We start from the raw sequence: 57,671 nt of genomic DNA, 5'->3' as shown, positions 1-57,671 counted from the left end.
GCTACCCTTTTTGATAACCCATACCATCTTCCTCCATAAATCCCTATTATGATTTTCGCTAGAATTGACCATATAAACAAAAGGAAAAGCAATCCAACCATAGGAATTCCTTCATCAAAGGTAATCGTTGTACCAAAGTATAGGAAGAACAAAGGAAGTGTCAGGTCTCGGATTGGAATAATCATTCCCTCCAATTGATGCGTTCTTCGGACTTCAGCAATGATTATCCCTGCTAAAAAGGCTCCTAACACTTCAGACAGATCTAAGTATAGCGCAAGCCCCCCATAAAAAAGGGCTAATCCTATAACAAACAGAATAAATACATCTCTTGTCATGTGTTTATCAAAAAATGGTCCAAGCTTACTAAATAGAAAACGACCAATTAATATAGCCCCTAATGTTAGAAGAAAGACTTTTCCCATGAGTACCGTCAACGACCCAAGTGTTAATTCATTACCAGATGTCAAACCGACTAATATTGCAACGAGAACAGGTGCTACTAAATCTTCAAAGATTAATAGACCTAAAATAAACTCAGACTCAGGGTTAGCCATTCTCTTTGAGCTTTCTAATAGTTTGGCGGTTATTGATGAACTGGTTGCATAAAGGACACCACCAACTATCAAAGAGGTAATGAAATCTAAGCCAAATAGCAAACAAATACCTGTTGTCACACCTAAACACAAAACCACATCTAGTGTACCTGCTGGAGTCACCTTTTTTGCCACCTGAGTAAGTTGCTTTATTGGAAATTCCATGCCTAGCATAAAAAACAATAAAACTATTCCAACTTCCCCTACAAAATGTAACAAATGTGAATCTATTAAAAGCCCACCTAGAGCAATTCCTAGTAATATATAAATAATTACTTCAGGTATTTTATACCTTGAGCCAAAGAACCCAGTGATAAAGAGTAGTAAGAGAACAAGCCCTGCTCCAAGCATTTCGGGTATTCCCACTGAGACTACACCGCCTCTCCTTCACATAACCTTTCAAATTGAGCAATTTGGTCACTTTTCCCAATTGCCATAATGGTATCTCCTATTTCTAATCGTTGGTCTGCTTCAGGACTGGCAATCACCTCACTACTACGAAAAATACCAACGATTGAGACTCCTGTTCGCTTCCGAATTTCTAAATCCTTAATCGTTTTGCCTGCAACTGGGGCACCTTTTTTAATTTCAACCCATTCGGTAACAATTTGGCTACGGAACAGTTTCATTTTATCATTTGATACCGGCTGAAATACCGCACCTAATAATTGAGCCCCGAGTTCCCTCGTTTCGTCTGCTGTTAAATCGATTGAGAAATCCGCCTCATCATCATCTGCATCTTGAAAGAAATAGAGCTCCCTTTTTCCTGTATGATGAATGACAAGAACAATCATGCTCCCTTGAGCTGTGACAATTGACATCTTCTTCCCAATTCCAGGCAAGTCAGCCATCCTTACATCCATTTTGACTCCCTCCTTATCGCGTCTTTACATTCCCTCGTCTTCAAAACGTTTTAAGTCATTCTTATGTCCAATAACAATTAAAATATCCCCTTTCTCAATTTGATCTGTTGGCGTCGGTGCAATATTAATATCCTCTCCTCGCTTGATCCCAAGAATCGTACACCCATACTTTGCTCGTACATCTAAATCAATGAGCGATTTATTGGCTACTTTATCCGTTGCGATTAGCTCCACTATGCTATAATCTGCAGATAATTCAATGTAATCAACAATTTTTTCTGATGTAAGATGTTGTGCAATTCTTATTCCCATATCTTGTTCTGGATGGACAATCCGGTCTGCACCGATTTTTTCAAGTACTCGTTCATGATAATAGTTCTGCGCTTTTACCCACACATTGGCCACACCAAATTCTTTTAATAATAACGTACATAAAATACTTGACTGAATATCATCACCAATAGCAACAATGACATAATCGAAATTACGAATACCTAATGATTGTAATGCCTTTTCATCTGTTCCATTTGCAATGGCACTATGTGTTGAATGTCTTGTCATATCATTTACTTTTTCTTCCTTTGAATCAATCGCTAACACTTGATGACCAAGCTTATAAAGTTCTTTACATACACTGCTCCCAAACCGACCTAAACCGATAACCGCAAATTGCTTCTTTATCATCTTTTTCTCTCCCATTCCACCAAAAGATAAACAGATAAAATTATATAACTCTTTCATGATCTAACAGAAATATTATATGTTATACCGCTGAATATTTTATTATATACTAAATCAATTATATAGGTTTCCTTCTGTTGACTAATTTAATCCTTATTTATAAAAAAACCTGAATTACCTATATTACGGTAATTCAGGGTTGCTCTATTAACCTAATACTTTTTTAATTGCTTCAAGAACACGATCTGCTTGAAACGGCTTCACGATAAAATCTTTTGCTCCCGATTGAATTGCATCAATAACCATGGACTGCTGCCCCATTGCAGAACACATAATCACTTTGGCTCCACTATCAATTTGTTTAATATTTTTTAACGCTTGGATTCCATCCATTTCTGGCATTGTGATATCCATTGTTACTAAATCTGGACTTAACTCTTTAAATTTCTCTACTGCTTCTGCTCCATTTGCCGCTTCACCAGCTATTTCAAATCCGTTTTTTGAAAGAATGTCTTTTATCATCATTCTCATAAATGCTGCATCATCAACGATAAGTATAGATGCCATATAATCACCTCATCTAATTTTTTTACTAGTTATTTATTGTAGGATACGTATGGTAAGTTTACTGAACTATTTTATCTAAATTAAGCAGAGTAAAGAGGCGTTTATCTAATTTTACAACACCACGTATATAGTCCGTTTCCATCCCGCCTATTACTTCTGGTGACGGTTCAATCTTTTCAATCGGTATATCAATGACATCATTTGCACCGTCAACAATCAAACCTAATTCAAGCTGGTCCTTTGATATAACAAGAATTCTAGTTGCTTCGTCTAACTCTTTTTCTTCAATTCCAAAACGCTTACGTAAATTAATAATTGGCGTAATTACTCCCCTTAAATTCATAACACCTGTAACAAATGGGGACGTACTTGGGATCCTTGTTACGGGCTGCATCCGTTCAATTGATTGGATATAGTCCACTTCTAATGCATATTCTTCATCTTTTATTTGAAAGACAATAACCTTTAACTCTTCTGTAATCGGATCATTGGACAAATTCGCTACCTCCCCTCATTAAGTTACTTAATCAATGCATTTGTATCAACGATTAGAGCAACTTGACCATTCCCTAATATCGTTGCACCTGAAATTGCAAAGACTTCTTTTAAGTAATTTCCTAGTGATTTAAGGACAATGTCATGCTGACCAATTAAGGAATCAACAACTAGACCTGCTATCTTATCACCTTTGTTGACAATAACTAAGGAGTAAAACTCTTCCTGTCTATGTTCACCTGGAACTTCAAAGATATCTTTTAAGAAAATAAGTGGAACTACTTTCCCTCTAAAGTCGATCACTTTTTGATTGTGAACACTATATACGTCACTTTTGTTCACAATTGCTGTTTCTACAATTGATGTTAGTGGGATTGCATATGTTTCATCTTTCACTTCAATAAGCATGACATCAATAATCGATAATGTTAGCGGCAATTGGATTGAAAAGACAGATCCTCGTCCTAGCTCAGAGTTTACTGTTACAACCCCTCCTAATGATTCGAACGTATTGCGAACGACATCAAGACCTACTCCACGTCCTGAGACATCAGTTACTTTCTCAGCAGTCGAGAATCCAGAAGCAAAGAGCAACCCATAGACTTGTTGGTCTGTTAATTTCGCTGCTTCTTCTTCAGTTACAACTCCATTAGTTAAAGCCTTTGTCAAAACTTTATCCCGGTCAATTCCTGCTCCGTCATCTTCAATCTCAATAAAAACATTGTTCCCGCTATGATATGCCTTTAAAGTAACTTTCCCTTCTTCTGACTTACCAGCAGCAACACGTTTATCAGGTGTTTCAATTCCATGGTCAATTGAATTTCTCAATAAGTGAACGAGAGGATCACCAATCTCATCAATTATGGTTCGATCAAGTTCTGTTTCTGCACCGAGAATCTCCAGCTTTACTTTTTTATGTAAATCTTTTGATAAGTTACGTACCATACGAGGGAAGCGATTAAAGACTTGTTCTACTGGCATCATTCTCATATTTAGAATAATTTCTTGAAGGTCACCAGAAATTCGCGACATTCTTTCTACCGTTTCATTTAATTCGGTATTTTGAAGCTCACTCGCAATCTGTTCAAGCCTGCCACGATCAATCACAAGTTCTTCAAACAAATTCATTAATACATCTAAACGCTCAATATTTACTCGTATCGTTTTATTTACCTCTGTTTGAACAGTTTTTGGTTTCTCCACTTCTTGGACCTTTTTAGGTTCATCTGCTTCAACTTTGAGTTCTGAAATGGATTTATCAACCTTCTGTGCAGGTAATAATGTCTTTACATTAAATGGTTGAACAAAGACATTCGTTATCTCAGAAACTTTTAAGATCCGCTGTTTAATTTCATCGCCATCCATTTTGGAAATTAATGTAACCAAAAAATATTCATTGAAATTTTCTGCCTCTAGATCTTCAGCTGAAGGAGTTGATTTAATCACTTCTCCAACTTGTTCCAGCACATCAAATACCATAAATACACGAGCAGCTTTTAACATAGCATTTTCGTCTATTGTTACTTTAATTTGGTATGTAGTATAGCCTTGTTCCATTGATTCCTCAAGAACTGTCGACTCAAATTCATCATATTCTTCTACTAGATTAGTAGTGTCGTTCTGATCGTCTTTCGTTAAAACGATATCGCTTTCCGATATTTGAAGGGCTTCCCCTTTCTCAATTCGCTCAAGCTGTGATACAACTTCTTTCACATCCCGCTTACCGTCTCCCCCACTAGCAATATCGGTTACCATTGCTTCGAGATCATCTACTGCCATAAATACTACATCTAAAACAGTAGACGCGGCTTCAAGCTTTTCATTCCGTATGAGATCTAGAATATTTTCCATTTTATGCGTCAAATGAGCCAAATCCTCGAACCCCATAGTTGCAGCCATTCCTTTAAGTGTGTGGGCTGACCTGAATACTTCTCCGACAATCGATAAATCATTTGGGTCTTGTTCAAGCCGTAGAAGATTATCATTTATCGCTTGTAGATGCTCTTGACTCTCATCAAGAAAAACATCTAAATATTCTGCATTTATCAAGCCATTCACCTCTATATACCTTCGACTTATTTTGAGCTTTTTTTTCATCATATCATAATTTCATTATAGAATAATCTATAAATATAGGAAATAAGAAATAGTTTTATTGTCTTATATTTTCTATTCTTTTACCATTCTCTTGCGGTTATATCCTTAATAAAATACATATATTGTTATACATTTTCATCAATAAGGAAGGGGTGACTCAAAAGGTCATACCTCTTGAGTCACCCTTCTTTTTTCTATAGAGTAAACGCCTCATACTCTGTTTTTTTCGCTTGTTTTGTACGAAGTGTACGTATCGCTCGTATTGCTTTTCGTACTGCCTCTTCTTCCTCTACGTTCTTTCTAATCGTGTGGAGAGGTTTTTCTTTGTCTCGAAAGACGAATAAAGACATCGTCTCAATCGATTGACCTGATTCTTGCTCGTAAGCTAATTTATATAAATAAAGCTGTGACCAGTAGAGATCTACTAATTCACTTCCTGATTGAAAGATCTTATTTGTTTTAAAATCAATAATATGATATCCACTATTCCTTCTCGTCACTTTATCAATTTCTCCGATAATATCTACACCTTCAATCGAAGTAACAAACGGCCATTCTGTTTCTATAGTCTCTCCAAGGCCCTGTTTAACTTCATCAGTATAACTATTCATGAGTATATTCATTTCGTGCTCATACATAGACATGTTGGTCCATTGCTCTTCTTCTTCACGAACAGCTTCTCTAATCGCTGCTTCGTTCGTTAATCCATTATCTCGTAATTCACATGCTCGATGAACAAGTGTTCCAAGTTTGGACGAGTCGATAGGAACCGAAGAGGTTTCTTCTGTGACCATTTCACTTTGATCGCCTATTGTTGTATCCGGAAGACCAACGACATAGCGATAAAAATAAGCAACGGGATCTTTTATAAAAAGCATCACTTCCGATACAGATAACGTGAGCGGTATACTCGGAGCCTCTATCACCTTTGGAATCGAATAAGATTCTGACTTTCTTAATATCTGTGCCTGCTCCTTACATTCATCTATTTGAGTGACCTTCTCAGATAGACTTGTCTCTTCTAAAGCAGTTTCCGTTAATGAAAGCCATGTATAAGATGTATTAGATTCTTCTCCCATCATATATAGGTAGTCACGTGCTCGAGTCATCGCTACATAAAACAACCGCTTTGCCTCTTCTCTTGCTTCTAAGTTCGCTTGATCCTTTACAACAGAAAAGCCTGGCGTTTGGTACACTGTTTTTTCGCCTTCAAGCTCTGTTGCTTCTTCTTCAAGATTCATGACGATACCTAGTTCAGGATGGAAACGTATGCTTCCTTTATCACCTTGAACAGATCTCTCTAACTGAGGTAAACAAACAATAGGAAACTCTAATCCTTTAGAAGCATGTACTGTCATAATTTGCACAAGATCCCCATCTACACGTTCGACTTCCGATTCTCCTTCTTTTTCACTTAAAATAATACGCTCGTCTAACTCCACTAAGATCGTTTCTAGATCGCTTTTTTGGCTTTCTAAAATCGTTTGAATAAGCTTCTCTACATTTCGTACTTTTTGTAAACCATTCGCTTGAAGCATAAGTGTAGTATGCAAGCCTGTCTCTATAAAGATTGAGCTTAATGTATGATCTAACGACTGTTCAGTTCGAAAAGGGGTCCACCGATACAGCCATTTTCGGACAACTTTACATGCTGCTTGAATCGTTTCAGGTAATTGTCCATATGCAGGGTGAGATTCATCATAAATTAGCTGATATAGCGGCTCTGTTTCTTCTACTTGTTGTTTTAGTAGCAAGAAATCATTGACAGTAAGACCACACATCGGACTTCTCAGCACAGCTAATAAGTGCAACTCTTCAAAAGGACGATTTAACCACCTTAACAGCGTTATGTAATCTAGAACCTCTTGCCTTTCATAGAATCCTACACCACCACTTACGACATAAGGTATTCCTTTATTTATGAGAGATCTCTCTAAAGAAAGAAGGTGAGAGCGGGCCGGAATTAAGATAGCTATATCTCCAAAACGAGGCTCTGTCCATTTTTCACCACTATAAACAGAAGGCGCCTTCGTTTCAACCATCTCAACAATTCGATTGGCTAACACGTCATAGGGCGATAAATCTTGTTCTTCAATCTCTCCTAGAGTAATGAGCTCCACCCTTTTTTCCTCTTCAAATTGACCAGAACGATTAGCTTGAAGTGGAGCATAGACCGTTTCATACGGTTTCTTCCGTTCCTGCACCATCGCACTAGAGAAAAGTTCATTTACAGCTTCAATAACTGGAGCCGTCGTCCGATAATTTTCATTCATTAGAATGACTTCTCCATCATTTCTTGTCTCAGCAAGTTCCTCTCGTGCATTCATTAAAGAAACATCTGCTCCCCGGAACCGGTATATCGATTGCTTCTGATCTCCTACAATAAATTGAAACTGCGGGTCAATTCGCTCTAACATTTCAAGCTGCAGTTTATTTGTATCCTGAAATTCATCGACCATAATATGGCGAAATTGTTTCTGACAAGCTTCTTTAATAGACTTATTTTCAAGTAGTGCTACTGCTTTTTGCTGCAAATCAGAAAAATCAAGAACTCCTGCCATTTTCTTTTCATGGTCATATCGAATTGAAAACTCTTTTAGAAGAATGATAAATTTCTCTAATAATACCTTTGTCTCTTCACTAGTAGCTGCTTCTCCACCTATTTCACTCCAACAATCTTTTAATGGCTTCCAGTGCTTTGTATGGAGCTCAAAAAGTGCTGGAGCTTTTTCATTCCAGCGCTTATCTGATCTTGAAGGCATAATTTCACTTATTGCCTCCACATACGCATTTGGATTATTTGGATTAGGTAGAGTTTCAAAACCAGCAGTAACCTTCTCTACATGACCTCTTTGAGCTTTCGTAAGGTCGTCCGGTGGCGGAAAATCACGAATACAGTTTATAGCATTTATGTGAAACTCTTGAACTAAGCTGACTTGTTCTTGTAGCTTTGCTTTCCTTTGCGCTTCAAGCATTTTTTCCACCTTTAAGGAGGCGACAGCTTCTTCTCCTACAACAAATTCTCGAATGTCATTGTGTACTTGCTCAATTAATTCAAACAATTGGTTCTTACTCATAATTCGAAGAAAAGGCCATGCCGTTTCATGAAATGCTCGCTCTTCCAAAAGCTTTGTCATAATCAGCCGTTTACGTCTACGTGCTTCTACATCATCAATAACACGACTTTGCGGAACTAAATCTGCTGCCATCGCATGTTGAGAAAGCAACCGTTGACAAAAGCTATGGAAAGTGGATATATTGGCACGCTCCATTGCTTCCTTTTGTTCGATCCAAAATAACTGCTCAAGCTCCTCTTTTGCTTCCCTTTCTTTTTCTGCCAATCTTTTTCGAATTCGGTCCTTCATTTCTCTAGCTGCCTTTTCTGTAAATGTAATCGCAGCGAGCTCATCAACAGTAGCCCCAACAGGATGGTCAGGGTGCTTTAAACGAAGTTCACATAAATGAATAAACCGTTCTGTTAATACGCGAGTTTTCCCTGAACCTGCTCCAGCTGAAACTAAGATTAATGCTTTCTCACTCGTTATCGCCTGTAATTGAGCATCATTAAATTTCATAATATAAATCCCCCTCTCTTTCTTATATTCGTTACCTTTTTGCTTGCTCTCGCTTTTCATCCGTTACCCGACAGATCGTTCGGTATGAACAAAATGATGAGCATTCAAGCGGTTCTACTGGAAAGTTCGTTTGCATCCCTTCCCAAATTTCAGTTATACGCTCCTTAAGCTGATGATCAATAAGAAATTGCTCTGTTCCTAATTCATCTTCTCGATTACGACAAAATGAAGATACTTTGTATCTCGATGATTTACCTACATGCTCTGTTCGCCACATCCCATTTCCTGCCCTCTTGCTAGGCTCTTTAAGGGATATGTAGGTTGCACCGTCAGCTTGTACCACCTTTTCTTCTAACCGCTCGATCTCCTCACGAATCGCAAAAGCATATAAAGGCAGCTGTAGCTTTAACCCGGATTGGACATCTTCCATCTTTACACTCGCTTGACCTGATTTATAATCATAAACAACGATCGCATTATTTAAACGGTCAATTCGATCGGCTTTCCCTGTTAGTACCAATGTTTTGTCATTTGATAACGGTAATTCAAACCGGATTGGCTTTTCTATTGCCATAATTTGCATTTGTTCAAGGTCGGCATTATCAAAGAAATGCTTTCGCTCTGCCTGCCACCAACGTCGTAGCCGTTTTTGCCATTGTTGTTTTGTTATTTGTAAGTCAAAACGAGATATTTCGGGGCTTTGTTTTTCAATTTGCTCCCATTTTTCTTCAAAGAGTTCATCTATTCGTTCTGGAATATGTGAAATCACTTCTCTTAATGCAGCAAAAGATTGACCAACAGCCTTTAATTCCTTATAAATTTCTTCGATAATGGAATGCATTAAATCTCCAATATCAAGTGGGGAGACTTGCTCTTGAATTGCTTGTGGTTCAGGAACTTGTAACACTCTTTCCATTCCGTAACGAAACGGGCATCTTGCATAACTTTCAAGAGCAGTGACAGAGACAACGGGTTTTACGGATTGACCTTGATAAAGTGAAATCGGCTCATTTCCTTTTTCTAAATGTGCAAGTCTTTTTGTTATCTCTTTCACCTTATCTGGAATACCTTCTACTAAGCATCCTTTTCCAACATGATAGGCAATTTTCTCTATTTGATCTTCAGAAGTGAAGGCACTCTCACTTCCCATCCTATTCTCCCAAGTCCAATTTTTAGATTCTTCCATATCTTCTAGTAACGTGGATGGTAATAACGGATGGTTCGCATCTATACCTTTTACATACGTGAATGTTATCGATTTTGCAACATAACGCAATTGTTCAAAATACGCTTGCTGTTTTAAACGGAAGTGCTCTCCTGTCGGTGGACTAAAGCGAACGGCGCTCCCAAGTATGTCTCGTTCATGAACATAGCCACTTAAATGGTGAGGAGCCGGAAACGAGCCTTCATTCATTCCAACAACAAACAGTTTTTCTCCGCAAAACAAACTCACATCTCGCCAAGTATAAATGGAAATTCCTCGCTTAGCAGCTCTCTCTTCAAAAAGCTGCAAACTTTCCCCAAGCTTATGAATCCATTCAACAAATAAATCATGAGTCATCATTAAGCTTTCTAACCCTTTATCATGGAGTAACATCTCGTATTGATAAAGGTGTTCAGCCAATTTCTTTAAAGCTTTGTATTCCCCTGCAACCTCCTTCAACTTACCAACATCTTCCATTAAGTTGAATTGCTCTTCCCAGTATGTGAAAAATGGCAACCTATCAATTACGTTACGCAATTGGCGAATATAATCGATAAACCGTTCACTTTTTTTCCACTGAAGTTGAGTAATGGTCTCAAACAGATCTTGATGTTCCTTTTTAAACCACTCACCCGTTTGTAAAAAGGTCTGCTTTTGTTTCGCAAATTCTAATCCGCTCACTTGATAGAGACGTAAAACTTGTTCCACTAGCGGAAGCTGTTCCCATTTTGAAGTAGGGACCGTTGTATTTCTTAAAGCAGTTTGCAAAAATGCATGGCTAGACGTTGTAGACAGTTTGCGTTTTTTTGCTTTATTCAGAGGTACATCATACATATCCGCGTATTTCGTCACATCATTCATACCATTTCTTTCATCAACGACCAAAATCCCCATTTGATCATAGGCTAGATCAGACAATCGAATGTCTTCCATCACTCCACGCCACTGTTCTTCGTTCGTAGAGGCAGGGATTAATTTTCTTTGCTCTACATTTACAGTCGTCTCTTCCCTGCTTACTCTCTTGTCGATAAAACCAATCGACAAAAGCTCCTTTACAGTCTGTTCAACAATATGAAAGTGAGGATGATTCGGAACAAAGACTGTTACCGAAATCCCTGCTAGCTTTAAGGCTTCTATGAACAACATTTGAAGAGGACTAAAATCATAGTATCCATCAATTACAATGGATGATATTTCTATTTGATTAGGAACTTTTTTTAATTGCTGGATTGCATGCAAAATTATATTTTCTGGGTCAAACATGGTTCTATCTAGAACGACACGGTCTTCATACTTTTGAAATAGATCACTGATTGGCATAAGTGATTGTGGAATATCTGTTACGTTCAACCCTAGGCGCTTCAATTGTCCATAAGTGTCAGCATAAGCACGAGCCTTTCCTGAGACGACCTCCTCACCACGAAACGTTACCTCGCCTCGTACAAATTGGAGAAAGAAAAGAGTTCGTTCTTCCTCTGACAAGGAAATATAAGAAATATTTGTTTGTTTTAAAATGAAGCTGGCAATATCGTCAAAAGTAGTAATGAGCAACCCCGGCCTTTTTCTTCGTGCTTCTTGCAACCACATCTGAGATGGCAGCACATAGAAAACGGTACTTTTCTCTTTTGTAAGCTTAAACGCATGTTCTAATCTTTCTTGATCGGCAACGTCCTTTACATGTGTACCGTAGACAACATGTTCGCTCATTTATAGCTCTCCCTTCGCATATCCAAATGATTTATACCATCTAACAAATAAATATCTGATATTGGTTTAAAACCAAACGACTCATAAAACTCCTGCAAATATTGCTGCGCATGAATAAGGATTCCTTTCTCATGCAACTCGGTTTCTAAAAAGTCAATCGACTTAGTTAACAATGCTTGCCCATATCCTTTTCCTCTTCCACTTTCTTTCACAATGACACGACCAATAGAAGCAGCTGTAGCTACTTTTCCTTTTTGAAACAGACGACTATAGGCTACGAGCTCTCCATTAATTCGGCCCAACAAATGAAATGCCTCTTGATCCTTTGTATCTAGCTCTTGATAAGGGCAATCCTGCTCAACCACAAACACTTCGATCCGTAAACGAATCAATTCATACAATTCACTAATTGATAACTCTTCAAATTTCTTTACCGTCCAATTCATTACACAAAATTCCTCTCAGTATAGTCTCTTTCTATTTTACCACTACGCTAGGAACGCTAAAAAGAAAAACGAACAACTGATTTCTACACCAATAAATAGGCTATTTCATTTTTATAGGGGCAAGTGCTTTATTCACGGCAAACGCAATTTAAAAGATATTTCTTTGGCGATCCGATTCGTCTTTCATCGTCTCTTTATCAGGCATATGATAAAACAGAGTATGTAAATCAATTAGTCATTCCTTAAAAAGAATGTAGAATCAAAAAAACTAGCTAGAGGAGAGCCTCTAGCTAGTTTTTAAAATGTAAGAATTCGAAATGCCAGTAACAAGACAATGACAAGTGAAGCTACTAGGATCCCCCAGTACATAGGTGCTTTCGAACCAAGTGTCCCTTTTTTTGTACGGACAAGTATCATTTCCATAGCGTAAATGAGGACAATTGCAAGAACCCCTTTGAGCACATGCGTTAGCGGGAATCCCCACATAAATAATAAGTAAATTCCGGAAAAAATCATTACGATGTAAAATAAACGGACGATCATATGTAGAATTTTCGCACCTTTATTCACGCCAGCTCTTAACAAGAAATAGGTAATCAAAAATAACACAATAAGTAGCCACCACGAATCTACGTGTGCATGCTGCATACCTGTTTGCAAACCAATACCCCCTTAAAAATAGCATTCCAACCCATTATAATCCAAGTGAACAAAAAATCATAATATGAGGCTATAATTGCCATACAATTTTCAAGGAATGCTGTTACAATACAGTCACAAACACCGCTCTATATACTTATTACCATTGAAAGAAAAAACCTAATGACAACGTTACTGCTGTGTAAGATACAACTCCTATTGTAAAGGTAACAAAATGGGCTTCATCATCAGGAGGCAATTCATACTTCAGTACATTTAAAATCATGGCACCTGCAATAAAAGCAAAAATAATCGATTCAGTTAAAGGCGATAAACTTACCATCACCCCCATGATCCAACCTGCAACAATACCTACTGCAAGGACATATCTGCCGACTTTATTATAAATATCTGCATATTCCCTCCATAAGTCATGGGCAACTGCAATAAAATGCATGCCAACAGCAAGACCATAGAACACAGCTTGAACACCAAATACATTATGCGAGATAACTGTATATGCCACTAACATATTATAAAAACCAAAAAAAAGAATCTGCAGCCAAAATAGTGCTCTCGCTTTTTTTGTTTTATTCTTATGCTGGGCTTTTCTTACAAACTTTTGTATTCCATAAAAGATTAAAACACCAATCAAACCGACGAAATACAGCTCTGACTCCATCGTGAAATAATCACCATATTTTTTTACTAAAATTTGTTCCTTATGTAAGGTTGGAAGTACATAGACAAAAACATAAGATACGGCTAATCCACCCGAAAAAGAGAACCATTTTAGCCGATTAATACGGTTAGACGGAATTAATTCGTTAGCAAATAAGTGAATGAGGATGAAAGCAAAACCCATAATAAATACATCAAGTGACATAGTAGGGATACTCCTTGATTATAGTTAGTGTTTTTATCCTCTCCCAAATTGGCACAACTTACTATATACAAAGAAATTCCGTTCTAATTGGTGTAAAATGCAGGAAAATAGACTTCTAATTCCATTTTCCTGCTTACACTATAAATAATGCAGTAAAGACGTTGCGATAGAAAAATAAATAAACAGTCCAATAATATCATTAATTGTGGTGATAAACGGACCTGAAGCAACTGCTGGATCAATTTTTAATTTATTTATTATAAGGGGTATGACGGTTCCAGATAAAGTAGAAAATAGGATCGTCACAAATAACGAAATGCCAATTATTAAGCCAAGAGCAGGGCTTCCTTGTGGGATTAACAGGGCAACAATTGATACTAACCCACCACATACAAATCCCATCATCAGTCCCGTTTCTATTTCTCTTTTTAATAATCGCCAGAATGCTGTTGAATCAATTTTATTAAGAGCCATCCCTCTAACAACAACGGCGAGTGATTGTGTTCCTGTGTTTCCGGCCATATCTGCAATAAGCGGAATAAAAATTGCCAGTATAGCCACCTCAGCTAATGTGGCTTCAAAAAAGTTAATTAATCCAGCTGTAAACATTCCTAATATGAGCAATAAGATTAACCAAGGAAGCCGCTTCTTTGTAGCTATGAGCGAGTTCACATCTAGGTCTAACGCTCCTTTTACAGCTGCAAATTCGCCAATATCTTCTGTTATTTCTTCTTCCATCACATCCATTACATCATCTACTGTCACTATTCCAACGATTCGATCTCCACTTGTTACAACAGGTACTGCTAAGAGATTATAATCTTTAATAATAGTTGAAACATGTTCTTGATCAGTTGTAGCAGTAACAGTCACAACTTGCTCTTTCATTAGTTGCTCAACTTTCCTATCAAGAGGTGAAGTAATAAGTTCTCGTAAAGAAACGACACCAATTAACTTATCCACTTCGGAAACAACATAAATATAATAAATCGTTTCCGCAGACATTCCTTCCTGACGTAATTGCTCCATCAATTTTTCAGCTGTTATATGAGGAGAAACTTTAATAAATTCGGTTGTCATTAATGAACCAGCTGTATGGTCTTGATATGTGAGCAAAAGCTTAATGTTCTCAGCTTCTTTTTTCTCCATTTTATTTAATAGATACGATGCGATATGTTCTGGGATTTCACTAAAGAAGTCTGTAATCTCATCTGCCGGAAGCTCCTTTAACATTTTCAGTACATACACATCATCCAATTCAGTAAAGATTTGCTTTTGTTCATGTAAGTGTAAGCCTTTAAACAATTGTGAAAATTCTTCTGCACTTAAAAATTGATATACTTTCTTTCTCTTTACTTCGCCCATTTGCTTAAATATTTCTGATTGATCTGTAGGGTGTAAATCTAAAAACTCTTCACGAAAAAGATCTTTGTCATTGTTTTTTAAATATAAAAATAAATAATATGTGTATTCTTGACGGTTCTTCATACTGATTTGTTTCATTACTCCTACCTCCCTTCCTCTATCCGTTAATGTTCTACTTCCACTGAAATTACGCTATCTATTTTTTTAATAAGATAATAAATTTCTGTAGTATATTGCTTTTCTGGGGCTGATAATTTCAAATCGATTTGTTGATTTCCATTTTCGAGATCCTTTAACTTTAAATTTCGTATGATAATATCACTTTTTTCTTGCGCATTTAACCCTTCTCCTTTTCGTTCGATTGCTTTAATTAATTCCGTCATCTTGTAATTAGGTTCCATTACCACCTTTACAAGAACATCTCGCTGGCGTAATGTTGCTGGTCCAATTTTTTTTATAACTGATGGGATGAGATTAATCGCAAGAATGAATAAGATAACAGCACTAGAAGGCAAGAGATAAAATCCAGCACCTACGGCAATTCCAAGTCCAGAAGCCGCCCAGATAACTGCCGCACTTGTTAAACCAGAGATGATGTCGTTATTTCTTCGTAAAATAACACCTGCTCCTAAAAAACCTACTCCACTCACAATTTGCGCTGTTAAACGCATTGGATCCATTGCATGGTAGGTTGGCGTAGCAAATTTATAAAAGGATTCAATTGAGACAATGGTAACCATACAGCTTGCCACGCAAATGACCATACATGTTTTCAGACCTAAGGGTTTATGCTTTAATTGACGGTCAATACCAATTAACATCCCAAAGAATAATGCCAATCCTAATTTGAGTAAAATTTCTAATACTTCCATTCTTTTCACCTTCTTTGCCGCTCAATTTCTCTTCTTAGATTACCCAACCTAGAAAAAGACACCCAAAACGATTGAGGGTGCCTTTCTTTAAAGGAGCTATTTCCAACTTCAATCGTTGAGTTTTAGCACTGTATGGCATAGGAAGATCCAGCTACATTAAAAACTACCTTGATCGATAGTTTCTGTTCACCCGTTGGCGTCTCTCGACATTTCTGGGTAGCAGCGTATCTCCATACAGGAGCCTCACCTAACGAAGCTTTTTATTTTATAAGAAGTCAAGCAGTGCTGTTGCAATTGAGAAATAAATTAATAAGCCTAGAATATCATTTACTGTCGTAATAAACGGACCTGATGCAATTGCTGGATCTAGTTTTAATTTATTTATAACAAGGGGAACCGTAGCACCAATAACTGTTGCAATACTTAATGTGCAGAAAATAGAAAAACCAACGATTAACGCTAAGATCCAATGGCCATGAATAAGAGTAACCGTAATTCCTAAAACAACCATACAGATCAACCCGAGCATTAGTCCTGTTCCAAACTCACGTCTTACCATTTTTCCTATACTGCCTTTTTTTATTGTCCCTAGTGCTAGACCACGTACTGCAACAGCTAGTGACTGAGTTCCAGTGTTTCCAGCAGAGTCCATAATCAGTGGGATAAATGCAGCTAACAAGACAATAGCTTCTAACGTTTCTTCAAATGTTCCAATCACTTCAGCAGTAATCAATCCAAAGAACATTAACATGATAATCCATGGTGAACGTTTTCTAGCTGCTGTAAAAGCACTAACATTGACGTCTGTTGCCCCTTTGGCTGCTGAAATTTCTCCTAAGTCCTCTGTTGCTTCTTCTTCGAGAATATCGATCACGTCATCAAATGTTACAATTCCAATTAAGTGATTTTGTTTAGAGACAACTGGTGCTGCTAAGAAGTCATACTTTTTAATGAGTTTCGCTACATCTTCTTGGTCCATATCATCTTGTACAGAAACAACTCGAGTACTCATAATGTTTTCAATTACTTCATCAGCAGGAGCAGTTATGAGATCTCTTAACGAAATAACACCTACTAATTTCTCTAATTGATCTACAACATATAAGTAATAAATCGTCTCAGCATCCGGTGCATCATTACGTAATTTCTCAATTACATTTGAAGCAAGATCGCTTGAAGAAATGCTGACAAATTCCTTTGTCATGATTGCCCCAGCCGTTTCCGGTGCATACGACATTAACTCCTTTACTTCCTTTGCTTCCGCTTTGTTCATTTTCATTAAGATGTCTTCTGCTTTTTCACCCGTCATTTCAGCTAAAAAGTCAGCTACATCATCTGCAAACATATTGTTAAACATCTCAGAAGAATAAGCTTCATCTAGCTCTAAGTAGGTGCGCTTTTGATCTTCTACTTCTAACCCCTCAAAAATATGAGAAAAATCTTCTGGAGATAAATAGTCATACACTCGTTTACGAGTTTCTTCCTCTAATTTCACGAAGATATCGACTTGATCAGTTGGGTGTAGCTCTAAAAAGGTTTCACGAAATTGCTCACGATCTTCAGCTTGCAATGTATCTAAAATTAACTTTTCGTACTCTTCACGATTTTGTTCATCTAATCTAACCATTGTAATTCCTCCTTATGCTAGGAGGCCCATACTACCTTTTCCATGTGAAGGGAATGGACTCCCATTACGCTTATTGTTTTTCTGTTTTGGTAACATATACATCTTGAATTTAGTTGAACTACTCTCCTCATCCATTCCACATCACCTCCATATCAAAACATAATAAAAACACCATCACAAAAGGAGGGTGCATTAGTCATAGCTAATCAACCGTGTTAACAAACACTTCACAGTTCCTCCATTCGTAGAGCTTTAGCACTGTGCGGCATAGGATTAATCCAGCTACATTAAAAACCACCTTATGTCGATGGCCTCTGTTGACCCATTGGCGTCTTTGGACATTTTTGGGCAGCAGCATATCTCCAGCACAGGAGCCTCACCTAACGAGGGTTATTCACTTCATCATGTTCCCATTTCACATTAAGTTGACAGTTGGCAAAATAATTTCAATCATCAAATTATATGTCCCAAAGGCAAATGTGTGAGTAAATTGGGCCTTATTCATCATACTCCTAAGCCATTCTTGCTGTGACATGACTGGATGTCACATCCTTATAACAATCATATAATTGACAAGATTCAGGTTCAGGACCACTATCCAATTCATATCACCCCCAGGTTAGATTTTTAATCAATCTTAACCTCGCTTTGAGATGTCTTATAACAACAACAAAAAGACACCTTCAACCGAATGAAGGTGTCTTTGACATGACAAAATAAGGCAGTACCACAGGATAACAAACAACATTATCACGATGACACAGCAAAAAAGCCTTTTAGCTTCCTCCATTCGTAGAGCTTTAGCACTGTGCGGCATAGGACGAATCCAGCTACATTAAAAACCACCTTATGTCGATGGTTTCTGTTGACCCATTGGCGTCTTTGGACATTTTTGGGCAGCAGCGTATCTCCAGCACAGGAGCCTCACCTAACGAGGTATTTAATTTACATTGATGACTTTACAGCAAGATTCTATATGTGTCAACTAGAATGATAACTTTTTTCTATTCAGTCTTACTTCTCACTCTTAAAGTACAGCAAATTGCTTTGTTAATAATTGGTCAACTTTATGGACCAGATCCTTAATAGAGAAAGGTTTTATTATGTATTTAACTTGTGGACCCTGACAACAACCTTCTTCTATCTTTGGATTTGTCGTTGCAAATAATATTGGAGCTGTTACTCCTTTCTTTTTCAACTGCTCGCACAATTTTAACCCGTCTATGTCATGAAGATCGACATTAATAATAATCAGGTCGAATGGATAGAGTTCCGCATGTAAAAATTGGTCACCGCTCTCAAAAAGTGAAACTTCTTTTCCTCTTGACTCTAAATTATACCGAATTAACAATGCATGAGACGGTTCGTCTTCCACTAACGCAACTTTTGGCGCGGTTTCCAATCTAGAATTCAAAAAACATCCTCTCCCTATTAAAGATCCTTGCGTGTTATCGAACTATGAATCTTATTTACAAGATATTTACACCTCTATCATAGTTATTTTACGACAATTAATCAATTGTTTCTTTTCTTACAATTGGCAAAGGACTACAAACAAGATGAATAGAAAAAACCAACGACATAAAATATCGCTGGTTAAAGTAATTTTCGGTAAAGATTAATTCAAGTCGAAATGCTTTCCATTTACTTCATAAACGACCCACTCAGCAAGATTCGTCGCATAATCAGCAATTCGTTCAATATATCGACCAATAAAAGCCAATTGTGTAATTTGATCAATTTCAATATGGTCTTCATTTAATTTAAAAAGTTCTCTAATTAGTTCTCCATATAACGAGTCAACCTTATCATCCATTGCAGCGATTTTTTGGGCGAGCATTAAATCCGTTTTTTTATATGACAGTAATGATTTATGAATCATTTCTTGAGCAATTGTAAACATAGCTACAATCTTTACTTGATATGGAAGGAGACTATCCTTTTTCATTCGTTTTGATTGCTTGGCAATATCAACAACTAAGTCCGCTACCCGTTCTAAATCACTTGATATCTTTAACGCTACAATTAATTTCCTAAGATCTGTTGCAACAGGCTGCTGCCTTGATATTAACCTTGTCACTTGATCATGCATTCCAACCTCTAACTGATTGATAAGGTAATCATCTTGAATAATTCGTTCCATATGTCTTGTGTCTGAAGAAGCAAATGCTTGAATCATTTGATCAATGACATCTTCGACCCGCGTTCCCATTTCTAGGAGATGGTCTTTGACTAAATCAAGTTGTGAATGGAAACTTTCGCGAATAGCCATGGTTCACCTTCTTATCCGAATCTTCCTGTAATATAGTCCTCAGTACGTTTATCTGATGGATTGGAAAAAATCACATCCGTTTGATCATATTCAACAACTTCTCCGTTTAAGAAGAACGCTGTTTTATCAGAAATACGAGCGGCTTGCTGCATGTTGTGTGTAACGATAATAATGGAATATTCTTTTTTTAATTCTTGAATTAATTCTTCTACTTTCAGAGTCGATTTAGGATCAAGAGCAGATGTCGGTTCATCCATTAAAATCACATCTGGTTCAATTGCTAAACAACGCGCAATACAAAGACGCTGTTGCTGCCCTCCAGATAGTCCATATGCATTCTCATGAAGTCTCTCTTTTACTTCATCCCAAATGGCAGCCCCGCGAAGACTCTTTTCCACGATCTGATCCAAAATCTTTTTGTTTTTAATTCCATGAATCCTAGGTCCATATGCAACATTATCATAAATAGACTTAGGGAATGGATTTGGCTTTTGAAACACCATTCCTACACGCGTGCGTAGATCTTCTACTTGATAAGATTTATCGAGAATGCTTTTGCCACGGTACGAGATTTCTCCTGAAATACGTACGGATGGAACCAATTGAACCATACGATTTAATGTTTTTATATAAGTTGATTTCCCACATCCTGAAGGACCAATAATAGCCGTTACCTCTTTTTCATAAATAGCAAGATTAATATTTTTTAGAGCGTGATCCTTTCCATACCAAAGGTTTAAATCTTTCGTGTCATACACAACCTTTTTATCTAGAACTGGATTTTCTACTGAACCACCATTTTGGTTATACTCTACATTCACTTTCTGTGACAAAGCCATCATTTTTCCCCCCTAAAAAATTAATACCTTTGTTGAAATTTATTTCGAATCACAATGGCAATTGAGTTTAATAAGAATAGAACAACGAGCAAGACAACAATAGTCGCAGCAGCCAAATTCGCATACTCTGCTACAAGCGATGAGTCAAGCGTCCAATAATAAATTTGCATTGGTAATACTGTAAACCGGTCCATTATTCCACCAGGGAAAGGAATCAATAGAGCCGGTATTCCAATCACAACGAGTGGAGCTGTCTCACCAATTGCTCTTGATAATGACAAGATCGCCCCTGTCAAAATTCCTGGTAAAGCTGCTGGTAGAATGATGTTTTTGATTGTCTGCCATTTCGTCGCTCCCATTCCAAATGAAGCTTCACTTAAATGAGCTGGTACCGCACGAATGGCCTCTTGACTCGCAACAACAACAATTGGCAATACCAATAATGACATCGTCAAACCACCAGCTAAAATAACATTTCCAAAGTCCATTGCACGTACAAAAATTGTTAACCCTAAAATCCCGAATACGATTGACGGTACGCCTGCTAGATTGGATATATTTGTTTGAATAATAGAGTGGATGCGACCTTTTTTCGCATAACACTCTAAGTAAATCGCTGTTCCTACACCTACAAACATCGTAACTGGTGCAACAACAAGCATGAGCCACAACGTACCAAGGATAGCCCCCATAATTCCAGCTCGATCAGCATGCGTTGAGAGCCTTCCCGTTAGGAAATCCATGTTAATCCAGCCTAGCCCGCCTGAGGCAACTCTGAAAATCAATACGGCTAGAACGACAAGACCAAATAATGTTGATAAAAGAAACACGGTTTTGGCAAATGTATTCAGTAATAGACGTGAGTTCATTCTTTTTTGAACGAGCGCTGTGTCAATATATTTCATAATTAATATTCCTCCCTAAACTTACGAGAAATATATCTTGCTAGTAAGTTCATCATGAATGTAAAGACAAATAATGTCGCGGCTACAGCATATAAACTGTAATATATAGTAGATCCAGCAGGCGCATCCCCACTAGAAACCTCAACAATATATGCAGTCATCGTCTGCATAGATTGAGTAATGTCGAAAGTAAAGTTTTTGGAGCTTCCACTTGCAATTGTGACAATCATCGTTTCACCTATAGCACGTGAAATCCCAAGAACGAATGAAGCTATAATTCCAGACATTGCAGCAGGCATAATGACTTTTCTAGTCACTTCTAACTTCGTTGAACCGAGGGCTAATGCTCCTTCTCTCATCGAATTAGGAACAGAACTCATCGCATCTTCAGATAATGATGCTACCATTGGAATAATCATAATTCCCATTACAATTCCTGGACTTAGTATATTTGTTGCTTGGAGTCCTGGAATGAACTCTCGCAGTATTGGTGTTACAAATGTAAAAGCAAAGAATCCATACACAATCGTTGGAATCCCAGCTAGAATCTCAAGCATTGGTTTTAATGCTCTTCTTACTTTTTCAGATGCATATTCACTTAAATAAATCGCGGTCATTAGACCAACCGGAACCGCTACAAACATAGCAATAACCGAAGAAATAATCGTACCCGTTAATAAAGGCAAAACACCAAACTCTGGATTTTGACTAAGTGGTCTTAAAACTGTTCCTGTAAAAAAGTCAACGAAAGGAATTCTACTAAAAAATTCTACGGTCTCACTTAACAATGTAAAAATGATTCCAATTGTTGTTAATACAGAGATAGTTGCAATTGCAAGAAGCACTTTCGGCATAACCTTCTCTAACACATTGGTGATGCTTCTCTTACTCTTCTTTTCCTCAATCATCTCTCTAACATTAACAGCGTTCCCCTTTTTTAAAGCGCTGTTTGCTTCCATCATCTGCACCCCTTTTAGCCCATATGAATCAGTTAAATAAATGAGAGATGAGAACAACGAAATGCCCTCATCCTCCCAGTCTTACAAAAATTACTTTAGTCCTTCTAAAACTTCAGCGTACGCCTGTACTTCCTCTTCTGGTAATGGAGCAAAACCCGTTTGACCAGCAAATTCGTTCACATTATTTACTACAAATAGTGCAAAGTCTAACACTTGCGGATTTGCTTTTGCATTGTCTACATTCAAGTATGTGAACACAGGACGTGTAAATGGTGCATACTCAGCATCTTCACCAATTGTTTCAAGAGTCGGCTCTACAGGACCATCTCCGAAATCAACGTTTACAGCTTGTAATTTATCTTGATTATTCACGTAATACCCAAAACCAAAGAATGCAATTCCATTTACATCTTCTGAAACAAGGTTAACAAGTGTAGAGTATTCTTGTTGTAAATTAACTCCGTCTACTAAATCTTCTTTTTCAAGGATTTTCTCATAGAAGAACTCATACGTTCCATGATTTTCATTTGGTCCCATCGCGTGAATCTCTTCATCAGGGAACTCCGGACGAATATCAGACCATTTCTTTACCCCACCATCATGATGGAAGATAGAAATCAATTCTTCTTCTGTTAACTCTGTTGCCCAATCGTTTTCCTTGTTAATAACGAATGTTAAGCCGTCTAAAGCCACTTTCATTTCCATTACTTCAAATCCAGCAGCTTCTGCTTCCGCTGACTCTTCATCTTTAATTTGACGAGATGCATTGTTAAAGTCTGTTCCGTTTTCTACTAAGAATCGTCCAAACCCAGCACTTGTCCCAGCACGACTTACTTCAACAGAAACATTTTCTTGCTCTGTGTACATATATTCCTCAGCAACTACTGACATTAGAGGATAAACTGTACCTGAACCATCGATTACCACACTGCCCTCTAATTCCGCTGCTTGCTCTTCTGTCGTCTCATTTCCATCTGTTTGCTCAGATACATTTTGATCATTTGCCTCAGTTGTTGTCTCCTCATTCCCGCTACCACAAGCAGCAGCCACAACCATTAGTGCTACCATTACTACAAACATTAAAAGTTTTTTCACTTCATTGTCCTCCCTTTTTCTATCTGCATATGATTTCGTGAGGAAGCAACTCCCTCTCACAATTGCTAGTATAGTAGAGGAATGTTAAGCCGGTATGGTCATAATGTAAAGGTTTTGTAAAAGAGCCACTACACAAAAGGACGACCTTTCCTTTTGTGTAGTGGCTCTTTGCGATGTGCGGAGCCGCTGCTTTGTTTTGACCTAAAGGAGCGATCTTCTTCTTTAGGCGTGCAGCGTGTGGAGCCATCGCCACTTGTTCGCATTCTTTACGCCAAAAGGTGGTTTCCCTATTGCTAGTGGCTCTTTGCATTGCGCAAACCCGCCGTTATGTTTTAACCCTTTTAAGCGATCTTCTTAAAAGGCGCACGGCGCACGGAGCCAGCGCACCATGTTCGCATTATTCCCGCCAAAGGACGATCTTCCCTTTTGGCTAGTTGCTCTTTTATCACATTTATATAACACAAAAAAGACTCAAGGATGAAAAGTATCCTCAAGTCTATTCAATAAGGGAATATGCCAGAAATAAGATGTCTTTTGCAAAAACTTTATGCTCTTCCCCCACTAAAAGAAATCATAGAAAAATGGTTTGTTCCTCGGAACCAGATCTTCAAATGCACGTATCGATTCCACGCTTCCAGTTACTTTTCCAATTTCCATTAATTCAACAGGCCGTTTGTAACCAAAAAGAATGGCTGATAATGTATTGATTGATAAGTGGATGGCACAAGCTTTCCTTTCTTCTATTTCCCTAGTGTCAAGAACTGTAACATCACCTTTTTTTAATAGGAATGTTTTGTTATTCCAAGGTGCATAGTCGTCTTTGACTTGTAAAACCATGACTTTATCTATACTATTCCAAGTAAACTGCTTCAAGAACGCTTCAACATTAACAAGGCGAGCCATAAAATATGGGGTAATCTCCATTTTTACTCGAGGCTCTTGTAACGAAAACAACAGAGGCTCTCTTTCATCTACAATCATTTCAAGATCCTCGATCATAGAATCATGCTGGCATATATAATTCCAAAGACCTCTTCTTGCTGAAGAATTCAAAGCAATAAATTCTTCTACTTTCATTTTTTTCTCTTTTACTTTGTACATCATATACCCTTTTGGTTCATTCGCTTCATTAAAGAACATAGCTATATGTGTTTCTTTTCCTATTTTCTCCCACCAATCTTCTTCACGAACTAACATCCCGGTAAATCCTTCAGCATACTGCTCATAAATTTGATTCAAGCTTGAAATAGGCAAGCTATCTGAAAAACGCTTTATTCTTCCAAGCGATTCACCTTGAAACCTCAAATCTGACTTTTTCATCGAAACCGATAACCGATTTGCAAACAATTCCCACCCATATTCACGATAGAATGGAACTGAAAATGGATATAACATCGAGATTAAATATCCCTCTGTTTTCATCTTTTCTAAAATGTGAGTGAGCATTCCTTTTACTAAGCCTTTTCTTCTATACTCAGGGTAAGTTGCAACACCGGCAATTCCACCCATAGTTATCTTTTTTTCACCTATATAAACTTCAAAAGGAAGGAAATGTAATTTAGCTATTAACTTTTCATCTTCGACGACTCCAATAACTTGATGATGTTTTTTCATTTGTTCAATTCGTTCATTTACTTCATCTTTCGGGACATTATATTGAAAGGCATATTCTGATAATCGAACTGCTTCAAAATACTTATCTTCTTTAATAGTTACGATATCCAAATTTATCTCTCCTTGTTAGTCATTTTTTTATGATATTTAAAATTATAATTACTGCCTTCCAGATATTCTCCTTTTTTTAGTGATTACCTTCAAAGAACAAAAAAGATCCATTCTAAGAAAACTTAGTAATGAATCTTGAATTTGATTTATTTTACAATTAAAACAGGTAGTTCCACTCGCTTTGCAATTTTATGACTAACACTGCCTAAAACCATTGTTTGTAGCTTATTCAATCCACGCGAACCAACCACTACACAGTCATATTCTCCTTTATTAGCAAAATTAACAACAGTAGGACCTGGTTCACCTTGAACGATATGTACGTTATATTCAACACCTTCTTTTTTCAGAAGATTTACAATTGGAGTTAACTTTTCTTTCCGTTTTCTCTCGATTTCAAACTTACTATTATTCGTTAATACATCTGCTTTTGAAGTAGAACCATCGACAGCATATATGACATCAACTTTCCCATCATTGAGTTTAGCTAGACCCGCTGCTTTTTCAGCTGCACGAAGCGAATGTTCAGACCCATCAGATGCTAGTAAAATACTTTTAAACATTTCAATGTCCTCCTTTACCAATACGTTCCTTATTTTCTTTTTATCGTAATCAAATTTAGGAAAGATGTAAATATAGTTCTTAGATTCTACTTATCTATAAAAGTAAAGACAGAGGTTCTCACCTCTGTCTTATTAATGTCCCGATGCTTTAGATAAACCACCGATTTTATCTTTTAATTTTTCACTCTCTGCATTTAACCCTACATATTCAACCTTAATGCCGTTTTGTTCAAACTTACCTTCAATCTTATCAAGTGCACCAATGGCTGAATCATCCCATAAATGAGCATTGGTTAAATCAATCTCTACTGCTTTCACATCTTGCTTATAATCAAACTGATTAACAAAGTCCGTTACAGAAGCGAAGAAGATTTGACCGTAAATTTTATAAACTTGCTTATCTAAGTGATTAATGTACTGTTTTTCAACATCAACTTTAGAAATTTTTGCTGCAAAGAAAATGGCACTTAATAGTACACCTGCAAACACACCATATGCTAAGTTGTGAGTAATAACAACTGTTGAGACTGTTACGACCATAACAATGGCATCTGTACGGGGCACCTTATGAATGTTACGAACAGAACTCCAGTCAAATGTACTGAATGATACCATAAACATAACACCAACGAGTGCAGCCATTGGAATTTGTACAACTAATCCTCCAAGAACGAGGATTAAGAACATTAAGAACACTCCTGCAACTAAAGCAGAAAGGCGTCCTCGCCCTCCAGACTTCACGTTAATAACCGACTGTCCAATCATTGCACAACCAGCCATTCCTCCAAAGAAACCAGTAACAATATTGGCAATTCCTTGTCCACGGCTTTCCTTATTTTTATCACTCTCTGTATCTGTCATATCATCAACGATATTCGCTGTTAAAAGTGACTCAAGCAAACCAACAATAGCAAGTGCAAGAGAATATGGTAAAATAATCATTAACGTTTCTAAATTAAGTGGAATTTGTGGAATTAAAAACATTGGTAATGCTTGCGTTAAATTCCCCATGTCTCCTACTGTACGCAAATCAAACCCAGCAAAAATAACAACCGCTGTAATGATAACAATGGCAGCTAATGCTGAAGGTACTAATTTAGTAATACGTGGCAACCCATAGATAATCACTAGCGTTGCAGCGACAAGCGCATACATTAACCATGTTGCATCAACAAACTGTTCTAATTGAGCCATAAAGATTAAAATAGCTAAAGCATTAACGAAACCAACCATTACAGAGCGAGGAACAAATTTCATGATTCTCGCTAGCTTAAACACACCAAATAAAATCTGCAATATTCCTGTCAGAATCGTTGCTGCTAGTAAATATTGAAGACCATGTTCAGCCACCAATGTTACCATGACCAATGCCATTGCACCTGTTGCAGCAGAAATCATTCCTGGACGCCCTCCGACAAACGCAATGACAACGGCAATACAAAATGAAGCATAAAGCCCAACCATTGGGTCAACACCTGCAATAATTGAAAAGGCAATTGCTTCTGGAATGAGTGCAAGGGCAACAACGATGCCGGCCAGTACGTCGCCTCTTACATTCCCAAACCATTCTTGTTTAATAGATTGAATGTTCAATCTAACACCTCTTTCCTATTAAGTTTTTTTAGTTCGACTTTTGACTCTCACAAAAGTCGGGGTCCGTTGTTAACAAACGTATTCTACCACCATCCCACAAAATTTCAAACTCTAATGTAAGCGTATAACAAAACTTATTTGCTCAATATAACTTTAATTTTCTCTACCATACTCTCATTTCAATGAACATGTCTTAAAATCGCCCAATCTAACCATGATATAATAACCTATTTGAAATTGCCGTAAGCAAAAAAGAAAATGCCCCCAGCTAGCAGGGACACCTCACCCGTTAATTTTAATTCGCTTTCTCCAATACATACGTAATAAAACAATCTCTATGAACTTCCTTGTCGATAATCTTTCTAACATAGTACGGGTCATTTAATAACCCACGTTCCTTATCTGAGTCAATCCAATCTTTCACTTTTGGATCTTCTATTAATTTTCTAAACCAATCTTCCTTTTCTAACTCTTTCCATAATTGCTCAATATTAGATTTGCTTTTTCTAAAGAACGCTTTCTGTATTAATTGAATAAACAAACCACCCATTAATAAACATAATAATATCAAAACTAACATTTGTATCTCCTAATGTATAATTTTACGTCATCAATTCTCATTTATTTTACTATGAAAAATGATAAAATTGGTGTAAGAACACCGAAAAAAACATACCAACTAAAGAGGAGATTGGTATGTTTTCCATTCAGAAACTATAATTTTTTATTTTTTATCAATCTTAGTCCATTTAACATTACCAGGAGCGTCGCACCCATATCAGCAATAATCGCAATCCAAAGCGTAAGCCATCCCGGGATAACAAGAAGTAACGCTACTAGCTTTAACACAAGGGAAATCGTAATATTTTGTTTAATAATTGTTCGTGCTTTTCGACTTAATTGGATCGTAAAAGGAAGCTTAGATAAGTCGTCCTTCATAAAAACAATATCAGCTGTTTCTAACGCGACATCAGATCCAGCTCCACCCATTGCCATCCCGACATTAGCTGTTGCTAATGCAGCAGCATCATTAACGCCATCTCCAACCATTGCAATATGATCTCCTTTTTCACGTATAGCTTCGACATACGACACCTTTTCATTTGGTAGCAAATTTGCTTTTACATTTGTCATTCCAACTTGACTTGCAATCATATGAGCAGATTTTTTATGGTCTCCCGTTAGCAAAATGGTTTCTCGAACGCCCAAGTTATGAAGAGATTGGATCAAATCCTTGCTTTCTTCACGTATAGAATCTGCCAGAGCGAGCAAGCCAAGCACCCGTTGTGTTGTCGCGAGAATGACGACTGTCTTAGCTTCATTCTTAAATTGGCGAATCGTTTCTAGTTCTTGGTTGGTTATATTTGTTATCTGTTTTATAAACGATTCGCTGCCTACGTAATATGTTACCCCTTCAATTTTCCCGACGATTCCTTTACCTGTTTCTGATCGAAAATTTGTTACAGATAAAAAATCTTGACCAATTTTACTTTCTACATGTTTCACAACCGCCACAGCAAGCGGATGCTTTGAATTTTGCTCTAATGATGCCATTACTTGTAAGAACTCATATTTATTTTCATTTTCTGAGACCCAAATGTCTGTTACTTCTGGCTCCCCTTTTGTTAACGTCCCTGTCTTATCAAATGCAATCGCTTCAATTCGTCCTGCTTCTTCTAGATGAATTCCACCTTTAATAAGCACCCCTTGACGTGCTGCCGTTCCAAGAGCAGTAACGATTGAAACTGGTGTCGAAATGACTAAAGCACACGGACAACCAACAACCAAGACAGCAAGACCTTGATATATCCAACTACTCCACTCCCCACTAAAAGCAAGTGGTGGAATAATCGCAACAAGAATTGCAATACAAATGATAATTGGTGTATACACTTTTGCAAAGCGATCAATAAAAGCTTCTGCTGATGCTCGCTTCGCCTGTGCCTCCTCAACCAATTTCATCATCTTTGAAAGCGTTGAGTCTTCATTACGCTTGGTAATTTCTACTTGTAATTGACCTTCTTCATTTATTGTTCCAGCAAAAACGGGATCCCCTATTTGTTTTTCAACAGGAATCGATTCTCCTGTAATCGCAGCTTGGTTTATCGACGAGGCTCCTTTGATCACTTTGCCATCTACAGTTACTTTTTCTCCAGGTCGAATCATAACAATTTCACCAACTGCTAGCTCTTTTACATCTATATCGATCCAGGACCCCTCTCGCCAAACTCTAGCTGTTTTTGGAGTGTGTTCAAACAGCGAACGAATAGACTTCCGTGCTCGGTCCATTGAATATGTTTCAAGCATTTGGCTTATGGCAAAAAGAAAGACAACAGTAGCGCCTTCACCCCATTCACCAATAATAGCTGCTCCTATAACGGCAATCGTCATTAACGTTTTCATGTCAAACCGTGCATGAGAAAGATTTTTCAAACCTTGTAAAAAAAGTCGATAGCCCCCTATTGCCATTGATAATGCATAAAAGAAAATCGCAAGTAATCCTTCCCCATATAACCCTTGAATAATAAACCCACTAAGTAAAAGGAGCCCAGAGATAATGGTTTTCCAAGTAGCTGGTGATCTCAACTTAGAGCTATGTTCGATTTTCTCATCTTCTTGAAATAGTTTCAAATTTTCAAAGGCTCCCGCTTTTTCTACAGTTTTTTTCGTTACATTTCCAACTACCGTAATGGTGGAAGCTTGAAAGTTAACTTTGGCCTTTGTGACTCCAGGTATTTTCTTTACATTCTGCTCAAACTGAGCAGCACAACTTGCTCAGGAAAATCCTTGTACTTGATATTTTGTTTCCTTACTCATTAGCCCACCTCCTCATTTTGATGAGCAACCGCCGTCATTAATAATGTTCTAATATGTTCATCATCAAGAGAATAGAAAACGAGCTTTCCTCGTTTTTCACTTTTTGCAATTCGAAGATGTTTAAGGTGCCTGAGATGATGAGAAGCCGTTGCATTCGTTGTACCGATAATCGATGCAACATCACAAACACAGAGTTCGGTTGATTGGCAAAGTGCATACGCTATTTTAACGCGTGTTTCATCAGCAAGAACTTTAAACATATCGGCAAGGACATCAAAACGTTGATTCGCTAACTGATCTTTTACCTCTTCTACTACCTTTGCATCGTAGGAAAACACTTCACACATATCGCTTTGTTGCTTCTGGTTGCTCATCTTCATCATCTCCACTTCATTCAAATACTCATTTGATTATTAGTATATTATAAATTCTAAGAAAAGTGCATGAAAAAAGCGAGTAAGAACGATTTCCCTTACTCGCTTGGTCTTAAAATGTATGCTGCAACATTATTACATCATCTTTAACCCTATTTAGTTAAGCTTTTTAATTGTTCGTAGCCTTTTGCTAATTCAATTTGCCACGGAATAACGGCTACTTGATTCGCTTTTCCTGAGGAAACAACCTGTATCCATTTTAGTTCAGAGCGTGAGCGAGCTTTTAATACTGGATCCATTGTATTAGATGCAGCAAAGCTCTGGTTCACAATCCACCAGCTTGGTGTAATATCAGCACGAGCCAAGTCGTCCTGTAGGCGGCTTGCTTCATGAACAGGAGTAGCTTCTGGCAACGTGACAATGACAACATCTGTCTCTTGCTTATTTCGTAGCCTCGGTAATAACTTTAAAACTGATTCTGGCACTTCCCCACTCGCCCGTTCTAATTCTTTATGATAGGCTTGAGCTGCATCTAATAGAAGTAGCGTATGTCCAGTCGGAGCCGTATCTATGACAACAAAAGAATCGTTGGCTTTATTAACGACATCGGCAAAGGCCCTAAAGACAGCAATTTCTTCCGTACAAGGTGACTTTAAGTCTTCTTCTAAATAAGCAAGTCCATTTTCATCGACTGTTCCGCTTGCTTTCGATAACACCTCATGCTTATAGGCTTCTACTTCTGCTTTTGGATCGATTCGACTTAATATTAAGTCACCTTGAACTTGCTTTCCAAGAACATAGGATAAATGTGCCGCAGGGTCTGTTGTCGTTAAATGAACAGAATGACCGAGTTCAGCTAGTCCAACAGCAATTGCTGCGGCAACTGTTGTTTTTCCGACGCCTCCTTTACCCATTGTCATAATAACGCCTTTTTTCTTCGTCCCAACTTGCTTTATTACGTCCTTTAACACATAATTCTCTGCTATATCGCAGATCTCCTCACTACGTTGTTCTAGCTGCTGATCGTGAAAAAGTGTACGCAAAGCGGCAATGCCCGTTAACTGATACGGAACATATGGAAGTTCGTACATAGTAAGTGTAGTTAATTGTTTAGGCATATTCGTTAACGCCGTTTCTTGTCGCTGATAAAATGCCGTAGACACTCGATCTCCTTCTACATAGCTTTGGAGCTTTCCATTAATTAAAAGAAGCTGATTCGTTAATCCAACTTGCCGTAATTCATTCGCAGCTCGGTTTGCTTCTTGGAGGGCCGACGCGTCTGGCCTTGAAACAAGAACTAGAGTAGTCTGTTCTGAATTCGATAATGCTTTCACCGCTTCAGAGTACAATTCTTTCTTTTCTCCAAGACCTGAAAGAGGTCCAAGACATGAAGCGCCATGTGTACTGTCTTCAAGAAAGGAGGACCAAGCAGTTGGTAGTTGCAACAAGCGAAGAGTATGACCAGTAGGGGCGGTATCAAAAATAATATGATCATATTCATTCGTACGCTCTGGATTCGTTAATATTGATGCAAACTCATCAAACGCAGCAATTTCGACCGTGCAAGCTCCAGAAAGTTGCTCTTCCATTTGTGCAATTATGGGAGCCGGAAGCTTATCTTTGTATGGCCCAACAACCTTTTCACGATAAGCAGCAGCCGCTTCTTCAGGGTCTAGGTTAATCGCTGATAGTCCAGGTACATTTGGAATTAGTGTTGTTTCATAACCGATCTCCACTTCAAATACGTCTTGTAAGTTAGAAGCAGGATCTGTGCTCACTATTAATACTTGTCTTCCTTCATCTGCAAGGGTAACTGCAGTCGCACAAGCTGTTGACGTTTTTCCTACTCCTCCTTTTCCTGTAAAAAATAAATAAGGAGTGGCATTAGGTGAGCTTGGCTGAAAACGTTTTGTCATAGCAACTCGATCCCTTTTGATTTTGTTTCTGTTTTCGTAAGCTCACTTACAGGAATACTTGCCCACTGAGCAAACTCTTCATTCGTAGGATAACGCCCTTCTAGTTTTACTTCACCGTCGACCATAACAGCTGGAAGTGCCTCTGTTCCCTTTGTATTTAACAAGTCTTGAATCTTTCTTTCATCAATAAACGCTTGTGGCTCAGATCCTAAATTATAGCGTGCAATATCTATATTCTTTTTTTCTAACAGAAAGATAGCTGTAGCGACACGAGTTAATTCTGGATCAACACTTGGCCCACAAACTCCCGTTGCACAACACATCGCAGGATCATAAATTCTTATTTTAGACATAGCCATTTCCTCCTTTAATGATGTAAAGAGATAAAGAGGGGTCTGACCCCTCTTTATCGACGTTACTGAAAAAGGTACAAACCAACCTTTTTCAATGCCTTGATTAAGTAGCAATGGCTCCACACGCTACGCGCCTGCTATGATAAACCCGCTCATAGCAGGCTTTAATAAAAAATGGCAGCGGCTCCGCACATTGCTTCGAGGTTACTGAAAAAGGTACAAACCAACCTTTTTCAGTAACCTCTTTATTTCCCAGTTTCTCCGAATGTTTTGATACGATCACCAATTTCATCGCGTACCCGTTGGAAAAACGCCCACTTTTCCTCGTCTGTCCCTTCCGCTTTAGCTGGATCATCAAAGCCCCAGTGAACACGTTCCTTGTTAGGCGGTGTTGCTGGACATACATCATTCGCATGACCACATAATGTTACTACTAAATCAGCTTTCTTTAAGATTTCTTGATCAATCGTATCTGAAGTTTGACCTGAAATATCAACACCAGCTTCAGCCATGGCTTTTACAGCATTCGGATTCACTCCATGGGCTTCAATCCCTGCTGAATAGACATCATATTTATCTCCAAGGTATTTCTTTCCCCACCCTTCTGCCATTTGACTGCGGCATGAGTTTCCTGTACATAAAAAGTAGATAATTGGTTTAGACATAATAATTGCTCCCCTTTAAAATGAATTTTATATTATGAAGACGCAAAAGAATTGCATCTTCCTACAAAATGATAACAAGCCATAAATAAAGACCAACAAGCGTAATAAAGAGGGTTGGAACCGTTAAGATGATCCCGACTTTAAAGTAATAACCCCAAGATATCTTCATGCCTTTTTGAGCAAGAACATGAAGCCATAAAAGAGTTGCTAAAGATCCAATTGGGGTTATTTTTGGCCCTAAATCTGAACCAATAATATTGGCATAAATCAACGCCTCACGCATCGCGCCTGCTGTATTCGTCTCTGCAATCGCCAATGCATTAATCATAACCGTTGGCATGTTGTTCATGATTGAAGACAAGATCGCTGCAATGAAACCCATTGCTATCGTTCCCGCAAATAACCCTTGATCAGCTGATCTCTCGATGACAACAGCAAGAAGATCAGTCAGGCCAACATTACGCAGGCCGTAAACAACGACATACATCCCAATAGAAAAGACAACAATCGCCCATGGTGCATTCTTAATAATTCCAGCTGAACTTAAGATTGGATTATTTGCACTAATCGAACGGAAGATCAAATAAAAAATAATGGCAATTGGCATCGCGACAAATGAAACTGGTAAGTGAATAAACTCACTAATAAAATAACCAATAAGAAGAAACGCCAAGATGTACCATGAAAGCTTAAATAATTTAGGATCTTTGATCGCTTCAACTGGCTTTTTTAACTCATTCATATCATAGTTCTTCGGAATGTCTTTCCGAAAATATAAGTATAAAACGAGAATACTCGCACCAAGTGCAAAGAAATTCGGTACAATCATTCTTGAAGCATACTCGACAAACCCAATTCCAAAAAAGTCAGCTGATACGATATTAACTAAATTACTAACCAAAAGTGGCAACGATGTCGTATCAGCAATAAATCCACTCGCCATAATAAAAGGTAAGATCATAGCCTCTTTAAAGCGAAGAGCACGAACCATCGCTAGAACGATCGGTGTTAAAATTAGTGCTGCCCCATCATTAGCAAAAAGTGCTGCAACAACTGCTCCTAGAAGGGAGACATAAAGGAACATTTTTACTCCGTTCCCTTTGGCAAACCGGGCCATATGCAAAGCTGACCACTCAAAGAAACCAATTTCATCTAAGATGAGGGAAATAATAATAATAGCTACAAATGTTAATGTTGCATTCCAAACAATTCCTGTTACTGTGATAACATCATTAAAGTCAACGACCCCAACAATCAAAGCAAGCACAGCACCGATAGATGCTGACCACCCAATTGAAAGTCCTTTCGGCTGCCAAATGACCAATACAAGTGTAAACAGGAAAATGACGGATGCTAAAACGACAGATGCCATTTTCTCCACTCCTTATTTTCTATCTTTTTTTACTCACAACAACTTACCCGTAACCCTCGTTCCTCAAGTTCGACTAAGCGCTTTTTCTGACTTGGAATGTGTACTAATAAGCTTTCAAGTAATGGATAAGCTTCATGCTTTTCATTTACACGATAAAAGATCCATTGTCCTTTTCTTTTTTCTTCAACAAGTCCAATATCTTTTAATTTCCGAATGTGCTGGCTAATAGAGGGCTGGCTCATTTGAAATAACTCAACAAATTCACATACACAGCATTCATCTTCTGACAACATTGCCATCATCGCTAAGCGAGTTTTATCACCTAGAAGCTTTAACACTTTAGCTGCTGCATTTATTTCAACAGTAGAAATCGAATTGTTCATCCCAATCAGTCCTTTCGTTCATGGTTCCGATTATATAATTATATGCTTATATATGCAATTAATTTTATGTAAAGAAAAAGTAAAGGATAAGTAAAGAATTAATCCTTACTTACCCTCATATAATCTCTTATTCACTTAACACATATTCGTCAAAAAATTGCTGAAACTCTTCATCAGGGACTGCGCTAACAATTCTTCCCTCTTCCGCTCCATTTTCAAAGTGGATAATCGTAGGAGTAGAATCTAAATTGTATTGGTCCCAACCTTCTTCAAATTCCCTTAAATTATATTGAACTAAGTTGATCCCATTCTCTTCTGCTAACGGAACCAATCTTGGAGTCGCCTCTTTACAATACGGACAATCCGAACTATAGAAGTAGACTGTCACTGCCTCCTCGTCTACAAGCTTCTTTTCTAATTCATCTGGAAGAATAACATTTTGATAATTCGGATCATCTATTAATTCAATGGTTGCTGGATGTAGGCGATCTTTTCCAAATGGGTTTCCTGCTGCCTTTTGTGCTTGATTTATATTTGAAACAACAATTAATGCAACAAAAATCAAAACAACGATACTGCCAAATATAATAATTTTCTTCATTATGAGTCCTCCTTAGATAACCTTAAGATCAATAAACTACATATAAAAATAATAATAAAAGCAGTCAATGCAAGGAACGGAATTGTTACAAATCCAAACCAATTAATGTATTGACCTGTACACGGAACACGACCACAAGCAGGAGCAGTTTGAGTAAAAAATGGTATTTTTTGTAACGCGTAATGATAGCTTGATAGACCAATTCCAATCAACGATAAGACAGCTGAATACAGAGCAACCGTTGCATCCTTTTTTATAATCCCAATGGCTAATATAATCACTAGCGGATACATAAAGATGCGTTGATACCAACAAAGCATACACGGCTCATACATTTTCACTTGAGAAAAATATAATGAACCTAGTGTTGCTATTAACGATGTTATCCATGCTACGATAGTCAAGTTCTCTACTTGTTTCCTCATTTAAAGTCCTCGTTTTCATTTTCTAAAATACTAGATTCATTATACAGATATTCAAATTTCATTGCTACTTTCAAACTTTGACAATCTTGAGAAATAAGAACAAAAAAACACAGCAAACTAGGGTACTAAAAAAGGTCAATTCCTTTTTCAGTACCCTTTGTCATTCCTTTATTAAACCACTAGAAGCAAGAACGATCTCACCTGCAAATTGCTCAGCAGCTTCTTCAACTAACTTATTATGATCTCCAAAGTGTGGAAGATGACTTAAAATTAGTTGTTTTGGCTTAGCGATGTTAGCAAGTTTACCAACGTCTTCACTTGTCATATGACCAAATTGAGCGATTTGATCTCCTTTATAGCCACTGCATTCTGCAATTAAAAGATCGGCTCCCATTGCAAACTTAGCTAACTCTGGAAAGTAACTAGAATCAGCTGTGTATACATACGTTTTCCCTTTGCTCTCTATTTTCATTGCAAAGCAAGGAACGGGATGATGCGTTCTTAAAAAAGACAACGTAAACGGACCGATCTGTAACGATTGCCCGTCGTCATAGGCCACCGCCTTTACAACATCTCTATATCCAAGCTTCGAAAAAGCTTGTGCATCTTCTATATGTCCATAAATAGTTGGGTGCTTCCTTTTTGTCCCTAAGCCTTTATGCACAATTTGAGCATACTGATATGCTCCAATATCTGCTTGATGATCATGATGATAATGAGATAATACGATCGCATCAAGCTCCGTAACCTGACAATAAGCTTGCAAGGATGAGAGCACTCCACTGCCACAATCGAGCAATACTTTGTAATCTTCTTCTTCAACTAAATACCCTGAGGTAGCTTCTCCATGTTCTGGGTAGGCATGCCAATAACCAACAACAGTTACCTTCATTACTCCTCACTTCCCCAATTAGAGTGAGATTGATTGCATTCCTCAATGCGTTCTCTTTCCATAATGATAGCCAATTCTGTCATAAGCTTCTTTTGCTCGTCTTCATGCTTTGCATCAGAGGCGCACTCTTGTAATCGCTTTATTTTTTCTTGTTCTTTATTTTTTTCCACCTTTAACACCTTTCCCATTTTCAGCATACCCTAAATTTTGTACAGAGAGTTAACGTAAGTACATTGCTTCTGGGGTATTGTAAGAGGAAAATCTGCCCATTTTCAATACCCTCTATCCCTTATTCATTATATACACATTCTCCATTAATAAACGTTTTTTCCACTTTCGCTTGCCCTGTTAATGGGTGAGCGTTCCAAATCACAATATCTGCATCCTTTCCTACTTCTAAACTACCTACTTGCTGGTCAATCCCTAAATGCTCGGCAGCTCGAACTGTTATTGCTCGAAATGCAGCTTCTTCTGACAAACCAAATTTTACTGCTGTTATCGCTGAAGTTATGAGATGGTCAATGGTAACGACTGGATGATCCGTTGTAATGGAAAAAGGAATCCCCTGCTTTTCCAACTCGACAAGAGTGTGCCAACCTTTATTATTCAATTCCTGCTTCGTGCGGGAGGTCATCGTTGGACCAACAGAAACTCGAACATTATGTTTAGCTATGTAGGAAGTAATTAGATGACCTTCTGTACAATGCTCAATAGTTGCTTCAATATCAAATTCTTTTACTAGTCTTAGCAATGTTGCAATATCATCTGCTCTATGTGCATGAGCTCGTAATGGAATCTCTTTGTTCAACACTTTCATAAGTTGTTCCATACCAAGATCACGCGTTTTAACCTCTCCAGCTTCTAAACTCTTTTTATAGTCTTGCGCTTTCATAAACTGCTGGCGGAATAAAGCTGCAACACCCATTCTAGTTACAGGCAATTTCCCCTTTCCACCGTGAACACGTTTTGGATTTTCTCCAAACGCTGCTTTCATTCCTGACGGTGATTTAACGACCATTTCATCAACGACGGTTCCTTTCGTTTTTATAATAGACATCTCTCCGCCAATGACATTGGCACTTCCCGGCATAATTTGAACTGTTGTCACACCAGCCATCCTCGCATCTTCAAAGCCCCGGTCGAATGGATTAATTCCATCAATTGCACGAATGGATGGTGTAGCTGCATCCGTTGTTTCATTAAAGTCATGTCCAGTCTGTCCTAATCCTTCTGAAAATACGCCTAAATGTGTATGAACATCTATTAATCCAGGAGTTATGTATTTACTACTTGCATTGATAATTTCTGCCTCGGCCGGTATTGTAACTTCCTTCTCGACAGCAATGATTTTTCCCCGATTAATAAGTATCGTTCCTGATTTAATCATTTCACCCGTTCCAAGTAGAATTGTTGCGTTTACAAAAGCTTTCAATTGTTAGTCACCTCTTTTATTTCGTAAGACGAATTATATTCTCACTATACTATGTTTCATCTGAGATGAATAGTACCGATGTTCGTTTACATCAGCAGTCATTTTTTCAGTTGATTTCAAAAACAAAAAAATCCCCTCATAGCTAGTGCTATAAAGGGACTTTTTCATAATTATGCAGGGTATACGCTCACTTGCTTGCGATCACGACCAACGCGCTCATATTTAACAACGCCGTCTACTTTCGCAAATAGTGTATCGTCTCCACCTTTACCTACATTCACACCAGGATATACGCGTGTTCCGCGTTGGCGTACTAGGATTGAACCACCTGTTACAGTTTGACCGTCAGCACGCTTAGCGCCTAAACGCTTAGAGATCGAGTCACGTCCGTTCTTTGTACTACCTACCCCTTTTTTCGATGCGAAAAATTGAAGGTTCATTTTTAACATGGAATTCACCTCCCGAATGTTTCATTGACTTGCATATTACGGCTGTATTCTTCAGCGATAGATTGAAGGGATACGACCATCCCTTCGAGTAGAATTTGTACTTTCTCATATGTCACAGCATCCAAATCGTTCGGAACATGACAGCGGAGAAAGCCACCATCCTCCTCCATTTCAACATCAAGCTCTACTGCACAAAGTGCAGCAATCGCATTGACGGAACCAAAAGAGACAGCTGAAGCTCCAGCACAAACAATATCATGACCATGCGGACCAGCGTCTGCATGTCCACTCATCGTAAAAGAGACAATGTTACGTTCGTCGTTACGTGTTATCTCAACCGTAATCATAGACTTAAGCGTTAATCTTCTCGATTACCACTTTCGTGTATGGTTGACGATGACCTTGCTTACGACGGTAGTTTTTCTTAGCTTTCATTTTCCAAACGATGATTTTCTTTGCACGACCTTGCTTTTCAACTTTAGCCGTAACAGTAGCACCCTCTACGTATGGAGCACCAACTTTCACCTCATCGCCACCTACGAATAAAACGTTATCGAAGCTAACTGTTTCACCAGCTTCTGCGTCTAATTTTTCGATGTAAACTTCTTGGCCTTCTTGAACCTTTACTTGCTTACCACCAGTTTCAATAATTGCGTACATACTTGCACCTCCTCATATACTCAGACTCGCCATCCCAGGTAGGTTTGAACCTTTGTAAAACCTGCTCTGTGCGGTTATAGTTGTTTGGGTGCGACCAAATAACTAACAAGCGATATTGTAGCATATTTTCTTGAATTATGTCAACGTGTTTATTTCGCTTTTAATCGTTCAAGTTGCGCAATGGCTTCGTCTAAATTCCCAATGTAGCGAAAAGAAAAGTTCTCTTCTTGCACATTTTTATTTGGGTAGACAAGAATACGGAAGCCAAGTGCTTCTTCCAACCGTTTTAAATGCTCACTTTTCTTTCCAAAAAGTACTGTTGAAACAGCAGCTGGCAACTCCAAGACAATTGCTTCTTCATCCATCCCTCGGTGCTCCCATAAATGCCGTTCAATCTTAAACGCCTGGGCTTCATCTGAAAGAACAACCCCTTTGCCTGTACAGGTTGGGCACGTCTTTGAGAGACTTGCTAGAAGATTCTGCCGTACTTTTTTTCTTGTCATTTCTAACAAGCCTAACCCTGTAATGCCAAGAACATTTGTTTTCGTTCGATCGTTTTTCAATGCTTTTTCAAACACACTTTGAACATATTTACGGTCTTCTTCTCGCTTCATATCAATAAAATCAATGACGATAATTCCAGAAATATCACGTAAACGGAGCTGTCTTGCAATTTCCTTCGCTGCTTCGCTGTTCGTTTTCCGAACGGTATCATGGAGATTTGTTTTCCCTGTAAACTTCCCAGTATTAACATCAATTACGGTAAGTGCTTCAGTTTGGTCTATCATTAAATAAGCTCCATTTTTCAACCATATTTGGCGTCGTAATGCGCGCTCAAGCTCTTTTTCAATTCCATATGCTGAGAAAAGATTTTCCTTCTCACGGTAAAGCGACAGCGATTGCTGCAGCTTTGGAAATGGTTCGAGAAGTTCCTTAAGTAATTTATAATCATCAATACAGTCAACAACTAATTCATCAATTTCCGTAAAAGAAAAATCCCGGACAACTCGTTCAATCAAACCAGAGTCTTGATGGATTAACGCTGGAGCTTTTTTGCTCTTACCTTCTTTCCAGAGCTCCTTCCATAATTTACGTAAAAAATGAAACTCTTGCGTAATCACTTCTGCTTGCTTTCCTTCACAAGATGTACGAATAATTAAACCTTCTTTATCCTCAATAATTCCTTCTGCAATTCCTCTCCAACGCTCGCGCTCCGCCTCGTTTGAAAAACGACGAGATACCCCGACATAATCACCTTCTGGCATATAAACAAGAAACTGTCCTGGAAAAGATACAACCCCCGTTAGTCTTGGGCCTTTTGAACCGAACCCTTCCTTCGTTACCTGGACTAACAATTCTTCACCTTGTTTAACAAATTCAGAAATGCTCCGCTCTTTTTTCTTATCCTCATCTTCGTTACATAAGTGAAAGGAGAGTAGGTCATCACGATAAAGAAAGCCATTTTTATCACGTCCAATATCAACAAATGCCGCTTGCATCCCTGGTAAAACGTTTACAACTCTACCTCTATAAACATTGCTTACAATTCTATTTTCAAGTGTGCGTTCAACCATTAATTCAACGACACGATTGTTCTCGACAACAGCCGCTCTTCTTTCTCTTGTCGCCATATTAAAATATATTTTCTTCAATGAGAAAAGCCCCTTTAATTGAATCTTTTCTTCATTGTACCAGTTTCAATGCAAAAAGTCGTACCCATGTATGGTACGACTTTTTGCCCTACTTTTTTATATGAAGCAACTGTGAAAGGGGGACATGTGGCTTTTTACTCGTAAAGAGCATTTGCAACAGCTCTTTTTCTTCGATTATGCACGCTGTTCCGCTTTTCACTTGGAATACTTTGTATAAATGATAGCGCCCTCGTTTCAGTAACTTCATTGCTTCTCGCAGCGAAAGTGAATCGCGAACCGCTATAATAGACGTTTGCTCTGGCTCACCACCTTTTTCAGATCTTCGAGCCATAAGAAAGCGCATAAACCTGTAATGCCGCTGCTTCCATTCAAGATAGTTTGTAATAAGTAGAAATGATATGACAACCCATAAATTCAAATGATAAGGGAACCAAATTAAGCTTATGAAAATAATCGCTATCAAAACAAAACAGGAAATCCACCTAGAAACAGTGAGTGCTTGAACATAAGGGAAACGGTACGTACACCATAGTTGGACAAGTCTTCCTCCATCAAGAGGTAAGATCGGAATTAGGTTAAACATGAGAATCATTATATTATGCCAAATAAAAAGATGATGATCCGTACTAGTCCAAAATGACGTTTGAACTAAGCAATAAGACAGAACCATCATCCAAATATGTTGTAGCGGCCCTGCGATAATAACAATCAGTTCTTCGTGAAAAGGCCGATTTCCGACATCTTCCACTTCGGCCACTCCACCAAATGGCAATAATTCAATTTTATGAATCCTCCATTTGAATGAGTGTGCCGCAATCGCGTGTCCCATTTCATGAATGAACACAATCAGAAATATCATCAACACTTCTCTAAAATACCCTGTAAACACACCGATGCCGAGGATGAACCAAAATAATGGGTTAACCTTAATTTTCGCTGCCAATTCTCTCATAATTAATCAAAAGAAATAACTTCGCTAGGATTAATATATTGGTCGCCGTCCTTTAACGCAAAATAGAAAACCCCTTTTTGTGCTTCTTCATTTGTAGAGACTAAACCAATTTTATAGCCTGGTTGGATATGGTCATACAAGTTCACTTCGACCTTATCAAGCATGCCATACACTGCTTCTGTTCCGTCATAATGTTTTACAGTTACGGTCTTCCCAAGATTTCCACCCTCATCATCGGCTCCAACCTTGCTCACTTGTCCACCTTTTACTGCTTCAATTTCAGCATTCATTCCTGTCTCAATTAAGATTCCTCTTCCATCATGTTCAAAATCCTGACTTATTGTACCTGATGCCGGAACCGCATATACCATTTCTACTTGCTCATTTGGATCACTTTGAGCCATATCCTGATTTACCGGCACGAGAGCTAACGGTCGCCCGAATTGATTTTCATACCAATTAGCCACTGCTGCAAACTGAATTTCTTGCTCATACGTTTGTTGTACAAAACGCTTCGCCCCTTCTGCTTGAGGAACAGTTGATTGAAAAAGTATAGCAGTCATTAAGAAAATACAAACGGATGCCATTAAGCGAAAAAGAAAAAAATCCCCTTTCGGAACGTGTACTTTGGCTCCTTCATCATTTGTAGATGGTGGTACATAAAAGTCAGGCTCTTCTCTCGCATCTTCATGTCGATTTAAGAGCATCGGCACCGTCCGTTCGCGATGTTTAACATTGCTATTGATTTGACGACGTCTATTTTCTAGTTTTCTACGTACCTTATTTATATCCTTGGACATATGCTCCCCCATCCTTTTCAAACTAGTTTACTTTACTATATGACTTGTCCGTAGGTGATATGACATAATAGAGATAGATAAAAAAGGCGGTCTTCCTTTTTTATCTATCTCTATTGCAATGAGCGTAGCCGCCGTTATGTCTTAAGCCTTTTGAGTGAACTTCTCAAAAGGCGCACGGCGTGCGGAGCCATTGCCACTAGGGACGCTCTTTTGATGTAAAAAAGGCGGTCTTCCTTTTTTATCTATCTCTATTGCAATGAGCGGAGCCGCCGTTATGTTTTAAGCCTTTTAAGCATTCTTCGCAGGAAGGCGCACGTGGACGCTCTTTTTTCATGTTTTATTCTTCTACGAACCGGAAAACAAACTAGTATGAAATATTTTTTGCCGAGAGGAGACCTGATAATGAAAACACGTAAACTTGGTCGATCTGATTTATATGTTAGTGAAGTTAGCCTTGGCTGTATGAGCATTGGAACCGAAATAAGTAACGCAAGAAAAGTCATAGAATCGGCGCTTGATGGTGGGATCAATTACTTAGACACTGCTGATTTGTACTATCAAGGGGTAAACGAGGAACTTATCGGTGAGATAATTAAAAGCAAACGAAATGATATTATTCTTGCTACAAAAGCAGGTAATCGTTTTGAACAAGGAAAAGAGGGCTGGAGTTGGGACCCTTCAAAAAAACATATAATGACAGCTGTAAAAGATAGCTTACGTAGACTTCAAACCGACTTTATTGATTTATACCAGCTTCATGGAGGAACAATTGAAGACAATATTGATGAAACAATAGAAGCCTTTGAAGAGCTAAAGAAAGAAGGGGTCATCCGCTATTACGGTATTTCTTCCATACGTCCCAATGTCATTCGCGAGTATGTAAAGCGTTCATCGATTGTTAGCATAATGATGCAGTATAGTTTACTTGATCGTCGTCCTGAAGAGTTATTTTCTTTTCTAGAGGAAAACGAAATAAGCGTTGTTGCTAGAGGACCTGTCGCTAAAGGATTACTTACTGATCGAATGCTTGACACGATGGCTGATACCATAAAAGAAAAAGGCTATCTTACTTATTCATACGAAGAACTCGTATCATTACGCTCTAAATTGGAGCACGAGCTACTAGATGGTCGTCCGCTCCAAGCGCTTGCTTTGCAATACTGCCTAAGCTCTCCAGTCGTAGCTTCCGTTGTAACCGGGGCAAGCAGTGCTGAACAAGTAAAAGAAAACATTTGTTCCATCGAATCTTTTGATGTTTCAGATGATGAAATCGCTTGGCTAAAACAAGTAACAAAACAAGAACGTTACGAGCAGCATCGGTAGATAGAAGAGAAGTTGCGGTCTGTCTCAAAAGGTCTGTTTCTGACTTTTGAGACACACCCTAAGCAAAGAAAGAAGTAGGTTCCCCCTCAAGAATTAAACCAACCCACAACAAAAAGACTGCCCGAGACTTTAATCTCTAAGCAGACTTTCTTACTTAACTTATTACACTCTTACTTTATCCATAAGTATTTCTTTCATGACAGACCCGATTTCAGGAAGAATAATTCGGTCCATTGCTAATTGAATCGCTCCTGTTGGTCGAGGCATCGAGAAGATCGCCTTCCCGTCACGTACACCTGCAATTGCACGACTTAAAATCGCAGCTGTACCGATTTCTTCTTTAAAACTTAAATGGCGAAATAACTCTCCGAATCCTGGCATCTCTTTATCTAAACTATCTCTAACAGCTTCATGCGTCGTATCATGAAGGGCAATCCCTGTTCCTCCTGTAATTAAAATCGCATCCACATCAGCACGAATTGCAGCGATTTTAATCCAGTGTTGAATTAAGCTATATTCTGCATTTATAATCTGGTACTCTGTTACACAGTGTCCTTCTTTTTCTAACATTGACCTAATCAGTGCTCCACTTTCATCATCCTCGTACGAACACGAATCCGTTACCGTTAACACCATGCAGCGAATGCTCTTTGTAGTTTCTTCCAAATGTTCTTCCATCATCGTCATGTATTTTGGCCTCCTATTTTTAAAAACCACATTCTTGAAAACAATCATAACATAGCCTACTTCCTCTGTTACCGAAGTCTGCCAAATAATCGGTACGGAGCTCAGAAAGTGAATGAAAAGAAGCGTCTCGTTACTCACCGCTTCTAATCATAGTTACTCGTTCATTATCAAGAATAATGCCAAAATATGAACTTTAATAATTGACTACAATGTTGTAGAACATAAAAAAGAGCAAGTGCCTCAACATTGGTCACTTGCTCTACTTCGTTATCATCTTACGCTGAATAGCTTTTTGATTTTAGCAAACATACCCCTTTGTTCTTCGAGTGCCATCAATGGAACAGTTTCCCCAAGAATTCTTCTTGCAATATTCCGGTAGGCAATCGAAGCTTTGCTTGTTGTATGAAGCGCAATTGGTTCACCTTTATTGGAATGCTTAATCACTTCTTCATCATCGACAACAATCCCGAGAAGATCAATCGCTAAAATAGAGGCAATTTCATCAACGTCTAACATATCTCCGTTTTTCATCATATGACCGCGAATACGGTTCACAATTAGCCTTGGAGCTTCAACGTCCTCTTGCTCAAGCAAACCAATAATTCGGTCGGCATCACGGACAGCCGAAACCTCAGGTGTCGTTACAACAATTGCACGATCTGCTCCCGCAACTGCATTTTTAAAGCCTTGCTCAATTCCTGCAGGGCAGTCTATAAGAACATAGTCATATTCTTGTTTTAATTCATCAACAATGACTTTCATTTGATCAGGTTCAACAGATGTTTTATCTTTCGTTTGTGCAGCAGGTAGCAAGTACAAGCAGTCAAAGCGTTTATCTTTGATTAATGCTTGCTTCAACTTACAACGCCCCTCTATCACATCAACGAGGTCATAAATAATTCGATTCTCAAGTCCCATGACAACATCAAGATTGCGGAGCCCGATGTCTGTATCCACTAAGCAAACTTTCTTCCCCGAAAGCGCAAGGGCTGTGCCTATATTAGCAGACGTTGTAGTTTTCCCAACGCCACCCTTTCCACTTGTAATGACGATTGCCTCTCCCACGCTGATGACCCCTTTCTATAACGCTCTTCTATAATCTACGTTAAAATTAATAGTTTTCCACCTTAAAACAAGTGTGCGATCAAAAGACTATCCTCATTAAACATACTCTTACACTTGTAATTGTGCTTCATTTTTTGCAAGTTCTGGATGGGATTGTACAAGTTGCTGAACTCGTCCAATTTTAAAGGACTTCTGCTCAGTAAGAAATGCACTAGCCATCATTTGTTCTGTTCTTTCTTCTGTATCGAATTGTTTAATTTCATCAGCAATTCTTAACTGGGCAGGAGCTAAAAGAGAAGCAGATATGACCGCTTTTTCATTTCCTTCAAAACCGGCATGAGCAATTCCCCTAAGAGCACCCATCACATAAATATTGCCGTTAGCGATTAACGTTCCGCCTGGATTAACATCACCTATTAATAGGACATCTCCATTGACATGAAGCACTTGACCAGAGCGAACAATCCGCATTAATGTTACCGTTTGTGCTTCTTGACGTAATCTCTCAGACTCTTCTTTTGATAGTACACGAGATTCAAAATGATCAACAGCTAAGCTACGTCCTTCTGTAATAATGTTCTCTAGTTCAGCCTGCTGATGTTCTTGGAGAAAGCGATATCCGATATCGACTTTTACGAGAACATCAGGGCCTTCTGATTGTTGATAATGCTTTGAGGATAATTTTTCGATCAATTCTTCTAGCAAACTTTCATAAGAACAGCTATCATCCAATAGGAAGATTAACCCATCCTTTGTACCTTTTATTGTAACATATTGCTTCTTTTGAACCATTGTTGTGTCCACCTCAGCCTCACTCACCTTCGTTGCTACTCAATAGTATGTTCATTTTACCCGAGTAAAACGAGAAAACAGTGATATTACGTTATTCAACATAACGCATCGAAAACCCTTCTTCCTTATGTAAGAAGATGTAGAAAAACACCGCATATTTTGTCACATTCTTAACGATCACGAAGACTAGCTTGTTTCTGAACATAGGAAAATAATTTTTTTACAGGAAAGTAAATAATCATGGCAAACGAGACATTTACTATTAACCCTGGTAGGAATCTCTCATGAAAGAAAAGTGCTGCTCCTATATCAGCTAATCCAATCAGTCTGTATAGTCCATACTGATAATATTCAAATAAAGACACGGCCACTGTTGCAAATAGCAGATGAAAAAATAAAGAATCTTGGATTTGTTTATATGTATAAGCAAATGCATATCCAATCAAACCAAATCCAAACATATACACACCAAGTAATTGAGTATAGACAATATCATATATGAGACCAAAAACAAGACCGTAAACAATAGAGCTATATCGGCCAAAATGAATACCAATAAAAACAATCATCACGACAAGAAATCGCGGAACTAACGTAACATCAATATCGTGATGAGACGGCGTAATAATTTGAAACAGAGTACCTTCTATAACCAACAATAGAAAGACGAATGTAGGAATATAGAAGCGGCTCACGATGGTTCCTCCTCTAGCAATTCAGGATCAAGAGATGTACTCGTACGTTCAATAATATACACATAGTCTAAAGCATAAAAATCAGCCGTTGGTTCGATGTAGGCATTTTGAGTTAAACCATATTCATCAGGCTCAACTCGTACAATTTCACCAATTAATAACCCACTCGGATAAACGCCGCCTTTTCCAGACGTCATTACCATTTGGTTCTCTTCAATCTCTGCCTCAATATCAATCTTGCGCATAATTAATAACCCTGAATCCGCATCATACCCTTCAATAAAACCATATTCAGGTTGATCCATTGAAATCATTGCTGACACGCGGTTCGTTCGATCATTATCAGATAAAAGTTGAATTCTCGAAGAAAATTCACTTACTTGCTTTACCTTACCTATTAAACCACCTTTAGAATCAATAACGCCCATGTTTGGTTCAATTCCATCATTAGAACCTTTGTTTAATCCAATATAATCTGTCCAACGGTCAGGGCTACGATGTATAACGACTGCTGATCTCATTAAATAATCATTTAAGCTTTCATCTAGTTCAAGCATATCTTTTAACGTATTGTTTTCATTTCGTAACAAATTCCGTTCTACAGAAATTTGTGCATATTCTTCAAGTCTTGCCTTCAATAATTTATTCTCTTCATAAATTTGACGGATGTCCCGGACATTTTCAAAGAAACCCGCTACAGCGTATGCGGGTTTCGTAAAAGTGGTCTGCACCCATCCAACAGCATCTCTGATGACTTGTTCTGGTCCTGTGACTTGCTCTCTATCTGTACGCGAGTAACCAATCAACCCGACCAATATGATTATGCTGACAAGAAGAATAATTAATTTTTTATTAGAAAAGAAGGATGGCATGCCGGACACCTACTTACAATTTTCTATCTGAGCGTGATGTGATCCCCGCTTTTGAACGGAATAAATGTAGATTCTCAAGCGCTCTACCAGTCCCAATCGCAACACAATCTAAAGGATTCTCAGCAACTAATACTGGCATATTCGTCTCTTCACTTAACACACGGTCAAGATTACGCAAAAGCGCTCCTCCACCTGTTAGAACAATTCCTCGATCCATAATATCCGCTGCAAGCTCTGGCGGAGATTGCTCTAATGTATTTTTTACTGATTCAATGATCGTTGTCACAGTATCTGCAAGGGCTCCAGCAATTTCTTCGGCTGTGACTGTAATGGTCTTTGGTAAGCCAGTTAGTAAGTCTCGTCCACGGATATCCATGTCATCAACACCTTCCGGAGCGCCTGCAGAACCAATTTCGAGCTTCAATGCTTCTGCCGTTCTTTCACCGATCATTAAATTATATTTCTTTTTAATGTATTGAATAACCGATTCATCCATTTCATCCCCTGCGACACGAATCGATTGACTTGTTACAATTCCACCAAGTGAAATGATCGCTACTTCTGTTGTTCCTCCACCAATATCAACGACCATACTACCAGTCGGCTCCCATACAGGAAGGTCCGCGCCAATCGCTGCTGCGAATGGTTCTTCAAGGGTATATGCTTCTTTTGCACCAGCTTGCTTTGTTGCATCTTCTACAGCTCTTTTTTCAACTGCTGTTATTCCAGATGGTACACAAACCATCACAGAAGGCTTACGTGTAAAAATCGAACGGTTTTTTAAAGCTTGTTGAATAAAGTATTTCAGCATGGTTGCTGTTGTATCGAAGTCAGCAATAACCCCATCTTTCATTGGGCGAACAGCCACGATATTGCCTGGCGTACGACCAATCATATTCTTTGCATCGTTACCGACAGCTTCGATGGAACCTGTATCAGTTCTTAGTGCAACAACCGACGGCTCACGAACAACGATGCCTTTGCTTTTAACGTAAACGAGCGTGTTTGCTGTTCCTAAATCAATTCCTATATCTTTTGAGAACCCACCAAACATCTATGTATCTCCCTTCATACAAATCCGAAATCATAACCTTCATTATAACGAATAATCATAAAAAAAAATAGCCTTAAGTTCCCCAAGTTTCGTAAAAGTCTACGAATCAAAAAACTTTCGTGAACATTTCTCAAATTCATCCTTACACCCATTTCAATGGATGCATACCAAAGAAAAAGGCAACACCCCTATGTTACCATTCTCTTACCCTAATCGCTATGCTCTTTACTCACTCACATCCTTTATAATCATCTTTGCCGAATCATTATATGACATATCCTTGTTCTTTCAGACTAACAAATTTACGATCACCAATAATAATATGATCAAGAAGCTCAATTCCGAGTACTTTTCCTGATTCTGATAACCGTTTCGTCACTTCAATATCCTCTCGACTCGGTGTCGGATCGCCACTAGGATGGTTATGCATACAAATAATCGAGGCCGCCGAACGGCGAAATGCTTCTTTAAACACCTCACGGGGATGAACAATACTTGCATTCAAACTGCCAATAAATATGGTTTTACGTAAAAGGACTTGGTTCTTCGTATTTAAATACAAACAATCAAAGTGCTCCTGCTGCAAAAAGCGCATATCCTCCATCACATAGTTGGATACATCTTCAGGAGATCGGATCACATAACGCTCATCTGGTTGCATGTTATGAATTCTCCTACCAAGCTCAATGGAAGCAGCTAACTCAACTGCTTTCGCTTCTCCTATACCATTAACGGTACACAATTCCTCAATGGCAGCATCTTTTAATAACATAAGTCCATCAAACTTCGCTAAAAGGTGTTGAGCTACTTGTAAAACCGATTCTTTCCTCGTACCACTACGAAGGATAATAGCGAGGATTTCTTGATTCGTCAATGCTTGAGGACCTTCTTGTAACAAGCGTTCTCGCGGTCTTTCTCGAACAGGGACATCTCGAATAAGGAAGGATGAATGGGACAAAGGAAACACTCCTTTCTACTTTGCACAAAAATGGAGATTTTATGAAGTCTTATAAAAGAGAAAAGCAATCCGTTTTGTAATTGATATGACTATAATCGCAACTCATTTTAAGAACATGCTATTTCACAAAAGAACAATTCATTACATGTTTGGAGTTATGCCGATTTTTTTTAATTCTCGCATCGTTCTAGCAAGAGGAAGTCCAACAACAGCGAAATAATCACCAACAATACGTTTAACTAAAAAAGCACCAAAACCCTGGATTCCATAGCTACCTGCTTTATCAAATGGTTCACCACTACGAATGTACATCCTAATATCCTCCTCTGATAATGAATAAAATTCTACATCCGTTTTCTCATAAAAAGTCATCACGCCTTCTTGTGAGCAAATAGCCACACCCGTATATACGCTATGAGTATGCCCAGATAACATTTGGAGCATTGCCTTTGCTTCCTCTTCATTCTCTGGTTTCCCAAGAATTTTATCTTCAAAGGCGACTACAGTATCTGAGCCAAGCACAACAGCATCCTTTGCTTTTGACCATACATCCTCTGCTTTTTGCTTGGCTAATTGCTGTACAACCTCTGCAGGAGACAATCCCTCCTTAACAATTTCTTCTACTGCACTTGTTTGAATGGAAAAAGAATAATGAGCTTGTTCAAGTAGCTCTTTACGCCTCGGGGAACCTGAGGCTAAAATGAAAGATTTCATGAAGGGGTCACCTCTACAATGTTTTCTTTTTATTGTACAGGTTCAAGAGTATAATACCAAATTCTTCTTATCTCAACAATTCGTTTGATAGAAAAACTACCACGACACAAAAAAGGATGAACTCTCTAGCAAGTTCCATCCTTTCTGCTATTACTGCAACGCTTCTACGATTAGCTCATAATTAACAAGTGCATCCAAAAGAGCTTGCTGTGCTTGCCAGAGATCTTTCTCTTCTTTACTATTTACATATGCTGAAAGTTTATCTCCAGCCAGAACCAGATTATCTCCAAGTGCTAGTGCTTGATCTTGAACTGGCTGATTTAAATTAGTAAAGGCTTGATCTCGATCTGCTTGCAAGCTAGCTGTCGTCTTTTCAACTTGCTCGATACGTTCGGAAGTTAATAAAGAACCTCCACCAAAACCATCTACAGTTAACTGTAATAGTTCCTTATAATGAGAAATGGCGTTTGTGAACCAAGACGTTACTTCTTCTGCTTGTCCAGTAACCGTTTGACCATCAACACGATACGTCTTTAAATACGTATCTTGGCCATACCCTTCATATAAAGAACTTATTTTCGTCGCCTGAGCTCGATCTCCACCAGCTCCAATGAACATGTAAATCGGATCTGTTGATTGCGTTAATGCCGCAGCTAACCCTTGCTCTTGTAGCTTAGCAACAATCTCTTGTCCAGTAGATTGCTCACCAAATGCTCCCCCTTGCACTACTTCTAATGCCAAATCTGGGAGAGTATTTCCCCCAGCTTCAGCAGCCGTTGGAATCGCACTGGTAACAGTTTCTCCTGCACCCGCTGTACTAGCTCCATTTCCAGTAAAGACAGTTAGAACCATGAAGCCCAAGCTTAGCCCCACAACAACAGCAGAAAACAAAGCTACCACCAACATAACCGGAAACTTCGGTTTATTTTTAGCATGGTACGATTTTTTCTTCCGTTTAAAAGGCAGCTTCGGACTTTTCTCACTGAAGCCATCATCCCAATATGGCTGTTGATTTCTTTTTCTTTCTTCTTGTTTACTCCCAAAATCTATGATGTTATCTGGTTGAGGAATGATTTCAGTTAAATCTTCTGCTGCATCGTCACGGGCCGCTACGATCTCTTCTGAAACATCTTGTACATTATGTGTATTTTTACTAGAATCATCTTCACGAATGCGGTCTTCAATTTTTTGTTCTTTCCCGTTTAAGCGGACCGATATTTTATATTTATCTTGTTCCATGTAACCACTCCCTCCCTCATTCTTTTTCTTATAATCCTATTCTATTAAACAATAATGGTAGATAGAACAAATTACTGAAAAATTTACTATGAGGGGATAAAAAAAGAAACCTCTATTTTACATAGACGTTTCTTCTAACCGTTAACTTCCAAAATCGTTGTAAATTGTGAACATTGGTAGAATTGTTGCAAGAACAATCGTACCGACAATTACTCCTAGAATAACGATCATTAGAGGTTCAATGATCGAACTCATGCGGGAGGCCATTTGCTCTACTTCTTCTTCATAAAAATCAGCAACTTTTTCAAGCATCGTATCAAGTTGCCCGGACTCCTCCCCAACTTTAACCATGTGACTAACTAGCTTCGGAAAAACCCAGCTATTATTTAGTGGTTCTGATAAACTCTCCCCCGAACGGAGTGATTCTTTTGAGTCATCCAATACTTTTTTGACCACATCATTATTAGCTATTTCCGAACTCATCGTTAATGTTTGTAAAACAGGAACAGAGCTTGCAAACAAGGAAGCCATTGTTCTTGTCACTCGAGCGATAATCGTTTTTTGTGCTAGTAATCCAAATACAGGTATTTTCAACTTCACATAATCAAGTATATAACTGCCTTGTGGATTTCTCTTAACTGCTAAAAAAGTAAGTATCAAAGCAACTACTATTAAAAGCGCAACATACCACTGATGGATCAAGAAATTCGATGCTGCCATAACCATTCGTGTCGGTCCAGGTATATCTCCGCCCATGGAAGTTAAATTGTTTAAAAGATTCGGTAAAACAACTGTAAGTAAAATGATGACAACTGCTATCGCAATTATAGATACCGCAATAGGATACATCATAGCTGACTTTACTTTTTCGCGCACTCTACGCTCTTTTTCATAAAAGGTAGCTAAACGATCTAACACTTTCTCTAAGTCTCCACTTGTCTCTCCCGCACGTACCATATTAATAAAAACCTTATCAAAAACCTTAGGGTACTTTGCACATGCTTCTGAGAAAGACGTTCCTGAGCGTACATCATTGTATATTTCATTTAATGTTTTCTGAAACGGTTTCGAAGTCACTTGTTCAGATAGGATCTTTATTGACTGCACTATCGTTGTCCCAGCATTAAGCAAAGTTGCTAATTGGCGACAGAAGATGACAAACTCAGCATGCTTTACCGGCTTTCCAATAATAATGTTAATGTCCTTATTCCATATTGTTTCTTTTTGCTCACGTAGATCGGAAATAAATAAGCCTTTGCCTTTTAATTCTGTAGCTGCTGATTCCTGAGAACTGGCCGTAACCTTTCCTCTTATCTCTTTACCTGTTCTTGAGTCAATCCCTTTGTAGAGAAAAACCACTGATTTCCCGCCCTTCCTCTTATTCGTGTTTATCCCATCCCGGTACAAATTCATCAGCAATAGCACGAGTTACTAGACCTCTTTGCATAAGGTCAATAACGGCCATATTAATTGTTTGCATCCCGCTATTTCTGCTTGTCTCTAACACAGATAAAATTTGATGAATCTTATCTGTACGAATTAAGTTTGCAACTGCTGTGTTATTTACAAGGATTTCTAGGGCTGCGATCCGCTCTTTTCCATTTGCAGTCGGCAGGAGTCGTTGCGAAACGACTCCAAGTAGTGAACTAGCAAGCTGCATTCGAACTTGTCGATGCTGCTCAGCCGGAAACACATCAATGATTCGGTGAACAGTTTGAGAGGCTGTTTGAGTATGAAGTGTACCAAGAACTAAATGGCCTGTTTCCGCTGCTGTAATTGCTGTTTGAACTGTGTCTAGGTCGCGCATTTCTCCAACGAGAATCACATCTGGATCTTGACGTAGGGCTGCTCTCAAACCAACGGAAAAAGCCTTGCTATCATGACCAATCTCTCGTTGATTAACGATGCTTTTTTTGTGCTTATGCAAAAATTCAATTGGATCTTCCAATGTTAATACGTGCTTGCTCATCGTTTCATTAATATAATCGATCATCGCAGCTAACGTAGTAGATTTTCCTGATCCAGTCGGTCCTGTTACAAGCAAAATACCTTGTGTTTGTTTTGCAAAATCTTGCAAAATTGACGGAAGCCCCAATTCGCCAAGAGTAGGTACATTTCCATCGACGACACGACAAACAATTCCAACTGATCCTCGTTGCCGGAAAACATTTACTCTAAAACGACAAACACCTTGAATCGCGTGAGAAAAGTCAAGTTCACCATTTTCTTCAAATTTCAAGAATTGATCTTCTGGAATAATTTGTTTTGCCATAGCTAGTGTTAATTCTGGCGTTAACACGTCAGAATTAACTTTTTTCAACTTCCCATTTACTCTCAGGCACGGTGTTGCCCCTACTGTAATGTGTAAGTCTGAAGCCTTGTTTTGAAAAGCGAAGTATAACAATTTTTCTATATCCAACGTAGCTCACCTTCTATTCAACTGTTACTCTAAATACTTCATCAATCGTCGTTTGACCTAATGCGGCTTTTATTAATCCATCTTCGGAAATTTTTACAAAGCCTTGTTCATTAATATATTGACGGTATATGGAATCGGACGATTTTTGAGTGATGAGCTCACGTAATGTATCATCAATAACAACCACTTCGTGAATGGCAATACGCCCTCTATAACCCGTACTATTACAGTTTGCACACCCTTTTCCTCTCACAAGCTTTTCGACCTTTAAGCGACGTGATTCGAATAGGTAACGCTCTTCCTCTGCAGGCTGGTAATCTTCGGCACAGGCTGGACAAACACGACGAACTAGGCGCTGGGCAACGACTCCTGTTAATGCTGATGAGACAAGGAAAGGTTCGATCCCCATATCAATTAATCGACTAATTGCACTAACAGCATCATTTGTATGCAATGTACTTAATACTAAATGCCCTGTTAAGGCAGAACGAAGCGCAATTTCAGCGGTTTCAGTATCCCGAATTTCCCCAACCATAATAATATCAGGGTCCTGACGAAGAATTGAGCGCAAGCCAGCAGCAAAGGTCATCCCAATGTTTGAGTTAACTTGTACCTGATTAATTCCTTGAACTTGATATTCAACAGGATCCTCAACGGTAATAATGTTAACGTCAGGAGAGTTCAAATTCGATAAAGCTGAGTATAACGTTGTTGATTTTCCCGATCCTGTTGGCCCTGTAACGAGAATGATTCCATATGCACGACTTAGCATGTTTTGAAATTTCTCTTTATTGCCTTTTGAAAAACCTAGTTTGTGAATACCTAGTGAGACATTTCCTGTGTCCAAAATACGCATAACGATTTTTTCCCCAAAAACTGTTGGCAAGATAGATACACGTAAATCAATTTTTCGAAGGTCGAGATCAATTTTAAATCGACCATCTTGAGGCAAACGTTTTTCTGCAATATTTAATTCGGCCAAAATCTTTACCCTTGAAACGAGAACATTGTGCATGTTCTTCGGAACCGTTCTCTCTTGGCGAAGGACTCCATCCACCCGAAAGCGAATAATTGTCTCCGATTCTAATGCATCTATGTGAATGTCACTTGCTCCTTCTTGAACCGCTTGAGAAATAAGCTGATTGATCATTTTTGCAACCGGCGAATCATCAGATTGCTGCATGTCCAAAAGTGTTTCATCATCTGTTTTCGTAATCATATCATCAAGCATTTGATCGATTGACTTTTGAATTCCATAATAACGATTAATTGCCAAACGCACTTCTTCTTTTTTTGCTATAGCAGGCTCAATTTGAAAACCAGTACTCAGCCTGAGATCATCTAGAGCAAAATAATCGAGTGGATCTGACATCGCAACCGTTAACCGATTTTCATTCCGCTCAACGGGAATTAATTGGTATTTACGAGCCAATTCTTCATTAATAATTCCAATCGTCTTCTGATCAATTTTTTCTTTATAAAGGTTTATGTGAGGAATACCAAGTTGAAATTCAAGTGTTTCAATAATTTGCTGTTCAGTTACCATCCCCATCGTAACAAGCTGATCTCCTAGGCGCGCCTTTGTCTTTTTTTGCTCTTGAAGGGCGTTCATTAACTGATCTTGCGTAATCATTCCTGATTCAACGAGTAAATCCCCTAACCTCTTTCGTTTTTGGGTAGCCATAAGTATATCTCCTTTTTTTACAAGCTGTATGGAGTTACTTAGTTTCGAAGCGCACAAAACCATTTAATGAATACGCGAAATCAAGCATTGCTCCTTGTGTCTGCCAAAGTAGTTGTACTTCATTCGTTTGTTCAAACTTTTCTAATGTTTGTAACGCTAATTGCAAGAAAATGATTGTATCCTGAATCTGAACTTTTCGATCAGCATTTTTTGTATTGTTGATTACCTCTTTCGCTTCTGCTTCATAGGCTTCTACTTTTGAACGAATCAGTAACAGTTGTTCTTCTGCTAACTTGTAATCATTAGTAGTAATTCCTTTTACAGCAACATCACTAATATATGTGATTGCCTCAATCGCTTCTGGCAATAGCTTCTGTTCATCAGTCGGCAAGCGAAATGGAACTGCTTCTACCCAAGAATTAAATTCTCTGTCAATCTTGTAAAGAAAATCACCAATTGCTGTAGCTGACTCACGTGTATGAGCGATTCCTGTGTTTATAACTAAACTAGATAAAGCAGGATCATATTTCCTTACAACTGTTCGAGGAAACATACCTGCATCAATCAAGCTTAGTAACTGTTTTGAAAAGTAAACATCCGTATTATAAGCACCTGTTTGAACAAGATAAAAGACCGAGTCTCCTTCTTTCACCGTCTTATCATATCCAGAAGGTAAATAGTATAATTCGATGCTGCTTACACCTAGTTCTTTGTCATAACTTTCTTTTGGATAAATAGGGGATAGCGTTACATTTCCTGGCTTTGTAACAGCGTTGCCTGTTGAACCTCCAGATGTACCACCTGTTGTTCCACCAGCTTGTCCATTCGATGTACTACCACCTGTTGTTCCACCAACTA

56 protein-coding genes, 3 riboswitches and 1 other annotated feature (2 of these 60 cut by a window edge) are annotated in these 57,671 nt (G+C 38.3%); of the genes, 1 reads left to right on the top strand and 55 read right to left on the bottom strand.

Annotated elements, in window-relative coordinates; translation table 11 throughout:
* From MF646_RS13575 to MF646_RS13370, 42 genes are all read right to left on the bottom strand, one after another.
* A protein-coding gene (locus MF646_RS13575; RefSeq protein ID WP_250097047.1) for a cation:proton antiporter crosses the window boundary here: on the bottom strand, window positions 1-959 show its 5' portion. It extends 211 nt beyond the left edge of the window; only the first 959 of its 1,170 coding nucleotides appear in the window; the start codon lies at window positions 957-959; its stop codon lies off the left edge, out of view.
* 5 nt (window positions 960-964) lie between these two features.
* Entirely contained in the window at window positions 965-1,456 is a 492-nt protein-coding gene (locus MF646_RS13570) for a cation:proton antiporter regulatory subunit (protein ID WP_250097046.1), read from the bottom strand.
* A 24-nt stretch (window positions 1,457-1,480) separates the two neighbouring features.
* Complete coding sequence (locus MF646_RS13565; RefSeq protein WP_420842505.1) at window positions 1,481-2,155, bottom strand: potassium channel family protein; 675 nt, start codon at window positions 2,153-2,155, stop codon at window positions 1,481-1,483.
* 189 nt (window positions 2,156-2,344) lie between these two features.
* Window positions 2,345-2,704: a response regulator gene (locus MF646_RS13560; RefSeq protein WP_250097044.1), complete on the bottom strand. Its 360-nt coding sequence runs from the start codon at window positions 2,702-2,704 to the stop codon at window positions 2,345-2,347.
* 58 nt (window positions 2,705-2,762) lie between these two features.
* Window positions 2,763-3,200 (bottom strand): chemotaxis protein CheW, encoded by a 438-nt coding sequence (locus MF646_RS13555; RefSeq protein WP_250097043.1) that lies wholly within the window; start codon window positions 3,198-3,200, stop codon window positions 2,763-2,765.
* A 23-nt stretch (window positions 3,201-3,223) separates the two neighbouring features.
* On the bottom strand, window positions 3,224-5,248 hold the full coding sequence (locus MF646_RS13550) for a chemotaxis protein CheA (RefSeq protein WP_250097042.1): 2,025 nt from the start codon (window positions 5,246-5,248) through the stop codon (window positions 3,224-3,226).
* A gap of 242 nt (window positions 5,249-5,490) precedes the next feature.
* Entirely contained in the window at window positions 5,491-8,871 is a 3,381-nt protein-coding gene (locus MF646_RS13545) for a UvrD-helicase domain-containing protein (RefSeq protein WP_250097041.1), read from the bottom strand.
* A 31-nt stretch (window positions 8,872-8,902) separates the two neighbouring features.
* Complete coding sequence (locus MF646_RS13540) at window positions 8,903-11,782, bottom strand: PD-(D/E)XK nuclease family protein (RefSeq protein WP_250097040.1); 2,880 nt, start codon at window positions 11,780-11,782, stop codon at window positions 8,903-8,905.
* Window positions 11,779-12,228: a GNAT family N-acetyltransferase gene (locus tag MF646_RS13535; RefSeq protein WP_250097039.1), complete on the bottom strand. Its 450-nt coding sequence runs from the start codon at window positions 12,226-12,228 to the stop codon at window positions 11,779-11,781. Before MF646_RS13535 ends, MF646_RS13540 begins: the two co-directional genes overlap by 4 nt.
* Before the next feature lie 297 nt (window positions 12,229-12,525).
* Window positions 12,526-12,888, bottom strand: coding sequence for a DUF1516 family protein (locus MF646_RS13530; protein ID WP_250097038.1), 363 nt, complete (start codon window positions 12,886-12,888; stop codon window positions 12,526-12,528).
* A 139-nt stretch (window positions 12,889-13,027) separates the two neighbouring features.
* Window positions 13,028-13,753 (bottom strand): hypothetical protein, encoded by a 726-nt coding sequence (locus MF646_RS13525; RefSeq protein WP_250097037.1) that lies wholly within the window; start codon window positions 13,751-13,753, stop codon window positions 13,028-13,030.
* 138 nt (window positions 13,754-13,891) lie between these two features.
* Window positions 13,892-15,256, bottom strand: coding sequence for a magnesium transporter (gene mgtE / locus MF646_RS13520; protein ID WP_250097036.1), 1,365 nt, complete (start codon window positions 15,254-15,256; stop codon window positions 13,892-13,894).
* 26 nt (window positions 15,257-15,282) lie between these two features.
* Complete coding sequence (locus tag MF646_RS13515) at window positions 15,283-15,990, bottom strand: MgtC/SapB family protein (RefSeq protein WP_250097035.1); 708 nt, start codon at window positions 15,988-15,990, stop codon at window positions 15,283-15,285.
* 100 nt (window positions 15,991-16,090) lie between these two features.
* A riboswitch (M-box (ykoK) riboswitch) is annotated at window positions 16,091-16,252 on the bottom strand.
* Window positions 16,253-16,255: 3 nt separating this feature from the next.
* On the bottom strand, window positions 16,256-17,617 hold the full coding sequence (gene mgtE, locus MF646_RS13510) for a magnesium transporter (protein ID WP_250097034.1): 1,362 nt from the start codon (window positions 17,615-17,617) through the stop codon (window positions 16,256-16,258).
* Between the two features lie 230 nt (window positions 17,618-17,847).
* A riboswitch (M-box (ykoK) riboswitch) is annotated at window positions 17,848-18,012 on the bottom strand.
* A 382-nt stretch (window positions 18,013-18,394) separates the two neighbouring features.
* Window positions 18,395-18,560, bottom strand: a riboswitch (M-box (ykoK) riboswitch).
* An 84-nt stretch (window positions 18,561-18,644) separates the two neighbouring features.
* Entirely contained in the window at window positions 18,645-19,031 is a 387-nt protein-coding gene (locus tag MF646_RS13505; RefSeq protein ID WP_250097033.1) for a response regulator transcription factor, read from the bottom strand.
* A gap of 204 nt (window positions 19,032-19,235) precedes the next feature.
* On the bottom strand, window positions 19,236-19,889 hold the full coding sequence (phoU, locus tag MF646_RS13500) for a phosphate signaling complex protein PhoU (protein WP_250097032.1): 654 nt from the start codon (window positions 19,887-19,889) through the stop codon (window positions 19,236-19,238).
* Window positions 19,890-19,900: 11 nt separating this feature from the next.
* A complete protein-coding gene (pstB, locus tag MF646_RS13495) occupies window positions 19,901-20,731 on the bottom strand; it encodes a phosphate ABC transporter ATP-binding protein PstB (protein WP_420842504.1) in 831 nt (276 codons plus the stop codon).
* 17 nt (window positions 20,732-20,748) lie between these two features.
* Window positions 20,749-21,633 (bottom strand): phosphate ABC transporter permease PstA, encoded by an 885-nt coding sequence (gene pstA, locus MF646_RS13490; protein ID WP_250097030.1) that lies wholly within the window; start codon window positions 21,631-21,633, stop codon window positions 20,749-20,751.
* A 2-nt stretch (window positions 21,634-21,635) separates the two neighbouring features.
* Window positions 21,636-22,592, bottom strand: coding sequence for a phosphate ABC transporter permease subunit PstC (gene pstC, locus MF646_RS13485; protein ID WP_250097029.1), 957 nt, complete (start codon window positions 22,590-22,592; stop codon window positions 21,636-21,638).
* 90 nt (window positions 22,593-22,682) lie between these two features.
* Window positions 22,683-23,672, bottom strand: coding sequence for a PstS family phosphate ABC transporter substrate-binding protein (locus tag MF646_RS13480; protein WP_250097092.1), 990 nt, complete (start codon window positions 23,670-23,672; stop codon window positions 22,683-22,685).
* Window positions 23,673-24,248: 576 nt separating this feature from the next.
* Window positions 24,249-25,412, bottom strand: coding sequence for a GNAT family N-acetyltransferase (locus tag MF646_RS13475; RefSeq protein ID WP_250097028.1), 1,164 nt, complete (start codon window positions 25,410-25,412; stop codon window positions 24,249-24,251).
* 146 nt (window positions 25,413-25,558) lie between these two features.
* Entirely contained in the window at window positions 25,559-25,975 is a 417-nt protein-coding gene (locus tag MF646_RS13470; RefSeq protein WP_250097027.1) for a universal stress protein, read from the bottom strand.
* A gap of 132 nt (window positions 25,976-26,107) precedes the next feature.
* Entirely contained in the window at window positions 26,108-27,568 is a 1,461-nt protein-coding gene (locus MF646_RS13465) for a SulP family inorganic anion transporter (protein WP_250097026.1), read from the bottom strand.
* A 295-nt stretch (window positions 27,569-27,863) separates the two neighbouring features.
* The gene (locus MF646_RS13460) at window positions 27,864-28,148 is read right to left on the bottom strand and encodes a hypothetical protein (protein ID WP_250097025.1); all 285 of its coding nucleotides are present in this window, start codon (window positions 28,146-28,148) and stop codon (window positions 27,864-27,866) included.
* 134 nt (window positions 28,149-28,282) lie between these two features.
* On the bottom strand, window positions 28,283-30,385 hold the full coding sequence (locus MF646_RS13455) for a heavy metal translocating P-type ATPase (protein ID WP_250097024.1): 2,103 nt from the start codon (window positions 30,383-30,385) through the stop codon (window positions 28,283-28,285).
* The gene (locus MF646_RS13450) at window positions 30,385-30,759 is read right to left on the bottom strand and encodes an ArsR/SmtB family transcription factor (RefSeq protein ID WP_250097023.1); all 375 of its coding nucleotides are present in this window, start codon (window positions 30,757-30,759) and stop codon (window positions 30,385-30,387) included. The genes MF646_RS13455 and MF646_RS13450 overlap by 1 nt, the downstream gene beginning before the upstream one ends.
* A gap of 152 nt (window positions 30,760-30,911) precedes the next feature.
* Window positions 30,912-32,675 (bottom strand): arsenical pump-driving ATPase, encoded by a 1,764-nt coding sequence (arsA, locus tag MF646_RS13445; protein WP_250097022.1) that lies wholly within the window; start codon window positions 32,673-32,675, stop codon window positions 30,912-30,914.
* Entirely contained in the window at window positions 32,672-33,028 is a 357-nt protein-coding gene (arsD, locus tag MF646_RS13440; protein WP_250097021.1) for an arsenite efflux transporter metallochaperone ArsD, read from the bottom strand. Before arsD ends, arsA begins: the two co-directional genes overlap by 4 nt.
* 245 nt (window positions 33,029-33,273) lie before the next feature.
* Window positions 33,274-33,693 carry an arsenate reductase (thioredoxin) gene (gene arsC, locus MF646_RS13435; RefSeq protein WP_250097020.1) on the bottom strand — a complete coding sequence of 140 codons (420 nt, stop codon included), beginning with the start codon at window positions 33,691-33,693 and terminating at the stop codon, window positions 33,274-33,276.
* A gap of 61 nt (window positions 33,694-33,754) precedes the next feature.
* Window positions 33,755-35,065, bottom strand: coding sequence for an arsenic transporter (locus MF646_RS13430; protein WP_250097019.1), 1,311 nt, complete (start codon window positions 35,063-35,065; stop codon window positions 33,755-33,757).
* A 29-nt stretch (window positions 35,066-35,094) separates the two neighbouring features.
* Window positions 35,095-35,448 carry an ArsR/SmtB family transcription factor gene (locus tag MF646_RS13425; RefSeq protein WP_250097018.1) on the bottom strand — a complete coding sequence of 118 codons (354 nt, stop codon included), beginning with the start codon at window positions 35,446-35,448 and terminating at the stop codon, window positions 35,095-35,097.
* 127 nt (window positions 35,449-35,575) lie between these two features.
* Complete coding sequence (locus MF646_RS13420; protein ID WP_250097017.1) at window positions 35,576-36,049, bottom strand: thioredoxin family protein; 474 nt, start codon at window positions 36,047-36,049, stop codon at window positions 35,576-35,578.
* Window positions 36,049-36,474 carry a disulfide formation protein C gene (locus tag MF646_RS13415; protein ID WP_250097016.1) on the bottom strand — a complete coding sequence of 142 codons (426 nt, stop codon included), beginning with the start codon at window positions 36,472-36,474 and terminating at the stop codon, window positions 36,049-36,051. Before MF646_RS13415 ends, MF646_RS13420 begins: the two co-directional genes overlap by 1 nt.
* A 160-nt stretch (window positions 36,475-36,634) precedes the next feature.
* A complete protein-coding gene (locus MF646_RS13410; protein ID WP_250097015.1) occupies window positions 36,635-37,366 on the bottom strand; it encodes an MBL fold metallo-hydrolase in 732 nt (243 codons plus the stop codon).
* Window positions 37,366-37,536, bottom strand: coding sequence for a hypothetical protein (locus MF646_RS13405; RefSeq protein ID WP_250097014.1), 171 nt, complete (start codon window positions 37,534-37,536; stop codon window positions 37,366-37,368). Before MF646_RS13405 ends, MF646_RS13410 begins: the two co-directional genes overlap by 1 nt.
* Window positions 37,537-37,655: 119 nt before the next feature.
* Window positions 37,656-38,798: an amidohydrolase gene (locus MF646_RS13400; RefSeq protein ID WP_250097013.1), complete on the bottom strand. Its 1,143-nt coding sequence runs from the start codon at window positions 38,796-38,798 to the stop codon at window positions 37,656-37,658.
* Window positions 38,799-38,968: 170 nt separating this feature from the next.
* Window positions 38,969-39,247: a 50S ribosomal protein L27 gene (rpmA, locus tag MF646_RS13395; protein ID WP_250097012.1), complete on the bottom strand. Its 279-nt coding sequence runs from the start codon at window positions 39,245-39,247 to the stop codon at window positions 38,969-38,971.
* Window positions 39,248-39,252: 5 nt separating this feature from the next.
* Window positions 39,253-39,594, bottom strand: coding sequence for a ribosomal-processing cysteine protease Prp (locus MF646_RS13390; RefSeq protein ID WP_250097011.1), 342 nt, complete (start codon window positions 39,592-39,594; stop codon window positions 39,253-39,255).
* A 4-nt stretch (window positions 39,595-39,598) separates the two neighbouring features.
* Window positions 39,599-39,907 (bottom strand): 50S ribosomal protein L21, encoded by a 309-nt coding sequence (gene rplU, locus MF646_RS13385; RefSeq protein WP_034626944.1) that lies wholly within the window; start codon window positions 39,905-39,907, stop codon window positions 39,599-39,601.
* A 12-nt stretch (window positions 39,908-39,919) separates the two neighbouring features.
* Window positions 39,920-39,993: a sequence feature (ribosomal protein L21 leader region), on the bottom strand.
* A gap of 63 nt (window positions 39,994-40,056) precedes the next feature.
* The gene (locus MF646_RS13380; protein WP_250097010.1) at window positions 40,057-41,559 is read right to left on the bottom strand and encodes an Rne/Rng family ribonuclease; all 1,503 of its coding nucleotides are present in this window, start codon (window positions 41,557-41,559) and stop codon (window positions 40,057-40,059) included.
* 88 nt (window positions 41,560-41,647) lie between these two features.
* The gene (locus MF646_RS13375) at window positions 41,648-42,418 is read right to left on the bottom strand and encodes a M50 family metallopeptidase (protein ID WP_250097009.1); all 771 of its coding nucleotides are present in this window, start codon (window positions 42,416-42,418) and stop codon (window positions 41,648-41,650) included.
* Between the two features lie 95 nt (window positions 42,419-42,513).
* Window positions 42,514-43,311: a M23 family metallopeptidase gene (locus tag MF646_RS13370; RefSeq protein WP_250097008.1), complete on the bottom strand. Its 798-nt coding sequence runs from the start codon at window positions 43,309-43,311 to the stop codon at window positions 42,514-42,516.
* A gap of 402 nt (window positions 43,312-43,713) precedes the next feature.
* Between MF646_RS13370 and MF646_RS13365 the strand changes: the two genes are divergently transcribed.
* Window positions 43,714-44,634, top strand: a complete 921-nt coding sequence (locus tag MF646_RS13365; protein ID WP_250097007.1) for an aldo/keto reductase — start codon at window positions 43,714-43,716, stop codon at window positions 44,632-44,634.
* Window positions 44,635-44,796: 162 nt separating this feature from the next.
* Here MF646_RS13365 and MF646_RS13360 read toward each other — a convergent pair whose 3' ends face one another.
* The 13 genes from MF646_RS13360 to MF646_RS13300 all read right to left on the bottom strand — a co-directional run.
* Window positions 44,797-45,321 (bottom strand): MogA/MoaB family molybdenum cofactor biosynthesis protein, encoded by a 525-nt coding sequence (locus tag MF646_RS13360; protein WP_250097006.1) that lies wholly within the window; start codon window positions 45,319-45,321, stop codon window positions 44,797-44,799.
* Window positions 45,322-45,591: 270 nt separating this feature from the next.
* Window positions 45,592-46,386, bottom strand: coding sequence for a septum site-determining protein MinD (gene minD, locus MF646_RS13355; protein WP_250097005.1), 795 nt, complete (start codon window positions 46,384-46,386; stop codon window positions 45,592-45,594).
* Window positions 46,387-46,494: 108 nt separating this feature from the next.
* A complete protein-coding gene (gene minC, locus MF646_RS13350) occupies window positions 46,495-47,178 on the bottom strand; it encodes a septum site-determining protein MinC (protein WP_250097004.1) in 684 nt (227 codons plus the stop codon).
* A 170-nt stretch (window positions 47,179-47,348) separates the two neighbouring features.
* The gene (gene mreD / locus MF646_RS13345) at window positions 47,349-47,873 is read right to left on the bottom strand and encodes a rod shape-determining protein MreD (RefSeq protein ID WP_250097003.1); all 525 of its coding nucleotides are present in this window, start codon (window positions 47,871-47,873) and stop codon (window positions 47,349-47,351) included.
* Entirely contained in the window at window positions 47,870-48,745 is an 876-nt protein-coding gene (gene mreC, locus MF646_RS13340; protein ID WP_250097002.1) for a rod shape-determining protein MreC, read from the bottom strand. The genes mreD and mreC overlap by 4 nt, the downstream gene beginning before the upstream one ends.
* A gap of 13 nt (window positions 48,746-48,758) precedes the next feature.
* Entirely contained in the window at window positions 48,759-49,799 is a 1,041-nt protein-coding gene (locus MF646_RS13335; RefSeq protein ID WP_250097001.1) for a rod shape-determining protein, read from the bottom strand.
* A 265-nt stretch (window positions 49,800-50,064) separates the two neighbouring features.
* Window positions 50,065-50,757, bottom strand: coding sequence for a RadC family protein (gene radC, locus MF646_RS13330; protein WP_250097000.1), 693 nt, complete (start codon window positions 50,755-50,757; stop codon window positions 50,065-50,067).
* A gap of 141 nt (window positions 50,758-50,898) precedes the next feature.
* Window positions 50,899-51,471, bottom strand: a complete 573-nt coding sequence (locus tag MF646_RS13325; RefSeq protein WP_250096999.1) for a Maf family protein — start codon at window positions 51,469-51,471, stop codon at window positions 50,899-50,901.
* A 150-nt stretch (window positions 51,472-51,621) separates the two neighbouring features.
* The gene (locus MF646_RS13320; protein ID WP_250096998.1) at window positions 51,622-52,710 is read right to left on the bottom strand and encodes a hypothetical protein; all 1,089 of its coding nucleotides are present in this window, start codon (window positions 52,708-52,710) and stop codon (window positions 51,622-51,624) included.
* 141 nt (window positions 52,711-52,851) lie between these two features.
* Window positions 52,852-54,069, bottom strand: a complete 1,218-nt coding sequence (locus MF646_RS13315) for a type II secretion system F family protein (protein WP_250096997.1) — start codon at window positions 54,067-54,069, stop codon at window positions 52,852-52,854.
* A 19-nt stretch (window positions 54,070-54,088) separates the two neighbouring features.
* On the bottom strand, window positions 54,089-55,129 hold the full coding sequence (locus MF646_RS13310; RefSeq protein WP_250096996.1) for a type IV pilus twitching motility protein PilT: 1,041 nt from the start codon (window positions 55,127-55,129) through the stop codon (window positions 54,089-54,091).
* 13 nt (window positions 55,130-55,142) lie between these two features.
* The gene (gene gspE, locus MF646_RS13305; RefSeq protein ID WP_250096995.1) at window positions 55,143-56,813 is read right to left on the bottom strand and encodes a type II secretion system ATPase GspE; all 1,671 of its coding nucleotides are present in this window, start codon (window positions 56,811-56,813) and stop codon (window positions 55,143-55,145) included.
* A 34-nt stretch (window positions 56,814-56,847) separates the two neighbouring features.
* Window positions 56,848-57,671, bottom strand: the 3' portion of a protein-coding gene (locus MF646_RS13300) for a hypothetical protein (RefSeq protein ID WP_250096994.1). The gene runs 832 nt beyond the window's last position; 824 of the gene's 1,656 nt are visible here — the last part of the coding sequence; its start codon lies off the right edge, out of view — the gene reads right to left on this strand; it ends in the stop codon at window positions 56,848-56,850.

Origin of the sequence: Halalkalibacter alkaliphilus (assembly GCF_023555415.1) — a bacterium.
GTDB lineage: Bacteria > Bacillota > Bacilli > Bacillales > Bacillaceae_D > Halalkalibacter > Halalkalibacter alkaliphilus.
Note: the sequence above shows the minus strand (reverse complement) of the source record. Positions and strands in the feature narration are given on the sequence as shown.

What these genes read in the sequence shown, in the direction of transcription:
- MF646_RS13360 (WP_250097006.1), bottom strand. Translation starts at nt 45,321, where the DNA reads ATGACGATGATGGAAGAACATTTGGAAGAAACTACAAAGAGCATTCGC.
- pstC (WP_250097029.1), bottom strand. Translation starts at nt 22,592, where the DNA reads ATGGAAGCAAACAGCGCTTTAAAAAAGGGGAACGCTGTTAATGTTAGA.
- MF646_RS13430 (WP_250097019.1), bottom strand. Translation starts at nt 35,065, where the DNA reads ATGGCATCTGTCGTTTTAGCATCCGTCATTTTCCTGTTTACACTTGTA.
- MF646_RS13320 (WP_250096998.1), bottom strand. Translation starts at nt 52,710, where the DNA reads ATGGAACAAGATAAATATAAAATATCGGTCCGCTTAAACGGGAAAGAA.
- MF646_RS13325 (WP_250096999.1), bottom strand. Translation starts at nt 51,471, where the DNA reads ATGAAATCTTTCATTTTAGCCTCAGGTTCCCCGAGGCGTAAAGAGCTA.
- MF646_RS13470 (WP_250097027.1), bottom strand. Translation starts at nt 25,975, where the DNA reads ATGTTTAAAAGTATTTTACTAGCATCTGATGGGTCTGAACATTCGCTT.
- MF646_RS13335 (WP_250097001.1), bottom strand. Translation starts at nt 49,799, where the DNA reads ATGTTTGGTGGGTTCTCAAAAGATATAGGAATTGATTTAGGAACAGCA.
- mgtE (WP_250097036.1), bottom strand. Translation starts at nt 15,256, where the DNA reads ATGAAACAAATCAGTATGAAGAACCGTCAAGAATACACATATTATTTA.
- MF646_RS13365 (WP_250097007.1), top strand. Translation starts at nt 43,714, where the DNA reads ATGAAAACACGTAAACTTGGTCGATCTGATTTATATGTTAGTGAAGTT.
- arsC (WP_250097020.1), bottom strand. Translation starts at nt 33,693, where the DNA reads ATGTCTAAACCAATTATCTACTTTTTATGTACAGGAAACTCATGCCGC.
- mgtE (WP_250097034.1), bottom strand. Translation starts at nt 17,617, where the DNA reads ATGGTTAGATTAGATGAACAAAATCGTGAAGAGTACGAAAAGTTAATT.
- MF646_RS13390 (WP_250097011.1), bottom strand. Translation starts at nt 39,594, where the DNA reads ATGATTACGGTTGAGATAACACGTAACGACGAACGTAACATTGTCTCT.
- arsA (WP_250097022.1), bottom strand. Translation starts at nt 32,675, where the DNA reads ATGACAAAACGTTTTCAGCCAAGCTCACCTAATGCCACTCCTTATTTA.
- MF646_RS13540 (WP_250097040.1), bottom strand. Translation starts at nt 11,782, where the DNA reads ATGAGCGAACATGTTGTCTACGGTACACATGTAAAGGACGTTGCCGAT.
- phoU (WP_250097032.1), bottom strand. Translation starts at nt 19,889, where the DNA reads ATGGCTATTCGCGAAAGTTTCCATTCACAACTTGATTTAGTCAAAGAC.
- rplU (WP_034626944.1), bottom strand. Translation starts at nt 39,907, where the DNA reads ATGTACGCAATTATTGAAACTGGTGGTAAGCAAGTAAAGGTTCAAGAA.
- MF646_RS13570 (WP_250097046.1), bottom strand. Translation starts at nt 1,456, where the DNA reads ATGGATGTAAGGATGGCTGACTTGCCTGGAATTGGGAAGAAGATGTCA.
- MF646_RS13370 (WP_250097008.1), bottom strand. Translation starts at nt 43,311, where the DNA reads ATGTCCAAGGATATAAATAAGGTACGTAGAAAACTAGAAAATAGACGT.
- pstB (WP_420842504.1), bottom strand. Translation starts at nt 20,731, where the DNA reads ATGATGGCTTTGTCACAGAAAGTGAATGTAGAGTATAACCAAAATGGT.
- MF646_RS13450 (WP_250097023.1), bottom strand. Translation starts at nt 30,759, where the DNA reads ATGAGCAACCAGAAGCAACAAAGCGATATGTGTGAAGTGTTTTCCTAC.
- MF646_RS13425 (WP_250097018.1), bottom strand. Translation starts at nt 35,448, where the DNA reads ATGAACAATTCGATTTCTACTGTTGAAATAAATGCAGCAGCTAAAGTG.
- MF646_RS13375 (WP_250097009.1), bottom strand. Translation starts at nt 42,418, where the DNA reads ATGATATTTCTGATTGTGTTCATTCATGAAATGGGACACGCGATTGCG.
- rpmA (WP_250097012.1), bottom strand. Translation starts at nt 39,247, where the DNA reads ATGTTAAAAATGAACCTTCAATTTTTCGCATCGAAAAAAGGGGTAGGT.
- MF646_RS13535 (WP_250097039.1), bottom strand. Translation starts at nt 12,228, where the DNA reads ATGAATTGGACGGTAAAGAAATTTGAAGAGTTATCAATTAGTGAATTG.
- MF646_RS13480 (WP_250097092.1), bottom strand. Translation starts at nt 23,672, where the DNA reads ATGTTTGTAGTAATGGTAGCACTAATGGTTGTGGCTGCTGCTTGTGGT.
- MF646_RS13415 (WP_250097016.1), bottom strand. Translation starts at nt 36,474, where the DNA reads ATGAGGAAACAAGTAGAGAACTTGACTATCGTAGCATGGATAACATCG.
- arsD (WP_250097021.1), bottom strand. Translation starts at nt 33,028, where the DNA reads ATGTCTAAAATAAGAATTTATGATCCTGCGATGTGTTGTGCAACGGGA.
- mreC (WP_250097002.1), bottom strand. Translation starts at nt 48,745, where the DNA reads ATGCCATCCTTCTTTTCTAATAAAAAATTAATTATTCTTCTTGTCAGC.
- MF646_RS13410 (WP_250097015.1), bottom strand. Translation starts at nt 37,366, where the DNA reads ATGAAGGTAACTGTTGTTGGTTATTGGCATGCCTACCCAGAACATGGA.
- MF646_RS13525 (WP_250097037.1), bottom strand. Translation starts at nt 13,753, where the DNA reads ATGTCACTTGATGTATTTATTATGGGTTTTGCTTTCATCCTCATTCAC.
- minC (WP_250097004.1), bottom strand. Translation starts at nt 47,178, where the DNA reads ATGGTTCAAAAGAAGCAATATGTTACAATAAAAGGTACAAAGGATGGG.
- MF646_RS13420 (WP_250097017.1), bottom strand. Translation starts at nt 36,049, where the DNA reads ATGAAGAAAATTATTATATTTGGCAGTATCGTTGTTTTGATTTTTGTT.
- gspE (WP_250096995.1), bottom strand. Translation starts at nt 56,813, where the DNA reads ATGGCTACCCAAAAACGAAAGAGGTTAGGGGATTTACTCGTTGAATCA.
- MF646_RS13515 (WP_250097035.1), bottom strand. Translation starts at nt 15,990, where the DNA reads ATGGAAGTATTAGAAATTTTACTCAAATTAGGATTGGCATTATTCTTT.
- MF646_RS13545 (WP_250097041.1), bottom strand. Translation starts at nt 8,871, where the DNA reads ATGAAATTTAATGATGCTCAATTACAGGCGATAACGAGTGAGAAAGCA.
- pstA (WP_250097030.1), bottom strand. Translation starts at nt 21,633, where the DNA reads ATGAAATATATTGACACAGCGCTCGTTCAAAAAAGAATGAACTCACGT.
- MF646_RS13560 (WP_250097044.1), bottom strand. Translation starts at nt 2,704, where the DNA reads ATGGCATCTATACTTATCGTTGATGATGCAGCATTTATGAGAATGATG.
- MF646_RS13565 (WP_420842505.1), bottom strand. Translation starts at nt 2,155, where the DNA reads ATGGGAGAGAAAAAGATGATAAAGAAGCAATTTGCGGTTATCGGTTTA.
- MF646_RS13460 (WP_250097025.1), bottom strand. Translation starts at nt 28,148, where the DNA reads ATGTTAGTTTTGATATTATTATGTTTATTAATGGGTGGTTTGTTTATT.